This window comes from uncultured Thiohalocapsa sp., assembly GCF_913063425.1.
GTDB lineage: Bacteria > Pseudomonadota > Gammaproteobacteria > Chromatiales > Chromatiaceae > Thiohalocapsa.
The window spans coordinates 1-49,338 of record NZ_CAJXYK010000045.1; the positions used below are offsets into that span (position 1 = coordinate 1).

Here is a 49,338-nt window from a genome sequence, read left to right on the forward strand (position 1 = left end):
ATGAATCTGTTGCTCTTGGTCTAAGCGGCGGCGGACCGATGGCCAGTCCCGGCCTGTGCTCATGCCGCCGACAGACATGAATGCCAAAGTCTGGTTGATCGGGCGAAGGCTCATTCCTGCGAGGTAAGCTCGGAGAAAGTAATCGTAATCGAGTGCGTAGGACAGCGTCGTGCGAAATCCACCGAGTTTGTGGTGAGCACTCGCGTTGCAGAGCACGCCCTGGTGGAAGATTCCGGTTTTGAAGCGCATCCGCCAATCTAGTGAGCGAGAGCAGCGCCTTTCATAATTGTCGGGGCTGCCGAAGAATATGCAGAAGGCGTAAAAGTCATAGCCGGGGGCGGTCGCAATGGCCTGCAACGCTGCTTCCAATGCGGAGGGGTCTGCGAACGAATCGTCGGCGTTGAGGAAGACGTAATAATCGCCGGTGGCAGCAGTTGCGCCCTTGTTCATTGCGTCGGCGATGCCGCGGTCAGGCTCTGAGACGCAGTGGGCGAAGTGCGGGCGATAGCGGTCAAGCATGGATATGGTGTCGTCCGTTGAGCCACCGTCAATAACAATATGCTCCATATTGGGGTAGGTTTGCGCTTGGACGGAAGTGATCGTGCGCTCAATGGTGTTGCCAGCGTTGAAGGCAACCGTGATAACGCTGATTTTGGGAGTGCTGTAGTGGTGCGGGCCAGATCCCTGAGTGAACTCTGGGTGGTGTGGAGTGGTGCGATCGCTCACGTCGTTGGCTCCATGGGGACCTGTGACAGTACAGCGTTGAAGCTCTCTGCTGCCTGGGCCCAGGTCCATGGGGGGGGCAGAGGCCTGTCGGGGTTCCGCAACAGAGCGAGAGTCTGCAATGCCATGTGCTGCGCATCGTCCACGCGGTAGAGCAAGTAAGGAAAGTCGGCAAGGAAACGCCCGGCGCCTCCGATCTGAGGCGCAACAAAGGGTACCCCGCAAGCGATGTATTCCATCATTTTCTGTGGGAAGCTGAAGCGCGCGAAGTCATTGTTGGAGTAGTGGATGCAGCAGACGTCGCTCGCGCAGATGGCTTGAGGCAGGGCCTGTTGTGGGAGAAGTCCGAGGTGCTTGAGATTGTGCGCCGGTAACTGTATTTCTGGCTCCACGCCGCCGGCCAACAGAAACACCGTATCCGGCACCGCTTTCCGTATCCGATCGAAAGCTTGAAAAAGCGTTTGTGAGCCTCGCTGTTTGGTGAGTGAGCCGAAATAGCCAACAATTGGAACGTCGGCAGGCAGGCCGAGGGCGCGTCTGCAGTCCAGCTTGTCAAGTGGGCGAAAGACTGTTGGGTCGACTCCGTTGGGTACGGTGCAGATTGCCCCGACACGGTGGGCATCTTGGAGATAGTCGCTGAGCGTCTGCTCGAAGGTTACGATAACGTCGGTCTTGTGTAGGGCCTGGTAGAAGAGTGGAAGTAGCAGCGGAATTCGTGCACTGGTATAAGTTTCGAAGTTGTCGTAGATATCACAAGCGCAGCGTCGGCCGACGAGCTTGGCAAGGAGAACTGCAAGGATGCAGTAGGGCATGTCGGATGAGCCTAGGATAATCTGTATTTTATCGGAGCGGGCCTGGGCGAGCAGATGAAGGAGCATGGCACCGGCGCCGAGAATGCCGTAGCTGCGTATCGTGAAATGATCGTTGATCCGTACCCGCTCGGCGTGGCGCCATCTGTAGCTGAAGAGCACCATGTCGACGTCGAAACCGGACCGGGACAAGCGTAGGGGAAGCTCGTAGTAGCGTCCGAACCGATCCGATAGTAGGTCTTTGTGCATGTATAGGCGTTTGCTGATCCAAAGGATCGACATCGTGCGGTCACTTCTGTCTCTGGTTGTGCTGTTGCCGATCGCACCATGCTTATGATTGAGCTTGTGCGGGCTCTGGCATGGGGCTTGCGCTGAAGATTAGCGATGGCATCAGCAGGCTAAGGCGTCGCAGCGCTGCATCTGGTGTGGCCCGAAGCATGCGGGCAATCGGTCCCTGTCGCTGCGCTGCCTCCAGTCTGACGGCGGCGGGACAGATGTCCATGATGTGGAAGCCTGTTTCCGCAAACAGGGCGCGCAGTCCCTGGGGCCCGCGCGGCCAGCAGTCGTAGCGGTCGCCGCGGCCAGTCGCGCGGACGTAGCGGTCTGCCAGTCCATGCGGCAGCCAGCTGAGTGCCGGCAGATGAAAGTGTGGCTCCACTATTGCCCAGCGGTTTGGCGCGGCGAGGTAGAGCAGGCCGTCGGGGCGCAGCACCCGGCGAATCTCGCGCAAATGAACAAGCTGTGCCGGTCGCGGCCCAACATGCTCGATGACATGGTTGGAGATGACGACATCGAAACAGCCGTCGTCGAACGGTAGCCGTGCGTCTGCGACCTGCTGGAAGCGATACCCGTCGGTGACTACCCGTTCGTCGACGACGTCCACCGCGGTCACACTGCCCGCGGCGCCGACGACGCGCGACAAGGCGCGGCTGATGATGCCCGCCCCGGCGCCGACCTCGAGAACATGACAGTCGGCGAGCGGACGTATCTCCGCGATCAGCCGGTGAATCTTGCCGGCCTTGCGCTCGCGGTGGGCGATATCACCGTAGGCGTGGCTGCGCTTGAACTGTGCGTCGTCCGGGGTCATGGGACCTGACCAGGCAAGCTGGCGTCTGTGGAGCCCGAGTTGCGTCGAATCGATGCTTGGCGCTCACTGAGCAGCGAGCTGAACAGATCGGAGAAGCGTGCAGCAGTCGCTTCGCGTGAGAATTGTTGGCGGACGCGGGTCGCCGCCGCTGCGGAGAGCTGTGCCGCGAACGGCGCATCGGCGACCAGCCGCTCGATGGCCCGAGCGATTTGCCCCGGGGCGCGCTCGTCTACGAGGAGTCCGGTGTCGCCGTCGATCACGGCATCGACGATGCCACCACTGCGGGTGGCGACGACCGAGACGCCGGCGCCCATGGCTTCCAGAAACGTCAGCCCCTGGGCCTCGATCCAGCCGCCGCGCCCGGTGCGGGACGGTCCGACAAAAGCGTCGGCAGCGCGCATGTAGGCGGGGATGTCTTCGGGCGCAACCCAGCCGGTGAAGCTGGTGCAGTCGGCGATGCCAATGTCGCTTGCGATGCGCTCCATGGCCGCACGGTCCTGGCCTTCGCCGACGATCAAGGCGCGGACGTCGGGGTGGCTGCGGCGCAGCAGGCGGGTTGCCTGGAGTAGGTCTTCGACGCCCTTTTCCTCGACTACGCGGCCGACGAATAAGAGCAGTGGTCCGTTGCCGCGACGATGTGCCGCGCGGAGCTCCGCGGCGAGGGCCTGCTGGCGTGCATCGGGCGGGTTGACCGCGATGCCCATTGGGATGCGCTCAAGTCTGGGCAGTTTTTCGGCGATCTCCAGGACGGCCCGGCCCGTGGCCGAGCTGTTCACCGTCACCGCGTCGGCGCCGCGCAGGGCTGCGCGCTTGAAGTGGCCCATCAGGCGCCCGCGCAAGCCGAAGATGTCGCCGCCGTGGACGGTCAGGACGTGTGGGAGTGGCGCGACGGCGCTTGCGATGCGCCCGGCGAAGCCTTGCGGCAGAATCCAGTGAGAATGCAGGATGTCATAGCGGCGCGAGCGTAAGCGCCTGGCGATGGCGAGCGTTTCTGCGCCGACCAGGGCCGGCAGCTTGAGCTTGTTCAGGGGGTTCTTGCGCAGGTTGATCAGCGCGCCGCCCTGATAGCACACGGTCTGCGCACGCTCGGGCCAGAGATAGCGGAAGCGCTCGACGCGCACACCGCCGAGGGTTTCGCTTTGGGAGGCATCGGGCGCATGGGGTGCGAGCACGTCCACCTGCCAGCCGAGCGCCTGCAGGTCCTGCGCCAGGTGCAGCACGAACGGGGTCGTCGAGTCCCCCGCCCAGCGGGGGAAGTTGGATGTGACGCAGAGGACTCGGCCCGCGGTCATTGATCAGCACCGTCGGGCTTGTCGCGCGGGGCGGGATGTACCGGTATTTTCAGCGGCCGGAGCTGCCGAAAGCGAATGAGCCGGCGCACCGGACCTTGCGGCGGCGTCCGGTTCCGGGCCGACGCGGCCAATCACTGGGGTTCTCCCTGGGTGCTGGCGCAGGTCGGAGACCGGGCGCGGTGGCGTCAGTGCTTGCGCGAAGCAGGGTGGTTGTACGCTGGGCTGCATGGGATTGCTGCGCGCTGACGGGCAAGGTGCGTGAGCGGCTGGTCGTGGCCGCGAGCACTGGGGATTATACCTTAGGAGCGATGTGGGGGCTTTGCTGTGCGGCGGCGTTCCCGACGCGATGGGTGCTGGTGGGGCGCTGGTGATTTTGGCGCTCGGGATGAGGCTCGGACGAGGCGCGGTTGCTGTGGGCGCTGCGTCCTTGCTCCGATGGGTGCTGGCTCGCGTTCTCAAAGTCGTCGCGGCAGGGATGCCGCTCCCCCGGGGGGTGGTGGGCATCCGCGTAGTGCGGCGCTTCTACCGTGACGGCACGCTCTGGCGTCAGGACCCAGGCTCGCGGTTGGCGTAGGCCGAGACGTGGTGCCAGACCGCGAGCATGTCTTCAACGCCATCGATGAAGCGGGCCAGTGCAGCGGCCTTGAGGGACGGCGCATCGATGTATTCATGGGCCAGCTGATTGCGGAGCTCCCGCGGCGGTGAAGTGCGTTGCACGGATTTTGTTCCGTGCTTCCCTCAGCACTGCGGCATGGCGCTCGCATTCCTTTAGGGCGGCTTGGAGCGCTTGGGGGTTCGTCACAGGCGGACACCTTGCCGGCGTGCCCGGTCGTAAATGGGCGGATAGGGGCCGGCGATTGCGGGCTTGATGACGAGGTCGATCTTTTCGTCTTCGAAATCGGGCGTGGCGTGGAGCTGGGCAAGTACGCGCAGCTTGCGGTCGATGACCTCGGCGGGGTCGTCGAGGGCTGTCTCGACATAGAAGTCGAAGTCACCGCCGCGGCGTTTGTCGTCGGTGCGGGAGCCGAACAGCCATACTTGCGCATCGGCGCCGAAGTGATCGGCGACTGCCCGTTTGATCGCTTGGATTTGGAGCCTTGTCAGTCGCATGGAGTACCGGGGCGGCCCGGCCGCTGGGAAGCTCTGGGGATGTAGGAGATGCGAATCGGCGTGGCCCGACCCAGGCGCGCCGGACTTGCGGGGGTGAGGTGGACTGCGCTGCGCTTGTCCACCCTTGTCATTTGCCTGGGTAGCCATCCGTACGGTCGGGGTTGTGGTGAAGGTCTGGCGCGGCGGTGGTCGATCAACTTGCTCGGAGTGCTTTGATCTGTGCTTCCGTTAAGCCGGAAGCGGTGGCGATCTGCTCGTCGGTGAGCAGATTTATCGCAATGAGGTTACGTGCGAATTCTTCGCGAGCTTCTTCGCGAGCTTCTTCGCGGCCTTCTTTGCGGCCTTCTTCGAGTCCCTCTTTGCGGCCTTCTTCGAGTCCCTCTTTGCGGCCTTCTTCGAGTCCCTCTTTGCGGCCTTCCCGCTTCGCATCGTTGAGCAGCGAGACCTCGTCGTGCAGGGCGCGCTCGCGCACGAAGGCCAGGCGGCGCGTCTCTTCGTCGGCGCTGAGCTCGCGGAGGCGGGCCATGGCCTGTTGGACCGGCTCGTGGGTGAAGTGGGCCATGATGAGTTCCTCCTGCCAGTGTTTGAAGAAGGTGATCCAGGCGCGCAGCGGGCCGGACGTGAGACCGAGACGGTCCGCTTTCCTGAGCTCGATCAGGTTCATCTGCAGGATGTTGCCCAGCGACACGCTCGGCAGGCATTCATCGCGCATCTCGAAGCGCCAGAGCGCTTGCTGGCGCTCGGGCGCGGTGGCGGTGAACAGATCGAAGTCCAGCAGATGCAGGCCGACCGAGGCGCGCAGCTCCTGATAATCCTTGCCGGCGGTGAGCTGTCCGCCCAGGGTACGCGCCAGGTAGAACAGTCCGCGCTTGTGCCAGGCGCCGAAGCGCCGGACCTGGACCTCTACATTGTAGCAGTGCCCGGCGGCGTCCCGAGCGAGGACATCGAGGACGATGTACTTGCCGGTGAGCTCGGTAGGCTCGACGCCGGGGTTGAGGATGTGCACCGAGGCGATGTCGGGGAGGTCGGGGCGCAGGTCGTTGATCAGGGCCACCAGCAGCTCGGGGGCCTGGGCGAACAGGCGCTTGAAGACGTAGTCGTTGGTGGGGTCGAGTAGTGTGTGCATGGTCGGACGGGCCTGCGTAGTCAGGGCTTCCAGCCCTGTTTGTGTGAGGCCGGGATGGCCTGACTACGCAGTCAGCGGCTCCGGTGGTCGGCGTTATGATCAAGGCCGCTCGACCTTGATCGCTCGGATTCGAATGGCTGTCAGTCGCATCCGGCCGCTGTCCCGGCCTGACGAAACCAGGGCTGGAAGCCCTGGCTACGCGGCATCGACCAGGCGCGGGCTGGAAAAACGATCCAGGCCGTGTCTGCCAGGGCGTCAGGACCACCTTCTGCGCGCAATCTCGTCAGTCATCGCTTGGCTGGCGCCGACAAGGGCGGCGACGGCCGCGTGCGCGGCTTCGAGGGCGTCAGCGAGCACTTTGGGGTCTTCGACGTACTCGTGGATCATCTGATTGCGCAGTCGGCGGAGCTGCATCCACTGCTCACTGGACGCGATGAGGCCGAGGCGCTCTGCGCGGTCCAGCATGTCGATCTTGGGGGCGGGAGTCTCTCCGAGTGCGGACAGCAGCGTGGGCAGCAGCTTGTCGCCGAGTGTGTCCTGCAAACGGCCGAAGCGACTCACGAAGGCGTCAACGCGCTCGGCGAGGTCCGGGTCATGCTGGAGGGCGGCGGCGCGCTCGGCTGTGAACGCCGTGGCGAAAAGGCGTTCGTTGGTTTCGGTCAGGTGCTTTGCCTCCTTCGAGACCACCCGAGTCAGGAAGCGCAGGCGCTGGCGGGTGCTCTCGGGAATGGTCACAGGAGCCGGCCCTCACGCAGGGCGATGTCGTGGATCGGCAGACGACGCAGGTTGGGCGCCAACAAGACGATGTCCACGCTGCGGCCGTGCATGGAGCGCGAAATGCGGGCGGACAGGCGCGCGCTCAGGCGGGCGGGGTGCTCGACGGCCTCCGGCAGCTCGACGAGGAGATCGAGGTCACCGCCGCGGGCGTCGTCCTGGAGGCGCGAGCCGAAGACGCGCACCTTGGCGCAGGACCCAGCGATGTCATGGACGCTGTCAAGAATGGCTTGGATCTGTTCGGCGGTGAGGCGCATTGCGATCCACAGACGACCCGTTATTCCTTCTTGTGGACCGCGTCGGAGCCGAGGGTGGCATCGGTGCGGAAGTGGTCGAGCTCCATGCGGCGCACGCGCTCCAGGGTCATCTCCAACAGCTGGCGATTGAAGGAGATCAGGTCCGCGACCAGTCCGATCATGAAGGTGATGAAGCCCAGGATGATCAGTACGCTGCCCAGGAGCAGCGATTGAACATGGCCCCCGCCGCCGTCTGTGAAATAAAAGAACAGGAAACGCATGATCGGCAGTACGCCGATGATGGTGAGCAGCGCGCCGAGATAGAAGAACACCCGCAGTGGCTGGTACATGGCGTACATGCGCACCATGGTGCCCAGCGAGTTCTGGATGAAATGCGGAATGCTCTTGAACAGACGCGAGTCACGCGTCTTGGGATTGGTGCGGATCGGGACGGACTGCACCATGAGCTGGCGCTTGCCGGCCTGGATGACGGTCTCGATGGTGTAGCTGAAGGACGAGACCACGTTGATGCGGATCGCAGCCTCCCGGGAGAAGGCGCGGAAGCCGCTCACGGTGTCGGGCACCCAGATGCCGGCGAGCTTGCGGACGACGCCGCTGCCCAGGTATTGCAGAAATTTCTTGACCGGTGAGAAGTGGGGGATCTTGTTGGTCTCGCGATCACCGATGACCATGTCCGCGCGGCCTTCGAGGATCGGCTGGACGAGCTTCGGAATGTCGGCGCCGGCATATTGGTTGTCACCGTCGGTGTTGACGATGATGTCCGCGCCTCGGACCAGGCAGGCGTCCAGGCCTTTGCGAAAGGTCCGGGCGAGGCCGATGTTGCGTTTGTTGCGGACGACATGATCGACGCCGATCTCCCGAGCGACCTCGACGGTGCGGTCTCGACTGCCATCATCGATGATGAGCACCTCGACCTGATCGACGCCCTCAATGTTGCGGGGAATGTCGGCAACAGTTTGCGGCAGCGTCTGCTCTTCGTTATAGCAGGGGATTTGAACGATGAGCTTCACGGTGCTGTTTCCGCGGTGGGGGTTTGAGCCGGCGCGCTCGGTGCTGTGATCGGACGACGCCGGGCATTATAGCGCGCGGTGAGCTGATAACCGTTCGATGTGCGTGGTGGCTCAGCCGGCGGGGTTGATTCAGCCGCAGTCGAGCTTGTGGGGGCAGCATCCCCGCCGCGGCGGGCTCTGCCGGGGGTTGACTTGACCCCCACCCTCACTCACCGCGAGCCGATGTCGCGCAGCGGTATCTGCAGCGTCTGGCCGACCACGGGCAGCCTGAGCTCCAGGACGCCGCCGGTGGGCTGCGGGCGGTTGACGTGCTCGTAAACCAACAGGTCGAGGTCGTCCAGGGGCTGTCGGGTACTCGGCTCTCCGGTATCGACAGGAATGGTCTTGCGCAGCTGATAGTCGTCGGAGGCTTTCAGGTGCTCCCGCAGGACATCGTGCGCCGGCAGCTTGATGGTGTTCCGGCTCTCTACCACGATGAACTGCGGGCCGAAGCGGTCCAGCAGCTGGTCGATACCTTCCGCATCCTCGATGTGGACCTCCAGCTTGTTGCGGCCGCCGATGGATGTCGAGGTGAGCAGCTTGTCGCCGCGCAGGACCCACATGGAACGCTGTGGGTCCTGCGCGCGCATGAAGTAGGTGAAGTACCCATTGTTGTAGCCGTCGAAGAAGACGGTCGGCGATTCGCTGTGCGCGAGGACATAGGCGGCGGCCTCGTCATAGCCGGTGGCGAATTTGGGCGCCTTGGCGTAGACCTGCCAGACTTGGTAGCCGCCCACCAATGCGGCGATGACCACGAGCGCCGTGCGCAGGCGGGTGCCGGGGCGGGCGAAGCCGACGGGCATGGCCGCCAGGGCGCAGAAGGCCGGTATCCAGAAGATGGGGTAGCGGCTGTTCTGGTTGGCGATGTAGGTGAAGAGCAGGTACACGGCAAGGATCAGGCTCAGCCAGAGCCAGAGCCTGCGGTCCCGGCGCACTAGTGCCCACAGTGCGCCGAGCAGGGCCAGCGCGAGCACGGGAGGGGTCAGGTGCAGCTTATACAGGTGCTCGGGCAAGGCGAGGAGTCGGTCCGTCTGCAGCTTGGCCTGCACCGTGGCCGCCTTGCCGACACCCACCGACTGCGCCATGTGCTGGTCGGACATCCAGAGGGTGACAGCCACCAATGGCAGCACGGCAACGATGGCGAGTATGACGGTCACCCACACACGGCGCTGGCGCAGCTGTTCCAGCAGACGCAGGCTGCCGAGGGTGTAGAGCACCATCCAGAGTGCCAGCACCATGGCCGTCTGCTTGGTGTAGAGGGCGAGCACCAAAGCGGCCGCCGTCAGCGCCAGGTCGAGCGTCGTGCCGCCACTCATGTAGCGCTGAAAGAAATACAGGGTGACCAGCGCCATGGACAGCACCGGCACCTCGGCCATGGTGTACCAGCCGTACTGGGCGACGAACGGCGTCGTGACGAGAAAGAGCGTGGCGACGGCGGCCGTCAGCCAATCGAAGGTGCGGCGCAGCAACAGGTAGAAGGTGGCGCTGCCGGCGAGTGCGAAGCTGAACAGCGCGAGGCGACTGCTCCAGATCTCGACGCCCGTCACCAGGTTGAACAGGCCCTCGACGAACGGGAAGAACGGCGGCCGGTAGCCGAGGCTCAGCGCCGGATACTGCCCGAAATAATTGATGATGTAGTCGTAGGGCTCAAGGAGCGGCAGGTCGACGAGGAAGTCGCGGAAAAAGACCCCGTCCATCAGGATGCGATCGGCGTCCGGATAGCCGAGTGCGTCGTTGAAGATCTGCCGCAGGAAGGTCAGGGCGGCGATGGCCACGAGCCCGGCAATGATGGCAAGCTCAGCCAGCGGGCGCTGGGACATCATGCGCGGCTCGTTGGACGCTCGATTCATGCTCTAGCGCGAAAGCGTTCTCATGGCGGAGGACGAACATGCCGCCCATCGTGACGGAGCCTGGAGAATCCATGGCTACCTGACCACTCGGCTGGTCTTGTGGGCGGCGTCCCGCAGGCGCAGGCTACGTGGCGGTGCCGGCGTCAGAGCCCGTCAGCCCGTCTCGCCGGCTTGCGCTGGACCGGCAGGGCGACAGATTGTTCGCCAGCCGCAGTGCCGCAGCAATGATACTCTCGAACGCCACGGTGCGCAGGCGCTGGTGGCTATTCGTTGCGGTCGAGAATGCGATAGCCCTCGCGGGCGCAGAGGGCATCGCGCTCGGCCTCGGCGAGGTCACAGCGCATCATGTCCTCCACCAGCTCCGTGAAGCTCACCTGGGGCTGCCAGCCGAGCTTCTCGCGGGCCTTGGTGGGGTCGCCGAGCAGTGTCTCCACTTCCGTCGGGCGGAAGTAGCGCGGGTCCACCGAGACAATGCACTTGCCGTTGGCGGCATCGAAGCCCTTCTCTTCGACGCCCTCGCCTTCCCAGCGCATCGAGATGCCGACGGACTGGGCGGCGGCGGCCACGAAGTCGCGCACTGAGTATTGCTGGCCCGTGGCGATGACGAAATCTTCGGGCTGCTCCTGCTGCAGCATCAGCCATTGCATCAGCACATAGTCGCGGGCGTGGCCCCAGTCGCGCTTGGCATCCAGGTTGCCGAGGTAGAGTCGATCCTGAAGCCCCAGCTTGATGCGGGCCATGGCACGGGTGATCTTGCGGGTGACGAAGGTCTCGCCGCGGATGGGGCTCTCGTGGTTAAAGAGGATGCCGTTGCAGGCGTAGATGCCGTAGGCCTCACGGTAGTTCACCGTAATCCAATAGGCGTAGAGCTTGGCCACGGCGTAGGGCGAGCGCGGGTAGAAGGGCGTGGTCTCCCGCTGCGGGATCTCCTGCACCTTGCCGAACAGCTCGGATGTGGACGCCTGGTAGAAGCGTGTCTTGTCCTCAAGCCCGAGGATGCGGATGGCCTCCAGGAGCCGCAGGGTGCCGAGCGCGTCTGAATTGGCGGTGTATTCCGGCTCTTCGAAGGAGACGGCCACATGGCTCTGGGCAGCGAGGTTGTAGAGCTCGTCCGGGCGCACCTGCTGCATGATCCGGATCAGGCTGGAGGAGTCCGTGAGATCGCCGTGGTGCAGCACAAAGCGCTGGTTCGGGTCGTGCGGGTCCTGGTAGAGATGGTCGATGCGATCCGTATTGAACAGCGAGCTGCGGCGCTTGATGCCGTGCACCTCGTAGCCCTTGTCCAAGAGCAGCTCGGCGAGATAGGCGCCGTCCTGACCGGTGATGCCGGTAATTAGAGCTTTCTTCACGGGATTAGGTCTCGTTACGGAGCGTTCGATCATGTGGTGTTTGGGAGCGGCATCCTGCCGCGACGGGTAAATGCTTCTGCCCTGGAAGGTCGTCTGGCCGGGAGGCCGCTCCCACGGCAAGTCGGGTGCTCGACATCGCCTTATCGTCGCAGCTCGGCTTGATTGGCGAGGAACCAGTCATAGGCCTGGGCCAAGCCGTCGCGCAACGGAATCTCCGCCTGCCAGCCGAGCGCCTTGAGCCGGCTCACGTCCAGGAGCTTGCGCGGCGCGCCGTCGGGCTTGGATGGGTCCAGGCGGATCTCGCCCGGAAAGCCGACCACCTCGCCCACCAGCTGCGCAAGCTCCGCGATGGTGACGTCCGAGCCGGTACCGACGTTGATGTGCGAGATGCGCGGGTCGGTGTGCGCCTGATAGGTGGCCAGGTCGAGGTGCATCACGTGCAGACAGGCGGCTGCCATGTCGTCCACGTGCAGGAACTCCCGCCGCGGTGTGCCGCTGCCCCAGACCAGCATGTGATCTGAGCCGCCGATTTTGGCCTCGTGGAACTTGCGGATCAGCGCCGGGATGACATGGCTGTTGGCGAGGTCGAAGTTGTCGCCGGGCCCGTAGAGATTCGTCGGCATGACGCTGCGGAAGTCGGTGCCGTGCTGGCGGTTGTAGGACTCGCAGAGCTTGATGCCGGCGATCTTGGCGATGGCGTAGGGCTCGTTGGTGGGCTCGAGTGTGCCCGTGAGCAGGGCGTCTTCGCGCATGGGCTGCTCGGCGAGCCTTGGATAGATGCAGGAGCTGCCGAGAAACAGCAGCCGCTCCACCCCCTGCTGCCAGGCCGCATGGATGATGTTGGCCTCGATCAGGAGGTTGTCGTAGATGAAGTCTGCCGGATAGGTGTCGTTGGCGTGGATGCCGCCCACCTTGGCGGCGGCCAGATACACCCGCGCGGGGCGCTCGGCGGCGAAGAAGTCCGCCACCGCGGCCTGATTGGTCAGGTCCAGCTGCGCGTGGGTGCGGGTGAGAATGTTCCGGTGCCCGGCTGCGCGGAGCGCCCGCACCAGGGCGGCGCCCACCATGCCGCGATGGCCGGCCACGTAGACGGGGCGTTTTGGGTCGAGCTGCTCGGGCATGGAGGGCGTGACGATTGGCTGGTCGTGGTGCACCCGGAGGTTGCTGTGGCGGCGCCCGCTCAGTCCGGCAGGCGCTCGCGGGGGATGTCTCGCAGCCGGGGCGCGTCGCGATCCTTGTCGGACAGCTTCGGCTCGCCGTCCCAGGGCCAGACGATGCCGATGTCCGGGTCATCCCAGCGCACGGCGAACTGGGTTTCGGGATGATACAGGTCCGTGCACTTGTAACTGAACAGCGCCGTCTCCGACAGCACCAGGAAGCCGTGCAGGAACCCCGTCGGCACCCAGAGCTGGTGCTTGTTCTCGCTGTTCAGTCGCGCACCCGTCCAGCGCCCGAAGTGCGGCGAGCTGCGCCGCACGTCCACGGCCACGTCGAAGACCTCGCCCTTGAGCACCTGCACCAGCTTGCCCTGGCCATGCGGGTTCTGGATGTGCAGTCCGCGCAGGATGCCGCACGCCGAGAACGATTGGTTGTCCTGCACGAAGTCCGCGTCGATGCCGGCTTCCCGATAGCGCTCGCGCTGCCAGCTCTCGACGAACCAGCCGCGGTGGTCGCCGTGGATCTGGGGCTCGATGAGCAGGACGTCGGGCAATTCGGTGGGGGTGACTTTCATGTCAGGCGGGGCTGTGGATCACTGTGGCGCTGTGGCTTTCGTGGGAGCGGCATTCCTGCCGCGACCGGCGAATGCATGTGCGCTGGAAGACTGTCGCGGCCGGAGGCCGCTCCCACGTGCGCGTGCGCGTGTGGGAGCGGCATTCCTGCCGCGACCGGCTTTGGCGCAGGGGCTGTCGCGGCCGGAGGCCGCTCCCACGGGGTGCTTCGACGGGGAGGCCGGACTCACGGCTCCTGCTCCCGGTGCAGCAGGCTCAGCAGGTACTCGCCGTAACCGCTCTTACGCAGGGGCTCGGCGATGTCCATCAGCTGCCCGGCATCGATCCAGCGCTGCTGATAGGCGACTTCTTCGGGCGCGCACACCTTGAGCCCCTGGCGCTCCTCGATGGTCTCGATGAAATTGGCCGCCTGGATGAGTGACTCGTGGGTGCCCGTGTCCAGCCAGGCGGTGCCGCGCCCGAGCCGTTCCAGGCGCAGGTTGCCCTGCTCCAGGTAGCGGCGGTTGAGGTCGGTGATCTCAAGCTCACCGCGCGGTGATGGCGCAAGCTCCGCCGCCAGCCCGCAGACCTGGGCGTCATAGAAGTAGATGCCGGTGACGGCATAGTTGGACTTGGGCCGCGCGGGCTTCTCTTCGAGGCCGACGACGCTGCCGTCGCGCGCGAACTCGGCGACGCCGTAGCGCTCCGGGTCCCGCACCCAGTAGCCGAACACCGTGGCACCCTCATCCTGCGCCGCCGCGGCCTTGAGGCTGTTGATGAGCCCGTGCCCGTAGAAGATGTTGTCGCCCAGGATCAGACAGCTCGGCTGCCCTGCCACGAAGTCCCGGCCGATGATGAAGGCCTGCGCCAGTCCGCCGGGCTCCGGCTGTACGGCGTAGGCAAGCCGGATGCCCCACTGGCTGCCGTCGCCGAGCAGGGCGCGGAAGGCGGGCTCGTCCCGGGGCGTGGTGATGACGAGGATCTCCCGGATGCCTGCCATCATCAGCACCGACAGCGGGTAGTAGATCATCGGCTTGTCGTACACCGGCAGCAGCTGCTTGCTGAGCGAGAGCGTCAGCGGATGCAGCCGGGTGCCGGAGCCGCCGGCGAGGATGATGCCCTTGCGCGTCATGGTGTCACTGTCTGCTGGTCGATGCGGCTGTCGGTGTCGCTTGCTGGTTGCGCCGCCGAGCGGGTCAGGGCTGGGCGGCGGCACCAGCGCCGAGTCGCTCGCCGCGGTAGCTGCCGTCCATGACCCGTTGTACCCAGTCCTGGTTGTCCAGGTACCAGTGCAGCGTCTTCCTGAGGCCCGTCTCGAAGCTCTCCTGCGGCGTCCAGCGCAGCTCCCGCTGGAGCTTGGAGGCGTCGATGGCGTAGCGCTGGTCGTGGCCGGGGCGGTCGGTGACGAACTGCTTCAGCTGCGCGTGCGGGCGGTGCGGCGACTGGGGCAGCGCCTCGTCCAGCAGGGCGCAGAGGGTGTCCACCACCTCCATGTTGGTCTTCTCGCTGTTGCCGCCGACGTTGTAGACCTCGCCCGGCCGGCCCGCCGCCAGCACCCGGGCGATGGCCCGGCAGTGGTCTTCCACATACAGCCAGTCGCGCACATTGCTGCCGTCGCCGTAGATGGGCAGCGGCTCGCCGGCCTGGGCCTTGGCGATCATGAGCGGAATCAGCTTCTCCGGAAACTGGAAGGGGCCGTAGTTGTTGGAGCAGTTGGTGGTGAGCACCGGCAGGCCGTAGGTGTGGTGCCAGGCCCGCACCAGGTGGTCTGAGGCCGCCTTGGACGCGGAATAGGGCGAGTTGGGCGCGTAGGCCGTGGTCTCGGTGAACGCGCCGGAGGGGCCAAGCGAGCCGTAGACCTCGTCCGTGGATACGTGCAGAAAGCGGAAGCCCGCCCTGGCATCGGCGTCGAGCCCGGCCCAGTAATCTCGCGTGCAGTCGAGCAGGTTGAAGGTGCCGACGACATTGGTCTCGATGAAGGCCGCAGGGCCGTCGATGGAGCGATCCACGTGGCTCTCCGCGGCGAAGTTCACCACCGCGTCCACCTGATGCTCGCGCAGCAGCCGCGCCACCAGATCCGCATCGCCGATGTCCCCCTGTACGAAGACGTGCCGCGGGTCGTCGCGCACGCTGGCCAGGGTATCCGGATTGCCGGCGTAGGTGAGCTTGTCCAGGTTGACGATGCGGGCGTCCTGCGTGCTCAGCATGTGGAGCACGAAGTTGCCGCCGATGAATCCGGCGCCGCCGGTGACGAGGATGGTCTGCATGCCAGTGAGCCGCTGCGGGACGGGCGCCGGGCCCATGCCCTGCGCGGAAACACCGGGCATCCTACCATGCCTTGCGGGTGGGTTCAGTGCGGCTGCTCGTTGCGCGGCCTCATTGTGCGCGGCGCACGTCCAGCACGTCCGGCAGCTGCTTCAGGCGGGCAATGATCCGCTCCAGGTGGGCGGCGTCGATCACCGCAACGGTGAAGTGCATGTGGGCGATGTCGGTGGTGGCGTCGGTGCGCGTATCGCTGTCGAGCACATTGGCGTCGGCGTCCGCCAGCGCCGAGGAAATGTCCCGCAGCAGGCCCCGGCGGTCCGCCGCCGTCAGCTCGACGCCCACGGCATGGGCGCTCTCCGCCGGCTGGTCCGCCCAGGTCACGTCCACCAGCCGCGCGCGCTCCTCGGCGCTCAGCTTCAGGATCTCCCGGCAGCTGCGCCGGTGCACGATGACGCCGCGGCCGACGCTCACATAGCCCACCAGCTTGTCGTAGGGCACGGGCCGGCAGCAGGCCGCCATGTGGGTCATGAGGTCGCCCACGCCCTCCACCACCACGTCGGAGCGCCCGGCGGCCTCGCGTGGGGGTGCCGGTGCGCGCGGCGGAGGCAGGGCGTCCGGCGGCTCGCGGCGCTCCGCCCGGGGCTCGCCCACCTGCCGCGCCACCTGGCCGACGGCGAGGTCGCCGCGGCCGACGGCGGCGAGCAGGTCGTCGCCCGTCTTGAGGTTGAAGCGCTCGGCGAGCTTCTCCGGCTGCGGCGAGGCCTCGATGCCGAGGCGGGTCAGCTCCCGCTCCAGCGCGGCGCGACCCTCGGCGAGGTGGCGGTCGAAGTCCTGCTGCTTGAGCCACTGCCGCACGCGGTTGCGTGCCCGCGCGGTGACCATGTAGCCGTGGTGCGGGCTGAGCCAGTCGCGGCTCGGGTGGGCGTTCTTCTGGGTCAGGATCTCCACCGTCTCGCCGCTCCTCAGCTGGTAGGTGAGCGGCACCATGCGCCCGTCCACCCGCGCGCCGCGGCAGCGATGGCCGATTTCCGAATGGATGGCGTAGGCGAAGTCGAGCGGCGTGGCCCCCCGCGGCAGCTCCACCACCTTGGCCTGCGGTGTGAGCACATAGACGTGCGCCGAGGCCAGGTCGCCTTCCAGCGGCGCCGCGTCCCCGTCGCGCCGCGCATCGCCCGCCTGCTCCAGCCAGTGGCGCATGGACACCACGCGACGCTGGAAGTCCGGGTCGTGGCCTTTGGCCTCCTTGTAGGCCCAGTGCGCGGCGACGCCGTACTCGGCGTGCTCGTGCATGGCGTGGGTGCGGATCTGCACTTCCAGCGGCTTGTCCTCCGGACCCACGACCGCCGTGTGCAGGGACTGGTAGTTGTTGCCCTTGGGTGTGGCGATGTAGTCGTCGAACTCGGACGGGATGTGGGGCCAAAGCCCGTGCACCACGCCCAGCGCGGAGTAGCAGGCGGGCACGTCATCCACCAGGATGCGCACCGCGCGCAGATCGAAGATCTGGTCGATGTCCACGCCCTTGCGCTGCATCTTCCGCCAGATGCTGTAGATGTGCTTGGGCCGCCCCGTGACCTCGGCCCGGATGCCGGCGGCGGCGAGCTCGGCCCGCAGCGCGGCGAGCACCCGGGCGATGTAGTCCTGGCGCTCGTTGCGGCGCTCCGCCAGGGCCTTGGCGATGCGCATGTAGGTGTCCGGCTCGGCGGCGCGCAGCGCCAGGTCTTCCAGCTCCCACTTGAGCTGCCACACCCCCAGGCGGTTGGCGAGGGGGGCATAGACGCGGCGGGTGTCGTCGGCGATTTCCAGCCGGCGCTCGGCGTCCAGGTGCTTGGTCCGGCGCAGCAGGTGCAGGCGGTCGGCGAGCACTAGCAGCACCACGCGCACGTCCTCGGCGACGCCCAGCAGCATGCGCCGCAGGTTCTCTTCCCGCGCCAGGCGGTTGCGCGCGGCGCGCTTGCCGCCCTCGGCCACGTACTCGACACGGGTCAGCTGCTCGATGCGGGCGAGATCGGCGGTCATGCGCGCCACACCGGGGCCGAAGGTTTCGGCGAGCGCCGCGGCCCCGGGGTCCCTGTGGTCCGGGCAGCCCTGCAGCAGGGCCGCGCACAGGGTGTCCGCGTCCATGCGCAGCCCGAACAGGATATCCGCCGCCGCCAGGCGGTGGCGCACGGCGCTTTCGCCGGTTTCGAGCACGGCGTCGCCGTGGCAGTCGAGCAGCAGCTCACAGGCCGCCTCGAGGCGGCGTCTGCCTGCCGCGTCGTAGCGTGCCCCGATCCGCGCGAGCCAGTGGCGCACGGCGGCGGCATCGTCCTCGACGCGCTCCGGAAGGTTGGTGGTGGTCTGCACCATGGCTGGGGGGATGGGAGCGGGGACCGGGTCGCCGCCCAGCAGGACGGGCGCCGGGCGCCGCCGGCCGCGCCGGCAGCTAGTCCAGCACCAGGCTCACCAGCCCGTCGGCGAGCTTCGGCTCGAACCAGGTGGACTTGGGCGGCATGATGGCGCCGGCATCCGCCACCGCCAACAGCTCGTCGATGCCGGTGGCGGGCAGTGCCAGGGCCAGCGCCGCGCGGCCCGCGTCCACGGGGGCCAAGAGCCCCGCCAGGCCGCGGCTGCCACCGACGAAGTCGATGCGCGGGTCCCGGCGCGGGTCTGTGATGCCGAGCACGGGCGCCACCAGGTGCTCGTGCAGCAGGCTCACGGCAAGGCGTGCCACCGGGTCATCCGATTGCCGCAGCAGCGTCTCATGCAGCTTGAGCCGCCACCAGCGGCCGTCGCAGTAAAGCCCGAATTCGTCGCGCACCGCAGGCTGCACCGGCGCCGGCGCAGTCGTGACCTCGAAGCGCTCGCGGGCGCGCTCCAGCAGCCAGGCGCAGTCGTGCCCGTCCAGGTCGCGGACGATGCGGTTGTAGGGCAGGATGCGCAGCTCGTCGTCGGGAAAGGTGACGGCGAGGAAGCGGGCGTGCCCGGTCTCGCCGCGCTCGGCTGCCACCCGCGCCGCCGCGGCGGAGCGATGGTGGCCGTCGGCGACGTAGAGCGCGGGCTGGGCCTCGCAGGCGGCGGTCAGCGCCGCGATCTGCGCCGCATCGGCGATGACCCAGAGCCGGTGGCGAACGCCGTCGCCATCCTGCACATCCGCGGCGGGCGGGCCCGACGCGCACACGCCGGCCAGCAGCGCCCGCAGCCGGGGCGCCGACCGGTGCACCAGAAACACCGGGCCGGTCTGTGCATCCAGCGCTGCAATCTGCCGCACCCGGTCGTCCTCTTTGGCGGGGCGGGTCAGCTCGTGCTTGCGGATACGCCCGTCGAGGTAGGCCGCGACCGAGGCGCCGGCCACCAGGCCCGTCTGGCTGCGGCCGGCGGCGTCCAGTCGGTAGGCGTAGAAGCAGGGGGCCGGGTCCTGCTGCAGCACGCCCGCGTCGCGCAGTGCGTCCAGGTTGGCGCGCGCCCGGGCATAGACCTCCGGTGCGTAGGCATCGGTGCCCGCCGGCAGGTCCACCTCGGCCCGCGAGATATGCAGGAAGCTGTGTGGGCGGCCGTCCACCAGCTGTCGGGCCTCGTCGGTGTCCACCACGTCGTAGGGCGGCGCGATGACCTCTGCGGCGCGGCCAGGGGCCGGGCGCAGGGCTGCAAAGGGGGCAAGCAAGGGTTGGTGGGCCATGAATGTCGTTCCGGCCGCGGTGTGTGGCGGCCTCAGGCGCGCGTGCGGGGGCTCAGCGCGCGGGCGGGGCGTACATGAGGCCGCCGTCGGACCAGAGCGCGTTCAGCCCCCGCTTGATGCCGAGGCCCGAGGCCGGCCCCAGGTTGCGCTCGAACAGCTCGCCGTAGTTGCCCACGGCGCGGATGACGCGATAGCCCCAGGCGGGGTCGATGCCGAGGACGTTGGAGGTGGTGCCGTCCAGGTCCAGCAGGGCGCGGACGCGGTCGCTCTGGGCCCGGTTCTTCGCGGCGACGACATTGGTCGCGTCGATGCCGAGCTCCTCCGCCTCGATGAGCGTGAACAGGGTCCAGCGCACCAGGTCGAGCCAGCGCTCGTCGCCGGCGCGCACGGCGGGACTGAGCGGCTCCTTGGAAATCACCTCCGGCAGGATGCGCTGGGCGGCCGGGTCCGGCAGTGTCCCGCGCAGCGCGTGCAGCTGGGAGCGGTCCGTGGTCAGGGTGTCGCACTTGCCGTCCAGGTAGGCGGCGGCGGCCGTTTCCAGGTCCGGATGCACAATCAGCTCCAGCGCCATGCGGTGGCGGGTGAACCAGCGCTTGGCGTTATCGACGCTGGTGGTGCCGGAGATGGCGCAGACCTTGCTGCGGTCCAGCTCCAGGGCGCTCAGGGTGTCGGTCTTGCGCGGCACCATGAAGCCCTGGCCGTCGTAGTAGAGCACGCCGGCGAAGCTCACGCGTTCGGTGATGTCGCGCTGCCCGGTCCAGGTGGTGTTGCGGGCCAGCAGGTCCACGCTGCCGCTGCGCAGGGCGCCGAAGCGCTCGTCCGGTGTGAGCGCCACCAGCTCCACGGCGTCGGCATCGTCCAGCACGGCGGCGGCGACGGCACGGCAGAAATCCACGTCCAGGCCGCTCCAGCGCCCGTCGGCGTCGCGGTGGGAGAGGCCCGGGACCTCGCCGTTGACGCCGCACTTGAGCATGTTGCGCTCGCGCACCTCGGCGACGGTGTCGGCGACTGCGGTGCCCGCGGTGGCCGCCCACAGCAGCAGGGCGCCGCATGCGGCGATGAGGCGCGTGCCGCGTCCGGCGGGGATGGCGATGGGGTTCATGCGCTGTCCTCTTGTGGTGGCGGCGCCGTCGCGCGGGGCCGTGCGGCGCACTGGGGCACCCGGTGTCGGCTGGGGGCTGCCTGGCGGGGCTGCCTGGAGGCGCCTGGGAATGGCGATGGCGGCATCCCGGCGGCTCACCAGCTCATCAGCGTCCATTGCGGCACCCGTGTGCTCAGGCCCGCTGCGTTGCGGCGCCATTCCATGTCGCCGGAGCCGTCCTCGTCCACCAGGTAGTAGGGCGCGCCGGCGGTGGGCGTGATCTTCAGCATGTAGGTGTTGTTGTTGACGCTGAAGCGCTCCACCGTGCGGTTATCGTACTCCTCGATGGTCACCGCCGGCTGGATGTCCGCCGCGGTCACGCGCAGGTCCAGGTCCCGCAGGTCCGTGCGCGCGGCGGCTCCCCCCGTCTGCGCGGCAACGCCGCCCGTCACGACCAGCAGAGCGCCGAGCAGCAGCGTGGCGGGCGGATGGAGCGGCTGAGCGACGGGCATGGTGCGGCGGCGGACTCGGTGGCGGAGCGGGCGCATGATAGCAAGCCGGGGCGCGGGTCTCACTTTTCGCTGCCCGCAGCGACCGCGCCGGCTGGCCGGCGGAGGTGTGGGAGGACCTGGTGCTCCTGCGGCAGATCCACGAGCGCGTCCACGGGCGCCGTCCGCCGGGCGTCGAGCCCTGGAAGCGCTGCATTCTGCACGTCTGAGGTGCGGGCGGCGCGCCCCCACCGCGCAACTGCGGGGGCGGGCCACGCGGGCCGACGCCGTCAGCCCGCCCCGCGCAGGGCCGCCAGCGGCGGGCGCACCAGCGCGCGATAGGTGCCGAGCGTGCCGGCGAGGCCGATGGCCGCACCGCTGCCGAGCACGCCGAAGACCCAAAGCCACGGGTTGGGGGCGAAGGGCAGGTCGAACAGCTGGCGGGCCAGCACGAAGCCCGTGATCTGCGCAAAGATGGATGCGGTGAGCCCCGCCAGCAGCCCGGCGGCGGTGAACTCCACCAGCAGCCCGCGCAGCAGCTGCCGGCGGTTGGCGCCCAGGGTGCGCAGCACGCCGTGCTCGGCCCGGCGCACGGCGAGGCTCGCCTGGATGCCCGCATACATCACCAGGAGCCCAGCCGCCAGCGTGAACAGGAAGACGTATTCCACCGCATGGATGCCCTGCTCGATGATGCCGCGCACCTGTGCCAGCAGTGCGCCCACGTCGATGAGGGTCACGCTCGGGAAGGCCCGCAGCAGCTCCGGCACCAGCGCCTCCCGCGATGCCGGCAGGTAGAAGCTGGTGATGTAGGTGGCGGGCTGCTCCGCGAGCAGCCCCGGCGTGCCGATGACGAAGAAGTTGACGTTGAAGCTGTCCCACTGCACCTGCCGCAGGCTGGTGACGGGGGCGCTCACCGTCTGCCCCGCCACCTGGAAGCGCAGTCTGTCCCCCAAGCGGATGCCGAGCGTCTCGGCAATGCCTTCCTCCACCGAGAACTGCCCGGGCGCGGGCGCCGTCTGCCCGGCGCCACTCCACCAGCGCCCGGCGATGATGCTGTTGTCGGCCTGCAGCGCCGTGGCATAGCTCAGGTTGAACTCCCGGGCTGCGAGGCGCTCGGCACGCGGGTCTTCGTAGTCGTCCGGCTCGATGTCGCGCGCGCCGATGCCCGTGAGCCGGCCGCGGATCATGGGGAAGATACCCGCGCCGTCGATGTCGTGGTCAGCCAGCCAGTCCGCGAGGGCGTCGCGCTCGTGGGGCTGGATGTTGATCAGGAAGCGGTTCGGCGCCCCCTCCGGCAGTGTCTCCTGCCAGCTGCGCAGCAGGTCCACCCGCACCACCGCCAGCAGCAGCAGCGCCAGGATGCCGAGGCCGAAGCCCGTGATCTGCAGGATGGCCGCCGCCGGCCGGCGCGCCAGCCCGGCGAGCCCGAGCCGCCAGATGCCGCGGGTGCGGGCCGCCGCCAGACCTGCGAGCCAGACCATGACCGCGCCCAGGGTCACCAGCGCCGCCACGGCGGCGACGACGCCGAGCAGCAGCTTCCAGGCCAGCTCCACATCCCCGGCCTGCCACAGGATCATCAAGGCCAGCGCAGCGGCGGCGCCGAGCCCGGCGAAGGCCACCGACACCCGCGGCGGCCCCAGGTCCCGGCGCAGGACCCGCAGCGGCGGCACGTCCGCCAGCTGCAGCAGCGGCGGCAGCGCGAAGCCCGCCAGGGCCACCAGACCGGTGCCGATGCCGACGAAAACCGGCTGGATGGAGGCGGCGGGCAGGGGGCCTTCGACCCAATCCGCCAACAGCAGCGCGAGTCCGCGCTGGCCGAGCCAGCCCAGCAGGCAGCCGGCGAGGCTCGCCAGGAGCCCGAAGCTCAGGAGCCGGATGGCGAAGATGCGGGTCAGCAGATGACGCGGCGCACCCAGGCAGCGCATCACCGCCACGGCGTCGGTCTGGCGGTCCACCAGCCGGCGGCTTGCGAGCGCGATGGCCGCCCCGGCCACCAGCAGCGTGGTCAGCGCCGCCAGGTGCAGGAAGCGCGAGGCCCGGTCCACCGCGGTGGCGAATTCCGGGCGGGCCTCCCGGGCGTCGATGAGCCCGGCGCTGGCCGGCAGCCGCGGCTCGGCCCATGCCGCGAAGTCCGCCACGGCATCCCGCGGCCCCGCCACCAGCAGGCGATGGCGCACCCGGCTCGCCGCTGTCACCAGGCCCGTGGCCGGCAGCGCGTCCATGTGGATCATCACCCGCGGGGCGATCTGGAAGAAGTTTCCGCCCCGGTCCGGCTCGTAGGCGATGAGCCGGTCTGCCGTGAAGGTCGCCTCGCCGAGGTCGATGCGGGCGCCCGGGTCGGCGCCGAGCACGTACAGCAAGCGCGGCTCCACCCAGGCGACGCCGTCGCCCGGCGGACCGGGGGCGGGCTGCTCGGCGGCGTCGATGTCCGCCTTGAGGCGCATTTCGCCGCGCAGGGGATAAGCGTCGTCCACCGCCTTCACCTGCACCAGCTGGGTGTCGTCGCCGGCGAGCACCACGCTGCGGAAGGTCAGGGTGCGGGCGACCTCAAGGCCGCGGGCGGCGGCCGCATCGGCGAAGCTCGGCGGGATGGGCCGCGATGAATCGATGGCCAGATCAGCGGCGATGAGCTCGCCGCCCTGGCGCTGCATGGTGCGCTCGATGCGGTCGGTGAAGAACCCGACGGCGGTGATGGCGGCCACCGTCAGCACCAGGGCCGCAGCGAGGAGGTAGAGCTCGCCGCTGCGCCAGTCGCGCCGCAGCAGCCGCAGCGCGAGGCGCCAGGGAGCGGCGGCGGGCATGCGTGCTTTGCCGGCACTCATGGCAGCACCTCCAGGTGGCCGTCGCGCATGCCGAGGCGGCGGTCACAGCGCGCGGCGAGGGCCTCGTCGTGGGTCACCAGCACCAGGGCGGCGCCGGCGTCCGCGCGCAGCGCAAACAGCAGATCGATGATCCGCTGCCCGGTGGCGAGGTCCAGGTTGCCCGTGGGCTCGTCCGCGAACAGGATCCGCGGCCCCGGGGCGAAGGCGCGGGCGATGGCCACGCGCTGCTGCTCGCCGCCGGAGAGCTGGCGCGGATAGTGGCCGGCGCGGGCGCTGAGACCCACGCGCTCCAGCGCCTCGCGCGCCACCGCGGTGGCGTCCGCCCCCTGCATGCCCGTGTCCGGTCGCACGCCGCCGTTGCCGCGGGCTGCCGTCTGCTCGCCGGCGGCGGCGAGCTCCAGCGGCAGGGAGACGTTCTCCAGCGCGGTCAGGGTGGGCAGCAGCTGGAAGTTCTGGAAGACGAAGCCGACGCGCCCGCCGCGCAGGGCGGCACGGCCGTCCTCGTCCAGTGTGGACAGGCGGGTGCCGCACAGCTCCACCTCGCCGCCGCTCGGGGCGTCCAGCCCCGCGAGCAGGCCGAGCAGCGTGGACTTGCCGCTGCCGGAGGCGCCGACGATGGCCACGGCCTCGCCGGCGGCGACCCGCAGCGAGAGTCCGTGCAGGATGGTCAGGCGACCGCCGGGGCCGCTAACATGTTTGGCCAGCCCATCGGCACGGCACAGGATTTCTGGGGTATTCATGCGGTCTCCTTGCGTAAGCTGTGCGCCCCTGTGGCGCGCGCTGCTTGTGATCATGGCGCTGCTAGCGGCGACACCGGGCCTGGCACCGGCGGACACCGTACCGACCGGCGCCGGCGGCCCGCGCGTCCTGGTGCTGGGGGACAGCCTGAGCGCGGGCTTCGGGATTGCGCTGGACCAAGGCTGGGTCGGCCTGCTCGGGCAGCGCATGGTCGCACAGGGCCTGCCGCATCAGGTGATCAACGCCAGCATCTCCGGCGACACCACCGCGGGCGGGCGCTCGCGGCTGCCGGCGCTGCTCGCCGAGCACAACCCGGCGGTGGTGGTCATCGAGCTCGGCGCCAACGACGGCCTGCGCGGCTTTCCGCCCAAGCGCATCGCCGCGGCGCTGTCGGCCATGGTGCGGGAGGCCCGGGCCGCCGGTGCGCGGGTGCTGCTCATCGGTGTGCGTCTGCCGCCCAACTACGGCAGCGCCTATGCAGAACAGTTCCAGGGGCTCTACGACGAGGTGGCCGCGGCCACCGGCGCGGCGCTGGTGCCGCGGCTGCTCGACGGTGTGGCCGAAGACCGCGGTTTGATGCAGGCGGACGGCCTGCATCCCACCGCCGCTGCGCAGCCGCGGCTGCTCGACAACGTCTGGCCCGTGCTGCTGCCGCTGCTGCGGGAGACGCTGCCGGCCGCGGCGGACGCCGGCTGAAGCAGCCCTGGCGTCCCGGCCGCTCGGGCCTGCACGAGCCCGGCGCCGCTCACCAGGGCGCTGGCCGGACATCGGTTTACACGGGCGGCAGGCACGTCCACATCCGCGCCCATTCATCCGGCGCTAAGCTTTTAGGAGATTGTCCCATGCCACGCGTCAGCATCGTCGGTTCCGGCTTCGGGGCGCTCACCGCCGTCTCGTCCCTGCGCGAGGCGGATCCGAGCCTAGACATTACGGTGGTGAGCCCCAAGCCCGAGCTCATTTACTACCCCGGCCTCATCTGGGTGCCGTGCGGCCTGCGCAATGGTGAGGACCTGCGCATCGACCTGGTGCCCTTCTTCCGGCGCATGCAGGTGACCCATCGTGCCGCGGCGGCCACGGGCCTCAGCGCCGACGGCCGCACCCTGCACACCAGCGACGGCGACATCGAGAACGACGGCCTGATCATCGCGAGCGGTGGGCGCTTCATCAAGAAGCTGCCCGGCATCGAGCACGCCATCACCCCCTGCGAAGGCATCGCCGCCGCCGAAGCCATCCGCGATCGCATCAAGGCCTTAGACGGCGGCACCGTCGCCATGGGCTTCGCGGGCAACCCCAAGGAGCCGGCCTCCATGCGCGGCGGGCCCATTTTCGAGTTCCTGTTCGGGCTCGACCGCCAGCTGCGCCGCGAGGGCCGCCGCGAGCGCTTCCGCATCGTCTTCTTCACGCCCGCCGAGCGACCCGGCAACCGGCTCGGCCCCAAGGCCGTGGACAAGCTGCTCGGGGAGATGCAGAAGGTCGGCATCGAGACCCACCTTGGCCACAAGCTGAAGGGCTTCACCGCCGACAAGGTCACGACCGAGGGCGGGGAATTCGCCGCCGACCTGATCGTCTTCATGCCGGGCATGACCGGCAACCAGTGGTTCGACGACACCGAGCTGCCGCGCTCGCCGGGCGGGCTGATCCAGGCCGACGCCCATTGCAGGGTGCCGGGCACCGAGCGCGTCTACGTTGCCGGTGACTCCGGCAGCTTTCCGGGCCCGGAATGGATGCCAAAGCAGGCGCACATGGCGGACCTGCAGGCCAAGGCCGCCGCGAAGAACCTGGTGGCGGAGCTCAGGGGCGAGCCGGCGACGGCCACCTTCGACGTGGAGCTCCTCTGCATCGTCGATGCCAACGACCGCGGCATGGTGGTCTGGCGCACCGAGAAGCGGAACTGGATACTGCCCAACTCCGTGGCCTTCCACTGGCTGAAGCGGGGCTTCGAGTGGTGGTATCTCCGGCAGTATCGTTGATGAAAGGGGCGAGGGGCGGGGGGGCGAGGGGCGGCCGGCCCCAGCACCTGGTGGCGCTTCGCTGCTCGGCCCTGGATGTCAGAAAACAGGCCGCTCGCCGTATTTGCGCCGGAGGTCCTTCGCCGCGGCTGACGCGGCATCGACGATGGCGCTGGTCCGGCCGCGGCGCTTGCCGCGGTAGACCTGGTCCAGGCCCACGGCGCCCGTGCTCTTGCGCTGCGCGCGCAGCCGCAAATCCACGCGGTTCAGGCCGCCGCTGTAGCGCTCCACGCTCACCACGCTCGGGTCGATGATCACCTCCGCCTCGTTGCTCTCGCCGCGTGCGGACAGCGGTATCACGGTGGCGAAGGCATCGGATTCGCCGATGACCCGCACGACTTCCCGCTGCAGCCAGTTGCGGTCCGTCGCCGAGGCGCCGGCGAACTGCACCGGCGATACCGCCGCCGCCAGGGGGCCGCGATAGGCCTCGTCATCGGCGATGGCGACCACCGCAGGCCCGCCGCCGGACGAGCCGCAGCCGGACAGCGCGGCGACGGCCGCCGCGGCCAGAAACGCATAAAGCAGTGCCCGCAGCATCGAGATGACCTCCCCCCGGGGTCTGGTGTGTTCTGGGGCCACGCACGGCTCGCGCAGCCCGGCCGACGCGGCATTGTCGCGTCAGGCGGCGTTTCTGGCCAGCGCCGGCGCCGGCGGGTTCCGGGCATGCGCCGGCACAAAGACGCCGAGCCGGTTGATCCACCGGGCAGAACAGCGCACAATGGCCGGCTTCGCCGCTCACGCGGCGTTCTCCTTGCCTCACCGCGGCCCGGGCACGCCCGCCGACGGGAGGCTCATGATCCGTGAGGAGCCCAATGCGACATTACGAAGTGGTTTTTCTGGTGCACCCGAGCCAGAGCGAGCAGGTGCCGGCCATGATCGACCGGTATCGCGGCAATCTGGAAGGGCGCGGCGGCCGGGTTCACCGGCTGGAGGACTGGGGTCGGCGCCAGCTCGCTTATCCCATCAACAAGGTCCACAAGGCGCACTATGTGCTCATGAACATCGAGTGCGACAAGGAGGCCCTGGACGAGCTGGAAAACGCCTTCCGGTTCAACGACGCCGTGCTGCGCAACCTGATCATCCGGCGGGATGCCGCCGTCACCGAGCCGTCACCGCTGCTGAAGAGCGAGGAGGAGGGCGGCGAGGAGCGCAGTGATCGCGGCGAGCGCGGCGACCGCGGCGGTGAGCGCCGCAGCCGCCGAGACGACGAGGCCCCGCGGCCGCGCCGCGACGACTGACGCCGCCCAACCTGCTGCCAGAGGACACCCATCATGGCCCGTTTCTTCCGCCGCAAGCGCTACTGCCGGTTCACCGCCGAAGGCATCACCGAGATCGATTACAAGGATCTCAACCTGCTCAAGGCCTACGTGAGCGAGTCCGGCAAGATCGTGCCGAGCCGCATCACCGGCACCTCCGCCAAGTACCAGCGCCAGCTCGCCGACGCCGTCAAGCGCGCCCGCTACCTCGCACTGCTGCCTTACACCGACGGGCACTGACGGGCCTGTCGGCTGTGGGCGGCACGGTCGCCCGCCGCCGACTTGCAGCGCCGCCAGCGTGTGAACCGCATCTCCTGAGGAGACCGAAGTGGACATCATCCTGCTGAAAAAGGTCGGCGGACTCGGCGATCTCGGTGACAAGGTCGCCGTGCGCCCGGGCTTCGGCCGCAATTATCTGATCCCGCAGGGCGCCGCCGTGCCCGCCACCGAAGACAACCTGAAGGCCTTCGAGGCGCGCCGTGCCGAGCTCGAGGCCCAGGCCGCCGAGGCGGTGGCCTACGCCGAGCAGCGCCGCGAAAACCTGGAAGGGCTCACCGTCACCATCCCGCGCAAGGCGGGCGACGAGGGCCGCCTGTTCGGCTCAGTGGGCACCGCCGACATCGCGGGCGCCCTCACCGACGCCGGCTACGAGGTGGCCAAGAGCGAGGTGCGCCTGCCCCAGGGCGCCTTCCGCAACATCGGCGAGTACGAGGTGGAAGTCCACCTGCACTCCGACGTCAGCGTCGTCATCCTCGTCGAGGTCGTCCCGGGCGACTGATCGGCCCACCATCCCCGGCCCTCAACCCCGGGGACGAAGCGCTTGAGGGGCAGTCCATCGAAACCCCGGCAGCTCGGGGGCTCGGTGCACTGTCGCCTTGAATGCTGCAAATTCAGGGGACAAATTCCAGGGGACAAATTCAGGGACGGTAAACTTAATTGCCGCCGCTTTCTACACCCCGAATTAAGGGGACGGTAAACTTAATTTGAACCGTTTCCGCGCCGCTGTCCCTGCTTTAAAGGAAAATTAAGCATACCGTCCCCGTTTTTATTGCAGGCGAAACGGGGTGTTGGGTCTGCTGTCACCGCGTCCTCCCCATGCTCATCGCCATGGCTTCGGGCTTGTCGGGTCGGTGGTCTCGGCCCACAATCTGTGGCGGTCCCAGCCTCGGTCATCCCGGCCTCCGTTGTCGCCGGCTTGGTGACTTTTACCTTGAAAAAACAGGAGGATGCCGCCGTGGAGCCCGATGATCAGCCAGTCCCGGAGGATGCCCCCTTCGGCGGTGATGCCTTCGGCGGCGGCGCCTTCGAGGGCATGCGCATCCCGCCGCACAATGTGCAGGCGGAGCAGTCGCTGCTGGGCGCGCTCATGCTGGAGAACGGCACCTGGGAGCTGGTGGCGGACAAGGTGCGGGAGGTGGACTTCTACCGTCGCGAGCACCAGCTCGTCTTCCGCGCGGTGGCGCTGCTGGCGGACGCCGATCAGCCCTTCGATGTCGTGACGCTGGCGGAGGCGCTGGAGAAGCGCAAGCTGCTCGATGACGTGGGCGGCATGGACTACCTCGCCGAGATCGACCGCAACACGGCGAGCGCCGCCAATGCCGCGCACTATGCCCGCATCATCCGCTTCAACTCGGTGCTGCGCCAGCTCATCAAGGCCGGCACGGGCATTGCAGATCTCGCCTTCGACACCGGCGGGCGCTCCGAGGCGGAGATCCTCGATGCGGCGGAGGCCAAGGTCTTCGGCATCGCCGAGCAGCTAGCCCGCGGCGGCGGGTTTCAGCCCATCGAGAGCCTGCTCAAGCTCGCGGTGGACAAGATCGACGAGCTCTACCACCGTGACGAGCCCATCACCGGGCTGCCCACGGGCTTCATGGACTTCGACATGAAGACCTCCGGGCTGCAGCCGGCGGACCTGATCATCGTCGCCGGCCGGCCGTCCATGGGCAAGACCAGCTTCGCCATGAACATGGCGGAGAATGTCGCCATCAAGACCGCCAAGGGCGTGGCCGTGTTCAGCATGGAGATGCCCGGGGACTCGCTCGCCATGCGCATGATGTCGTCGCTGGGGCAGATCGACCAGCACCGGGTGCGTACCGGCAAGCTCACGGACGAGGACTGGCCCCGGCTCACCTCCGCCGTGCACATCCTCTCCCAGGCGCCCATGCACATCGACGACACCCCGGCGCTGTCGCCGACGGAGGTGCGCGCGCGGGTGCGCCGCCTGCAGCGGGAGCTGCAGCGCAAGGAGCAGGAGCTCGGACTCATCGTCATCGACTACCTGCAGCTGATGCAAGCTCCCACCGAGGGCGAGAACCGCGCGACGGAGATCTCCGCCATCAGCCGCGCGCTCAAGTCCCTGGCCAAGGAGCTGAACGTGCCGGTGGTGGCCCTGTCGCAGCTGAACCGCTCCCTGGAGCAGCGCCCGAACAAGCGCCCGGTGATGTCCGACCTGCGGGAATCCGGCGCCATCGAGCAGGATGCGGACCTGATCGTGTTCATCTACCGCGATGAGGTTTACAACGAGGACAGCCCGGACAAGGGGGTCGCCGAGATCATCATCGGCAAGCAAAGAAACGGCCCCATCGGCACCGTCAAGCTCGCCTTCCTGGGGCAGTACACCAAGTTCGAGAATCTCGCCGACAATCTCTACGGCGACGAGGGTTACTGAGCGAAGCCGCCTTGAGGATCGCGGCCGCAGGCCGGGCCCACAGCACGCAGGACGACATGCCGCCACGTCCGAAGAAGCCCCGCAGCGCTTACGTCTGCAACGCCTGCGGCGCGCAGCAGCCGAAGTGGTCCGGGCAGTGCCCGGACTGCGGTGCCTGGAACAGCATCGAGGAGGCGCCGGCGGCGCCCACCGCGCCCGCCCGCGGCGGCTGGGCCGGGGGTGGCGGGCAGGGCGGCGCTGCGGTCAGCCCGGGCGCGGTGCTTTCGCTTGCAGACGTGTCACCGCAGCAGCAGACCCGTGCGCCGAGCGGCCTTACGGAGCTGGATCGGGTGCTCGGCGGCGGTCTGGTGCCGGGCTCGGTGGTGCTCATCGGCGGTGATCCGGGCATCGGCAAGTCCACCCTGCTGCTGCAGGCCGCGGCGGCTGTCGGCGCCCGCGCGCCGGTGCTCTATGTCACGGGCGAGGAATCCCCGCAGCAGGTGAGTCTGCGCGCGCATCGGCTGGGCCTCGCCGCCGACGACGCCGCGCAGGCCGGGTCGCTCAGGCTGCTGGCAGAGACCGGCGTCGAGCAGATCCTGGCCACCGCCGCCGCGGAGCGCCCACGGGTGCTCATCGTCGATTCCATCCAGACCCTGTGGACGGATACCCTCGCGTCCGCCCCGGGCAGCGTCTCGCAGGTGCGGGAGACCGCTGCCCAGCTGGTGCGCTTCGCCAAGCTCACTGACACCACGGTCTTCCTGGTGGGGCACGTCACCAAGGAGGGTGCACTGGCGGGGCCGCGGGTGCTGGAGCACATGGTGGACACGGTGCTCTACTTCGAGGGTGAGCCGGACGGCGCCCACCGGCTCATCCGCGCCGTCAAGAACCGCTTCGGCGCCGTCAACGAGCTCGGCGTCTTCGCCATGACCGACCGCGGCCTGCGCGAGGTGCGCAACCCCTCGGCGATTTTCCTTTCCCGTCACGACCGGCCGGTGCCGGGCTCCGTGGTGCTGGTGACCCGCGAGGGCACCCGCCCCATGCTGGTGGAGGTGCAGGCGCTGGTGGATCAAAGCCCGCTTGCCAACCCGCGGCGGGTGGCCGTGGGGCTGGAGCAGAACCGGCTCGCCATGCTGCTCGCGGTGCTGCACCGCCACGGCGGTGTGGGCATGTTCGATCAGGATGTCTTCGTCAACGCCGTCGGCGGTGTGCGCGTCACCGAGACCGCCGCCGACCTGGCCCTGCTGCTCGCGGTGCTCTCCAGTCACCGTGACCGCCCGCTGCCGCTGGACCTGGCCGTGTTCGGCGAGATCGGCCTCTCCGGTGAGATCCGGCCGGTGCCGAACGGTCCTGACCGGCTGCGGGAGGCGGCCAAGCACGGACTGAAGCAGGCCATCGCGCCGCGGGCGAATGTGCCCAAGGGCGGCATCGAGGGCCTGACGATCAAGCCGGTGCTGTCGTTGGCGGAGGCCCTGGACGCCATCTGAGCGCGACACCGGCGCGCCGCCAAGTGCCGCGCCCGCGCCAACCGGCTCCGGCGCTGTGCGATAATCCCGGCTTTTTGCACGCCCTGCCGGTGCCCGTCGCTCCTCGGAGAGCCGCCACCGCGGGGCGCGGAGATTCGCCACCATGAGCCTCCCGGAGATCAAGCTCGGCAGGCCCCGCGCGGGCACGGACTCACCCAGTCTGCGCGAGCGCCTGGATGCCTATGTGCGGCTGGTACGGCTCAACAAGCCCATCGGTATCTTCCTGCTGATGTGGCCGTCGCTGTGGGCGCTGTGGCTCGCGGGCGCCGGTCACCCGCCCTGGGGCGTGGTGCTGATCTTCATCGCCGGCGTGGTGCTGATGCGCTCGGCGGGCTGCGCCATCAACGACTATGCGGACCGGGACTTCGACGGCCATGTGGCGCGCACCAATGCCCGGCCATTGGCGCTCGGCATCATCTCGCCGGCGGAGGCGGTGGCCGTCTTCGTGGTGCTGAGCCTCATCGCCTTCGGCCTGGTGCTGCTGCTCAACTGGCAGACGGTGGCATTGTCCGTGGTGGCCGTGGTGCTGGCGACCATCTATCCGTTCATGAAGCGCTACACGCACTTCCCGCAGCTCTTTCTGGGTGCGGCCTTCGGCTGGGCCGTGCCCATGGCCTTCATGGCTATCCAGGCGGACATCCCGGCCTTCGCCTGGGTGCTGTTCGCCGCCACGGTCGTTTGGGCGCTCATCTACGACACCGAGTACGCCATGGTGGACCGCGCGGACGATCTCAGGATCGGCATCAAGTCCACGGCCATCCTGTTCGGGCGCTATGATCGGCTCATCGTCGGCCTGCTGCAGGTGCTGATGCTGGCCATGCTCGTCTGGGTGGGGGCCGCCGCCGGCCGGGGACTCATGTACTTTGCCGGCCTTGGCGTCGCGGCCCTGCTCGCGGTCTACCAGCAATGGCTGATTCGCGAGCGCAACCCGAAACGCTGCTTCATCGCCTTCCTGAACAACAACTACTTCGGCATGGCGGTCTTCCTGGGGCTGGTGCTGGATTACCTGGTGCATCCGGCCGTCGCCGCCTGAGCCGCGGCCGGCGCCTGTGCCTTGCGGGCGGGCGCCCACATCTGGCATTGGCGGCGGCTGGGTATACGACATGGCCGGCAGCAGGGCTGACGCCGTCGGCCCCGGGTGCGGGCTGTGCGGCACTGCAAGAGCCATCTGGACCACAACCGTTCGGCTCGGCGCAGCGGCGCTCGAGCCCCAGCCGCCCGAATTCAGCGCCGGCGTGTCATGCGCGCCGTGCACTTCGCGACCATCGACAGAGGAGGCCTACGCCATGAACACTCAACTGCGCATGCTGCGCCGCGTCCCGCTGCCGGCACGGGCGGGTATGCTGCTCGCCTTGCTCCTACTGGCCCTCGCCGCCGCGGCGGCGGAGAGCTTTGACGAGGGCATCGACTACCGCCTGGTGGCGGAGCCCGCCCGTGCCGAGGCGGGTGACGATGTCGAGGTGCTGGAATTCTTCTGGTACGGCTGCCCGCACTGCTGGCAGCTGGAGCCCCAAATCAAGCGCTGGCTTGACGACAAGCCCGCGGGGGTGAGCTTCCGCCGCCTGCCCGCGGCCGCGTCGCCGCGCTGGGTGCCGCATGCGAAGGCCTACTTCGCCGCCGAGCAGCTGGGCGAGCTGGACAAGCTGCACGAGCCGTTGTTCAAGGCCCTGCACGACGAGCGCCGCAAGATCTTCACCGAGGACCAGATCATCGCCTTCGCCGCCGAGCAGGGCATCGACGCGGCGAAGTTCCGCGCCGCCTACAATTCCTTCCCGGTGGACATGCAGGTGCGCAAGTCTGCGGACCTGGTGCGCCGCTACCGCATCGACGGCGTGCCGTCCATGGTCGTCAACGGCAAATACGTCACCAGTGCCACCCAGACCGGCAGCAACACGCGCATGTTCGAGGTCATTGACCACCTGGTGGCCCGCGAGAGCGGCGGCGACGCCGGGTCGCAGCCGGCCCAGGCGGCGCCGGCGACGGACGCAGGGGCAAGCTGAGGGGTCGCGGCCGCAGTCCGCCCGCCCGCAGGAGCGGCATCCCTGCCGCGACGGTGGCGTCGGCGGTTATCGCGGCGAGGATGCCGCTCCCACAGCAGAGGGAAGTCATCGCGGCGAGGCTGCCGCTCCCTCGTCAGAGGTGAATGCGCGTATTCACGTCGCTGGTGGACAGGCTGCGCAGGATGCTGTTGATGATCTCGCGGCTCTTCTCCTCGTGCGGGGTGTCGTCCTTGCCCTTGCGGGCAGCGGCGAAGAACCTGGCCAGGGTGCGGTGGTCCTCGGCGCTCAGGCTCTCGGTGAAGCCCCGCTTGCGCCCGAGCTCCCGGTCCGGAACGCGGTTGGGCGCCGCCTCGTCCGCGGCCTGTCGGCCGTGGGCCCAGTTCATGGCCCGAGCGGCGTAGAGAATGATCCGGTCCAGCAGCACGAAGGGAAAGCGCGGGTTGGTGACCGGCCCTATGGAGAAGCGCTCCACGCCGAGGGTGCGCTGGATGTCCACCTTGGCCAGCGCGGCGCCGCCCAGCACGCCCAGGGCGCCGCCCACCAGTCCGCCGATGAGGGCGCCGGTGCCGAAGGACAGGCCGCCCACGCCCAGGTCGATGGCGCCGCCGGAGACGGCGCCGGCGGCCGCACCGGCAATGGCCAGTTGGCGCTGACGCAGCCCCAGGGCCTCTTCCACCTCCTCCGAAAACAGATCCTTGGCCAACAGTGACGTCGGCGGCAGGTCCCAGACGTTGTGCCGGAAGTGCCGGCGGATGGCCTGCTGCGCGTCCACCTCCAGCTGGCGCAGGGCCTGTTGCAGGGCCTCGGTGAGCTGGCGCTGAATGGCATCGCGCTGATCGTCGGAGGCGATGTCGTCCACCTTGACGACCCGGGTGACGCGCTTGGTCAGCGCGTCCTTCATGAGCTGGACGATGGTGTCGGTGCTCTGCTCGATGCGCCGCGCCCAGTCCTCGCGGAAGGCCCGGATGGTCTCCTCCAGCATGGGCTCCCAGCGCTGGTCGATGGTCTTGAGGGCGCCCAGCAGGGCGAGGCGCTCGGCATAGGTGGCGCGGTGGGCGTTGAACTCGCGCACCGAGTTGAAGGACTTGTTCAGCGCGTCCTGCCACGCCGGCATGTGCTTCGTGAATTTGCTCAGGTTGTTCAGGATGGCCATGCGCGGGCGCCCGGTGAGACGCAGCAGCTCCATCTCGGTGCGGTCCTTCTCTTTGATGCGCTTGGAGCCGTCCACCACCAGGATGATGCCGGCGCCGTCGGCCACGGGGCGGAGCAGGGCGCAGTCGTGGCTGAACATGGGGTCGTCGCCGTAGGCGGCGAGGAAGGCGCCGGCGAGGTCCGGCTCGTCCGCATGGGCCTGGAACCATTCCAGGATGTCGCTCGGATTCTGGAAGCCCGGTGTGTCCACGAACATCATGACGGTCCGGCCGTCGATGATCACCGGATACTCATCCGTGGTGGTGGTGGTGCCGGCGCGCTTGTCGATGGCGATGCGGTCGTTCTCGGTAAGGGTTGCCACCACCGACGACTTGCCCGCATTCGGGTGGCCCATGATGGCCAGCACCGGCACCTGGTCGGCGGCGTCCACGGCGTGCCTCGGCCGCGCGCCCGCGCGCTCGCTGCTGCCCTGTCGCCTGGGCATCTGGACGCGGCCTGCGCTTGCCATCACTCTGCCTCCTCGGCGGGGCCCGCCAGCATCTCCAGGCGCAGGTAGGGGTCACCCAGCTGCTCCAGCTTGTGCTGCCAGTCCTGGAAGTCGAACTCCGCGAGCGGCGGCAGGGGGTCGTCGCCGTCCGGATCTCCCACCAGCACCAGCAGCAGCTGTGCATGCTCACCCGCCGCCGCGCGCACCGCACGCAGAAAGCGCAGCGTCTCGGTGATGGGCGGCTGCGAGCCGTCCGAGAGCAGTGCCACCCGGGCGGGTGGCGCCTGCCACTCGGCGGCTTCGATCATGCTGAGCGCCTGATTGGCCATGGCGCTGCCGCCGCCGAAGGTGGCGCTGCCCGCCACCCGCCAGCCGGAATGGCCATGCAGCAGCTGCTGCAGGCGGGCATGGTCGTCGGGCTCCAGCATGTCCGCAACATCCACGTGCATCAGCAGCAGGCAGGCATCCGGGGCGATGGCGGCCTCGCCCCTGGCTCTGCGCAGGTCCCCTGCGGGCACTGGAGGAGTGGGGGCTGGGGGAGTGGGGGCTGGCGACCCAGCGGCTGCGGGCTCCGGGGCTTGCGGCGGCGTGGCCGGTGTCGGCGAGGACGCCGGGGGCGGCGCCTTGGCCTGCGCGGCTTCGCCGGCGGCGGGCTTGGCACGCGCCGCCGGGGCACTCGGCTGGGGCTGCGGCGCTTTCTCGGCGGGTGCTCTGCCCTTGGGCTCAGGCGCCGCCGCCGGGCGTTGCGGGGGCTGCCGCGTCGGTGCCGTTGGGCGGGGCTTTGTCCCGGCTGCCGGGGCTGGCGACCCGCCACCGGTGCGCGCAGCGGACGTGGGTGTGGCGGCGCTCGTGGGCGGCTGCGCCTGCTTCGGAGGTGCCGGGGTGGTCGCTGCCGGCGGCGGCTCTGCACGCGGCGCTGCACGCGGGACGTTCTTCGGCGTCAGCGGCCCCGGGATCGGCATCTCCGGGCCGTGGCCGCTGCCGCCGGCCGTCTCCAGCTGCGGCGTGATCATGCGGGCGTAGAGCGCCTGTGTGCGCTGGTGCGTGAACGGCAGCGCGGCGAGGGTGCGGCGCACCGTCAGCACCGACACCCCGAGCAGCACGAGCCGCGGCAGCAGGCCATAGGTGAAGACCGCGAGCGCGAGGAACCAGCGCCAGGAGCGCAGGTGCGCTGCGTCCATGATGAACAGCGGGTCCTTCAGGCTGATGCGGGTGCCTTGCACCTGCTCCAGCGTCGGCAGGCCGGTGCCCTCGCCGAGCAGCCAGGACCAGGGCAGGGCGATGATGTGCGCGAGCGCGTGGATGGTGCCGGGCTGCACGTCCAGCGCCGAGCCCCAGCCGAAGGCCAGGTCGGTGAACCATTCCAGCGCGACGGTGGTCAGGATGGCGCCGACATTGAAGCCGATGCCGAAGAGCTGGGCCGGAATCAGCATCGGCAGGTAGGCGGCCGGGCCGTACAGGGCGAAGTGACCCGAGAGCAGCCCCTGCCGCGCCTTGGCCTGCTCGCGCACGTCGGGCGGCAGATGCGCCAGGCGCTGGCGCTGCACCCAGCGTGCGGCGGCGCCGAACATGGGCTTCAGCAGATGGCTGATGAGGGAGAGGTCCTGCACCGCTGTCTGCACCGCGCGCGAGCGCCGGCTGTACCAGGCCGCGGCGGTGCCTGCCAGCAGCAGCACCTGCAGAATCACCAGGACGAAGACGTACCAGGAGACATTCACCGGCTGGTCGCCCTCGTACTGGAGCAGGGCGGAGGCGACGCCGATGCCGGCCATGAAGCCCAGCACCGAGAGGCCGATGGCGACCAGCCGCTGCCCGCGGGCGAAGGCGGAGCCCGGCAGCAGGGCGCGGATGGCCGGGTCCTCGCCGCCGCGGCGGATGCCGAGCCAGCGGCGCAGCGCCGCGCTGCGGTGCGCGGGCGTGTGCTCCGGTGCGCGGATCTCAGCGGCGATGCGCTCGCGGTACAGACGGCGGTCGCGCTCGGCGAGCCGTTTACGCTCTGCGGGGTCCCCGCGCATGCGCTGCTCGTCGCGGTCCACGTAGTAATCGAAGTCCAGCAGGTCCGGCAGACGCCAGCGCGTGGTGTCCGGCTCCAGGTCGGCCGACGGATGCGCGGCCGGTTCTCGGCCGGTGTGGACAGCGGGTTCCATGGCGGTTGGGCGGTGGCTGGCGTGGGTGCTGTGGCCGGGATTGCTGTGCGGCGCTGTTGGGCTGCGCTGGTGGACGGCGGCGCCACCGGCGGACGGCTGCGGCGGTGGTCGGTTGGGCTCCACCGCCTGCGGCACGTTATACCTTGCTTCTGCCGCCGATCAAGGGCTGGGCCCGATTGTGCGGCGGCGGGGGCGGCAGCGTGCGCCGCTTCCGGGCAGAATGATGGGGTCAAGCGCGGAGACATGCACCGATGCCGAGTAACGGACCAGACCAGTCGCAGCCGCAGTCCGCGGGCCAGGCCCGCCGTCGCGGCGGCAGTGCGGCCGGCACCGCCCCCGCCGCCCTGTTGCAGGCGCTGGACGAGCGCCCGGATGCGGAGCGCCTCAGCGAGGCGCTGGCCCACCGCCATTACCGCGTCGTCGCGCGTGCGGCCGAGGTCGCCGCCGATGGCCTGCACTATGCGCTGGAGCCTGCGCTGATGGATGCCTTCCGCCGCTTTGCGGCGCTGGATCACAAGCGGGACCCGGGCTGCCTGGCCAAGGGTGCCATCGCCCGCGCGCTGGTGGCCCTGGACTGCCTGGACGCGACCTTCTACCGGGAGGGCATCGCGCTGCGTCAGCCGGAGCCCGTCTGGGGCGGCAGCGTCGACACCGCCGCGGACGTGCGCGCCAGCTGCGCTATGGGGCTTGCCGCCAGCGGCGACGCGGATGCGCTGGCGGACCTGGTGGATCTGCTGGTGGACCCTGAGCATCGGGTCCGCGCCGGCGCCGTCCGCGCCATCGGCTGCACCGAGCCGCGGGCCGCCGAGGCGGTGCTGCGTACCAAGGCCCTGCTCGGCGACGCGGAGCCGGAGGTCACCGGCGAGTGCTTCCGCAGCCTGCTCGGGCTGGCGCCGGAGACGGCACCGGCCTTCGTGGGCCGCTGGCTGGACGAGGCGCCGCCTTCGGACCCGGTGCTCGCGGAGCTGGCGGCCCTGGCCCTCGGCGAGTCCAAGCTCGATGCCGCCGTCGACCTGCTGCGCCGGCGCTGGGAGGCGGAGCCGCTGCGCAGTGACCGTGACCGGACTCTGCTGCGCGCCGCCGCCCTGGCGCGCACGCCCCGGGCACTCGACTGGCTGACGACGCTCGCGGCGGACGCGGATGCGGGCACCGCGCGCCGGGTCATCGAGGAGCTCGGTGTGCACCGGGGCCACCGCCGCGTCGCGCAGGCGCTCCACGAGCGGCTGGCGCAGCGCGGCGATGCGGCCTTGCTCGCGGTCTTCGAGACGCACTTCGGCGGCGGGCGCGATGGCACCGGGGGCACGCGGACATGAGCCCGCACGATCCGCCGCTCGCCCCCTGGTGGCGACCGCGTTGGGTGCGCGCGGTGCTCGCGGACCTGTTGCGCGACGAGCTGCGCCGGCTGCGCCCGGGTGCCGTGCCCGCGGTGCCGTCTCCGGTGGTGTCGCCGGATGCCCCGGATGCTTCGAATGCCCCGGACTCCGGGGACCCACTGGCGGAGCTGGCACTCGACTCCATCGAGCTCCTCGACCTGGCCACGGCCGTGTCGCTGCGCTTCGGGCTGCACCACCATGACCTTGACCGGCGGCTGCTGGCCGAGCCGCGACTCGCCACCTGGGCCGAGACGGTCATCGAGGGGCGCTGCCGGGACGACGCATACATCGCGTTCTTCACCTCCGGCTCCACGGGCCGCCCGCAACGGTGCCCCCACGAGATGGCCGCGCTGGTGCAGGAGGTGACGCACTGGGCCGGGCAGCTGGGCACGCCGCGCCGCGTGCTGCGCGCCGTGCCCTGCCACCACATCTACGGCTTCCTGTTCACCGTGATGCTGCCGGCGCAGCTCGGCATCGACGTCATCGACGTGCGCGGGGCGCTCCCCGCCGGTGTCCTCGCCCGCACCGAGCCCGGGGATCTGCTGGTGGGGCACCCGGGCTTTTTTGCCCTGGCTGCCGCGGATGCCGGGGCCGCGGCGAATGTCCGTGCCGTCACCTCCACGGGCCAGTGCCCGGACTTCGTCTGGGCGGCGTTGGCCGACGCCGGGGTGAGCCGGGTGCTGGAGGTTTACGGCAGCAGTGAATGCGCCGGTATCGGCAGCCGCTTGAGCGCTGCAGCGCCCTTCACGCTGCTGCCCTGGTGGATTCCCGAGCCTGGCCGGGCGCGTCTGCTGCGCACGCTGGGCGAGCCCTGCATCGCGCAGGACCGTTGGGAATGGGTGGATCGCCGCCGCTTTCGCGTGCACGGGCGCCTGGATGGGGCCGTGCAGGTGGCGGGCGAGAACGTCTTCCCGGGCCGGGTCCGGGACGTGCTGCTGACCCACCCGGCGGTGGCGGATGCGGCAGTGCGCCCCTTCGGCGAAGACGTTGCCGTCAGGTTGAAGGCCTTTGTGGTGCCCGCGGACCCGGATGCGGATGCGCTGGCGCTGCGCCGGGCACTCGACCCCTGGCTCGCGGCGCGGCTGCGCCCGGCGGAGCGCCCACGGCGCATCGACGTGGGCGCGAGCCTGCCGCAGACGCCCGCCGGCAAGCCGGCGGATTGGTGAGCCGCGGCGACGGCCCGGCGCGCGCGCCGCGCCGGCCCCGGTCCTGCGCAAGCACCGGCTCAGTGTGCCTGCGCTGCCGCCCCGATCCGTATCTCCGGCAGCGGCTCCGGCGCGCCGTCGAGCTCGCGCACCACGGCCGTGTAGACCAGCCAGCCGCCCACATGCACTTCAGTGACCGACAGGGACAGGTCCACCTGCGTGCCGTCGCGCCGACGACCCGGTGCGCGGTGGCGGCCCACCAGCACCGGCGGCAGGCCGACATCCGGGTGCGCCTGCATCTCTGCCTCCAACCGCTCACGCAGGGGCGGCGGGAACAGCAGCGGGAAGGGCTGCCCCTTCAGCTCTGCGGCGCGAAAACCGAAGATCCGCTCGGCGGCGGCGTTCATGCCCACCACCCGCCCGGCGGCGTCGACGTGGATGGCGCCGTCCAGCATGTTGTCAACGATGGCGCGATTGCGCGCGCGGCTCTCGGCATAGAGCGCCAGCCGACGCTCATAACGGGTCACGGTCCACAGGCAGAGCGCGCAGGCGGCGGCCACCGTGCCCAGGAGCAGCAGCAGAAAGGGCTCCAGCAGGGTCGCGGGGGGGAGCCACCAGAGCGTCGGCGCGGCTGCCGTGGCCTGCGCGAGGCCACCTGCGACCCCGAGTGCCCCGACAGCGCCGGCCGCCAGCAGCACGGCGACGCCCGCTGCGACGAAATGGTAGAAGCGGAACCCGCCGGCGGAGGCCGCGAAGACGCTGGTGGATCTGTGTGTCATGGGGCACGAGCCGATGACGCGCTGAATACGTCGATTGTAGTGATCTGCGCGGCGCTGCCGTTGAGCCCGGTCCCGAAATGCGCTTGCTGCTGTGGTCAACTGCGCCGGGCGGGGCGCCAGGCGCCGGTGCAGGCCTGCTCCGGCGTCAGGGGCTCGGACCACAGATAACCCTGGCCCCAGTCGCAGCCGAGGCGGCGCAGTATCTCCAGCTCGGTGATGCGCTCCACCCCTTCGGCCACCACCTGCTTGCCGAGCGAGTGGGCCATGGCCACCATGCCCGCCACCAGGCGCCGATCCTGCTCGCCGGTGACGCTGCGCACGAAGGCGCGGTCGATCTTGAGGGTGGAGATGTCGAGCTCGCGCAAATGCGCCATGGAGCTGAAGCCGCTGCCGAAGTCGTCGAGCGCGAGGCGGATGCCGCCGGCGCTGAGCTGGCGCAGGGACTCGCGCACACTCGGCGTCATGCGCAGCAGCACGGCTTCGGCAATCTCGATCTCCAGCCGCGCCGGGTCCACCGCGGCATCGGCGAGGGACTGCAACAGCGAGCGCGCGAACCAGCGCGCCTCCAGGTCCACCGCGGTGACATTGACAGCCAGCAGCATGCCCGCGCCGCCTTCGCGCTGGTGCTCGCGCAGCAGGCGCACCGTGCGCGTCAGCACCGCGTCGGTCACCGCGCGCAGCAGACCGTTCTGCTGCGCAGCGTCGATGAAGTCCAGCGGCTGCAGCAGCCGGCCGTCGGTGGTGCGCCAGCGCGCCAGCACCTCGAAGCGCGGCGCCGGGTGGTTGGCGGTGATGGGCACCTGCGGCTGCAGCAGGATCTCCACGGCGCTGTCCGGGGAGCGGCCGAGGATCTCGCGTGCGATCTCAAGCCGGGCCAGGGCGCGCTGCTGCAGGCCGCTGTCGAAGGCGCGCACGCAGTTGCGTCCCGCGTCCTTGGCCTGGTAGAGGGCGAGGTCCGCCTGCTTCAGCAGCTCGGTGCCCTGGGAGCCGCCGTGGCCCAGGGTGACGCCGAGGGAGACGGTCACCGCGAACCGGTCGTCGCCGACGGCAATGGGGCCGTGGAAGGCCTGCACCACCCGCTGCGGCATGGCATCCAGGGCGTCCTCGTGGCCCATGGGCAGCAGCAGAGCGAACTCGTCGCCGCCGAGCCGTGCCACCACCGCGCCGTCCGGGAGTGCGGCGACGATGCGTTTGGCGGCGGCCGCGAGCAGCACGTCCCCCTTGTCGTGGCCCAGGGTGTCGTTGATGGTCTTGAAGTGGTCGATGTCCAGCAGACCGAGACCGAACATGGTCCCGCTGGCCTCGGCTTGATCGATGGTGGCGGCGAGGATCTGGCGGAAGCGCTCGCGGTTCGGTAGGCCGGTGAGGCCGTCGCGCAGCGCCAGCACCTCGAAGTGCGCGGCACTGCCGACGATCACTTCCTGGGTCAGGTTGCGCAGCGCCTCGGCGGTGCCGAGCTCGGCCTGGCTCCAGGGGCGGGCGTGGTGGGTGCGCTCTTCTTCCCAGGGCTCGAAGCGGCTGCCGCCCGCGTCGCTGCCGCCGGTTGCGGCGAGCGCCAGCGCGAGAGCCCCCGGCTGGGCGCCCCAGCGCACCTTCAGGCGTGTGCGCCGGCGGCCGACGAGGAGCACGTAGTCCTCGGCCGGGCCGATGAACACGGCAATCACGCCCGCGAGCCGCTGCGGATAGGCCGCCGCCGGTCCGAATAAGCACGATAGGCAGTCCGTGCTCCAGATGCCGCCGCCGTGTCCGCGCAGGAAGCCGAGCAGGGCGCGCTGCTCGGCCTCGTCGAGGGCGAGGCCGCCCGGGTCGAGCAGTGGCGTCTCGCCGTGGAAGATCTGCACCGCATCCGCGGCGAAGAGGCCGCGCAGCAGGGCCTCGTTGCCGATGAAGCCCTGCGGGAAGGGCTTGCGGATGTCCACGCGGCCGATGATGCCGTTGACCGCTGCCACGCCCTCCTGTCGGGCCTGCAGCTGGGCGCGCTCCTCCAGCAGCGCGACGCGTGCCGACACCAGCCCCGCCAGCTCCGCAAGCCGTCGGCGCAGCGCCACGGTGATGGGGTGGGGGCGGCGATGATGGCAGATCACCAGGCCCCAGAGCCGGCCGTCGCAGACGATGGAGAGCGTCAGGCTGCCGTTGACGCCCTGCTCCTCGAGGTAGGCACGGTGAATCGGCGACAGGGCGCGCAGCTGCGCGGCGCCGATGTCGATGTCCGTGGGCGCCCCCTCGGCTGCCAGCAGCGGTACCTCCACGTGGTCGCGGCTCGGCGCGTGGCGTAACGGGGTCTCTGCGTACAGGGCACGGGCTTGGGCAGGGATATCGGAGGCGGCGTAGCGCAGCCCGAGCACAGAGGGCAGGGCGTCGGGGGCGCAGTCCTCGGCGATGACGATGCCGTCCCAGTCCGGGCTGAAGCGGTAGGCGAGCACGCGCTCGAAGCCGGTGAGCCGGCGCACTGCCCGGACCAGGCGCGCACAGAGCACCTCGATGTCGGGCTGCGCGAGCAGGTCCCGGCCGAGGGCGCCGAAGTCGAAGGCCGCGAGCTGCGCGTCCGCGGCCATGGGTGCATGCGGCTCGATCTCCAGCAGCAGCCGGCCGCGCCAGGGGGTGAGCCGCAGGTCGAGCGCCAGGTCTGGAACCCGCGGCTGGGGCGGGGCGCGGAAGGCCTGCGGGCAGAAGGTGTCCGGGTCTTCCCGTGCATCCTGCAGGCAGGCAGCGACGCCGCCGTCGCCGGCGGGCAGCAGGGTATCGATCGCGGCGCCGAGCACGGCCTCCGGGTGCAGGCCGAGGAAGCGCTCGGTGTTGGCGCCGGCGGCGATGACCCGCAGGCTGTCCGGCGCCAGCACCAGCAGGCAGCCGTAGGGCTGCAGCGCAGCGCAGTGCGCAATGGGCTCTTCGTCGCAGCGGGTCAGGTCCACGGAGACCGCGCTCAGCGCCGTGCCGTCGCCGACCGTCGCTTGCGGCGCTGCGGTCACGCCCGCTGCGGTCGCGACGGCGGCTGGTGCGGCGGCTGGGGCGGCGCGTTGCGGTAGCCGCTGCAGCGGCTCGACGATGATCCAGTACTCGCCGTCGCTCTGCGCATCGCGCATGTGGATACGCACCCGCACCGGGTGCATGTCGAAGTCGTAGACGAACTCGAAGGTGCTGGAGAGCTGGCCCGCCAGCACGCCCTGGCGGAAGCGGCCGTAGAACTCAGGCACCGCGGTGCAGGGGGCCACGTCGCGGAAGAAATTGCGCCCCAGCACCTCGTCCCGGACGCGGCCGGTGAGGCTCGCCTCGGTGCGGCTGTAGAACAGGATCTTGCCGTCGGCGTCCACGCGGATGGCGCCCACGGGCAGAGCGTCCAGCTCGGCCTCGGAGAGCGTGTCGAGCCGGCTGGGATCGTGGACGTCGATGTCGATCTTCATAAGCTCGCTGCCGGGGGAGCTGCGATCCAAGCCGCCCGCAAGCTGGCCTTGGGACCGGCCGGCGCGGGCTGCGGCTCAGGCTGGGCGGTGGACCGCCTGGGCGCCCGGGTCTCGTGTCACGCCGGATCGTCGCGGGCGTTGAGGCGCCGCTGCGCCAGATGCAGCGCTGCCGAGTCGAGCCCGCCCTCGCCCTGGCCCACCAGGGCGTTCAGGAGCTGTGTCACCAGCGCCGTGCCGGGCAGGCCCAGCCCCAGCTCGTGAGCGGCCTCCTGGACGATGCGCATGTCCTTCTGGTGCAGGGCGGCCTTGAAGCCGGGCCGGTAGTCGCCCGCCAGCATGCGCTGACCGTGCACCTCCAGGATGCGGCTGCCGGCGAAGCCGCCGAGCAGCGCCTCGCGCACGCGGGCGCCGTCCACGCCGGCGGCCTCCGCGAGCAGCAGCGCCTCGCCGACGCCGGCGATGGTCTGGCCCACCACGATCTGATTGCAGGCCTTGCAGACCTGGCCCGCGCCGTGGTCGCCGATGTGCACCACTTGCCGGCCCATAACTTGGAACAGGGGCTTGACCCGGGCGAAGGCGTCGGCGGGCCCGCCCACCATGATAGACAGGGTGCCGTCGCGGGCACCGATGTCGCCGCCTGAGACCGGGGCGTCCAGCATCTCCGCCCCGGCGGCACCGAGCGCTGCGGCGATGTCCCGGGTCACCGAGGGTGAGATGGTGCTCATGTCCACCACGATGCCGCCGGGGCGGATGCCCGCCAGCACCGCGCGCTCGCGCTGTGCGGCGTCGGCGTCGGCCCCGGTGCCGAGGACGACCTCCACCACATCCGGCGTATCCGCGAGCATGGTGAAGACGATGTCCGTCTCGCGCGCCACCTCGGCCGGGCTTGCGCAGGCGCGGGCACCCGCGTCGGTGAGGGGGGCGAGGGTCTCGGGCCGGCGGGCATAGACGGCGAGGTCGTGGCCTGCGGCGAGCAGATTCAGGGCCATGGGCCGGCCCATGATGCCGAGACCGATGAAACCGATGCGCGCTGTCATGAGGGGGTATCTCCGTCGCCGCGTGCGCGGCGGCTCGTATTGTGAGCCCGCGCCTGGGCGCATGCTGGCCCCATAGTTTACGCCGGCCTGAAGGCGGACGCGGTTGCAGCTTGACCGATGGCGTCCGGGCCGGCGCTGGCGGCGGGCGGGCGCATGCCGGGCGTCGGGCGGGCGGTGCGCGTGCGAGCCCTGTGCAAGTGTCTGAAGCGCCGGCATGCACGGCCTCGCCCGTGACCGGCATCAACCGTCTGTCGATCAGGGGCTTTCGCTATATCTAGCCATCTCTATAATCTCTGCCACAATATATAGTGTAGACCCCGGGTACAGGAGCTTGACGGATGGGCGCGGAAACCAAGACTTTGGCAGTGCTGCCGACGTGCGTCGCCAAGCGCGACGGCACCGAGGTGCCGTTCGACGCGGGCAGGATCGAATCCGCCATCCTGCGCGCCGGTCGCGCCACGGGTGAATTCGACGAGCTGGAGGCGAAGCTGCTGACGGCGCAGGTGGTGAAGGTGCTGGCGCATCGCTATGGCCGCGCCGGCGCCGACGGACGGCGGTCCATGCCGGACATCGAGGGCATCCAGGACGTGGTCGAGCAGACGTTGATCAGTGCCAACCACTTCGAGACCGCCCGCTCCTACATCGTCTACCGCGAGCAGCGCGCCAAGCTGCGCGCAGACCGCCGCACCCTGGTGGACGTGTCGAGCTCCATCAACGAGTACCTGGACCGCTCCGACTGGCGCGTGTCGGCCAACGCCAACCAGGGCTACAGCCTGGGCGGGCTGATTCTGAACACCGCCGGCAAGATGGTCGCGAACTACTGGCTCTCCCATGTCTACCCGCCGCAGGTGGGCGAGGCGCACCGCAACGGCGATCTGCATATCCATGACCTTGACATGCTCGCCGGCTATTGCGCCGGCTGGTCCCTGCGCACCCTGCTGACGGAGGGCCTCAACGGTGTCCCCGGCAAGGTGGAGGCCGGCCCGCCCAAGCACATGTCGAGCGCGGTCGGACAGATCGTGAACTTCCTCGGCACACTCCAGAACGAATGGGCCGGCGCCCAGGCCTTCTCCAGCTTCGACACCTACATGGCGCCCTACGTGCGCATCGACCGGCTGCCCTACAAGCAGGTCAAGCAGTACATCCAGGAGCTGATCTACAACCTGAATGTGCCGAGCCGCTGGGGTTGCCAGTGCGTCGACGCGGAGACCGAGTGCCTCACGGAGCATGGCTGGAAGCGCCACGACCAGATCGGCGAGGGCGAGCGCATCGCCACCTTCGATTGGCGGAAGAACCGCTTAGAGTACCTGGCGCCCTTGGCGATCACCGCCTACGACTTCGACGGCGACATGTACGTGCTGCGCAACCGCACCCAGGAGCAATGGGTGACGCCGCGGCACAAGGTCGTCCGCAAGGTCTTCAATTCCGAGAATCGCTGGATCCTGGAGGACATCGAAGACGTCGCCAGGCTGCGCTCGCCGGTGATCGTGCCGAACGCCTGGGAGACGGCCTCCGAGATCGAGGTGGACGACAACCTGGTGATGCTGCTCGCCTGGGTGTTGGCGGAGGGCAACATCGACCGGCACGACGGCCGCCGTTGGGTCAGCCTGTGGCAATCCACCGGCAATCGCGAGTATGCCGCGGAGATCGAATGGCTGCTGACGGAGATGGGCCTCACCTGGCACGAGCGGCAGCAGACCGGCACCTACGCGAATCACCCCGTCTGCCGCTACCGTCTGAACAGCGAGGGCAGCGAGCTGGTGCTGCGCCATCTGGACCGCAAGTGCGTGCCGCCGCTGATCCGCACCTTGTCCGCGCGCCAGATCCGCCTGTTCCTGGACACCTACATCAAGGGTGACGGCAGCATCGAGGCGGACGGCCGGGCGCGCATCTACACCAAGGACCAGGACAACCTGGACGCCCTGCAGGAGCTGTGCGCGCTGGCAGGCTTCGGCAGCACCGTGTATACGCGCAAGGACTCCGGCGTCCACGTGCTGAACATCATCCGCAATCGCGAGACCTACATCCAGCTCATCGAGCGCAAGCCCTATCGCGGCAAGGTCTGGTGCCCGACCACGCGCAACGGCACCTTCGTGGCCCGCCGCCGCGGCAAGGTGTTCATCACCGGCAATACACCGTTCACGAACCTGACCTTCGACTGGGTCTGCCCCGAAGACCTGCGCGATCAGGTTCCCGTCATCGGCGGCGAGGAGCAAGCCTTCACCTACGGCGAGCTCCAGGCCGAGATGGACATGATCAACCGCGCCTACATCGAGGTGATGACCGAGGGCGACGCCAAGGGCCGGATCTTCACCTTCCCGATCCCGACCTACAACATCACGCCGGACTTCCCGTGGGAGAGCGAGAACGCGGAGCTGCTGTTCGCCATGACGGCCAAGTACGGGTTGCCGTACTTCCAGAACTTCATCAACTCCGAGCTCTCGCCCAACATGGTGCGCAGCATGTGCTGCCGGCTGCAGCTGGACCTGCGTGAGCTGCTGGCCCGCGGGAATGGGCTCTTCGGCTCGGCGGAGCAGACGGGCTCACTCGGCGTGGTCACCATCAATTGCGCGCGTCTGGGCTTCACCCACGCCGGCGACGAGGCGGGCCTGCTGGCGCGCATCGAGGAGCTGATGGAGCTTGCGAAAAAGAGTCTGGAATTGAAGCGCAAGGTCATCCAGCGGCACATGGACGCCGGATTGTTTCCCTACACCAAGCGCTACCTCGGCACCCTGCGCAATCACTTCAGCACCATTGGTGTCAACGGCATCAACGAGCTGATCCGCAACTTCACCGGTGACGCCGAGGACATCACCACCAGCTGGGGCCACGCCTTCGCAGCGCGGCTGCTGGACCACGTGCGCGCGCGCATGGTGCAGTTCCAGGAGGAAACGGGGCACATGTACAACCTGGAGGCGACCCCGGCGGAGGGGACCACCTACCGCTTCGCCCGCGAGGACAAGAAGCGCTTCCCGGGCATCATCCAGGCCGGCACCGAGCAGGCGCCGTACTACACCAATTCGTCCCAACTGCCGGTGGGCTTCACCGACGACGCCTTCGAGGCGTTGGATGCCCAGCAGGAGCTGCAATCCAAATACACCGGCGGCACCGTGCTGCACCTCTACATGGGTGAGCAGGTCAGCTCAACCGATGCCTGCAAGCGCCTGGTGCGCCGCGCGCTCACCAATTTCCGCCTGCCCTACATCACCGTCACGCCCACCTTCTCCATCTGCCCGCACCACGGCTACATCGAGGGCGAGCACGAGTTCTGCCCCAAGTGCGATGCGGAGCTGATCGAAAAGAAACGGAGCGAGTTGCGAGAGGCGAGCGGTGAGGCTGAAGAGGTGCCGACCGCGCTGATCGGTTGAGCACACACCAAGGCGGCTTCCTTGGCGCTCGGCTCTGGGCCCTCGCCAAAGGGAGCACCCTGAATCGCCGGCGAAGTATTCGAGTATTTGTAACCAACGAGGAGCGAAGCAATGGCGATTGATAACATCGAAATCCACGACGAAGAACGTACCCGCTGCGAGGTCTGGACCCGCGTCATGGGCTACCACCGGCCGGTGAGCGCCTTCAACGCGGGCAAGCAGTCCGAGCACCGCGACCGCGTCTGCTTCAGCGAGCAGCCGAGCGGCGTCCACGCAGGTCGTCCGCGCCGCGCCGAGGCCGCCTGAGAGGCATTGACTCGTGCCGAGGCTCCGCCTTGGCACGTCGTCTTGGCGGCTCTGCCGCCCAGGGTGCGCGCAGTACCGCAGCACCAGCGCGGCCCCCGGCGGCATAGCCGCTAAAGCCCGGTGCCGCGGCAGAGCCGCGGCACCAGCCAGTCCGATTTGAACATGCAGCGTCAAACCAGGGACCCATCGGTAATGAGCAGATTTGCGCCAAGTGCCGATCAGCTGCGTCTGGGCGGCCTCACCCCGCTCACCAGCCTCGACTACCCGGGCGAGCTGGCCGCCGTCGTCTACTGCCGCGGCTGCCCCTGGCGCTGCCCCTACTGCCACAACGCCGACCTCCAGGACGCGCACGGCCCGAGCGAGCCCACCTGGCCCGAGGTGCTGGACTTCCTCGCGCGCCGCCGCGGCCTGCTGGACGCCGTGGTCTTCTCCGGTGGCGAGCCCACCGCCCAGCGGGCGCTCGGCGCCGCCATGGCCGAGGTCCGCGCAATGGGCTTCAAGGTCGGCCTGCACACCGGCGGCCC

At 69.3% G+C, this 49,338-nt stretch carries 42 protein-coding genes; 14 read left to right on the top strand and 28 right to left on the bottom strand.

Annotation, left to right across the window (positions count from 1 at the left end; all coding sequences use genetic code 11):
- The 22 genes from QZ607_RS19970 to QZ607_RS20075 all read right to left on the bottom strand — a co-directional run.
- On the bottom strand, positions 1-726 hold a 726-nt coding region (locus QZ607_RS19970; RefSeq protein ID WP_295886265.1), incomplete at its 3' end, for a glycosyltransferase family 2 protein.
- Positions 723-1,781, bottom strand: coding sequence for a glycosyltransferase family 4 protein (locus tag QZ607_RS19975; RefSeq protein WP_295886267.1), 1,059 nt, complete (start codon positions 1,779-1,781; stop codon positions 723-725). The genes QZ607_RS19975 and QZ607_RS19970, both read right to left, overlap by 4 nt.
- Before the next feature lie 82 nt (positions 1,782-1,863).
- The gene (locus QZ607_RS19980; protein WP_295886269.1) at positions 1,864-2,619 is read right to left on the bottom strand and encodes a bifunctional 2-polyprenyl-6-hydroxyphenol methylase/3-demethylubiquinol 3-O-methyltransferase UbiG; all 756 of its coding nucleotides are present in this window, start codon (positions 2,617-2,619) and stop codon (positions 1,864-1,866) included.
- A complete protein-coding gene (locus QZ607_RS19985; protein WP_295886271.1) occupies positions 2,616-3,911 on the bottom strand; it encodes a glycosyltransferase in 1,296 nt (431 codons plus the stop codon). Before QZ607_RS19985 ends, QZ607_RS19980 begins: the two co-directional genes overlap by 4 nt.
- A gap of 546 nt (positions 3,912-4,457) precedes the next feature.
- The gene (locus QZ607_RS19990; protein ID WP_295886273.1) at positions 4,458-4,628 is read right to left on the bottom strand and encodes a hypothetical protein; all 171 of its coding nucleotides are present in this window, start codon (positions 4,626-4,628) and stop codon (positions 4,458-4,460) included.
- 81 nt (positions 4,629-4,709) lie between these two features.
- Complete coding sequence (locus QZ607_RS19995) at positions 4,710-5,021, bottom strand: nucleotidyltransferase domain-containing protein (RefSeq protein WP_295886275.1); 312 nt, start codon at positions 5,019-5,021, stop codon at positions 4,710-4,712.
- Positions 5,022-5,214: 193 nt separating this feature from the next.
- Entirely contained in the window at positions 5,215-6,147 is a 933-nt protein-coding gene (locus QZ607_RS20000) for an Rpn family recombination-promoting nuclease/putative transposase (RefSeq protein ID WP_295886277.1), read from the bottom strand.
- 255 nt (positions 6,148-6,402) lie between these two features.
- Positions 6,403-6,882 carry a hypothetical protein gene (locus QZ607_RS20005; protein ID WP_295886279.1) on the bottom strand — a complete coding sequence of 160 codons (480 nt, stop codon included), beginning with the start codon at positions 6,880-6,882 and terminating at the stop codon, positions 6,403-6,405.
- Positions 6,879-7,178: a nucleotidyltransferase domain-containing protein gene (locus QZ607_RS20010; protein WP_295886282.1), complete on the bottom strand. Its 300-nt coding sequence runs from the start codon at positions 7,176-7,178 to the stop codon at positions 6,879-6,881. The genes QZ607_RS20005 and QZ607_RS20010 overlap by 4 nt, the downstream gene beginning before the upstream one ends.
- A gap of 20 nt (positions 7,179-7,198) precedes the next feature.
- Positions 7,199-8,188, bottom strand: a complete 990-nt coding sequence (locus QZ607_RS20015; RefSeq protein ID WP_295886284.1) for a glycosyltransferase family 2 protein — start codon at positions 8,186-8,188, stop codon at positions 7,199-7,201.
- Positions 8,189-8,397: 209 nt separating this feature from the next.
- Positions 8,398-10,047, bottom strand: coding sequence for a glycosyltransferase family 39 protein (locus QZ607_RS20020; protein ID WP_295886286.1), 1,650 nt, complete (start codon positions 10,045-10,047; stop codon positions 8,398-8,400).
- A 293-nt stretch (positions 10,048-10,340) separates the two neighbouring features.
- On the bottom strand, positions 10,341-11,459 hold the full coding sequence (gene gmd, locus QZ607_RS20025; protein ID WP_295886288.1) for a GDP-mannose 4,6-dehydratase: 1,119 nt from the start codon (positions 11,457-11,459) through the stop codon (positions 10,341-10,343).
- 107 nt (positions 11,460-11,566) lie between these two features.
- A complete protein-coding gene (locus QZ607_RS20030; protein WP_295886289.1) occupies positions 11,567-12,547 on the bottom strand; it encodes a GDP-L-fucose synthase in 981 nt (326 codons plus the stop codon).
- Positions 12,548-12,606: 59 nt separating this feature from the next.
- Positions 12,607-13,158 carry a dTDP-4-dehydrorhamnose 3,5-epimerase gene (gene rfbC, locus QZ607_RS20035; protein WP_295886291.1) on the bottom strand — a complete coding sequence of 184 codons (552 nt, stop codon included), beginning with the start codon at positions 13,156-13,158 and terminating at the stop codon, positions 12,607-12,609.
- 224 nt (positions 13,159-13,382) lie between these two features.
- Positions 13,383-14,267: a glucose-1-phosphate thymidylyltransferase RfbA gene (gene rfbA, locus QZ607_RS20040; protein ID WP_295886293.1), complete on the bottom strand. Its 885-nt coding sequence runs from the start codon at positions 14,265-14,267 to the stop codon at positions 13,383-13,385.
- Between the two features lie 64 nt (positions 14,268-14,331).
- A complete protein-coding gene (gene rfbB, locus QZ607_RS20045) occupies positions 14,332-15,402 on the bottom strand; it encodes a dTDP-glucose 4,6-dehydratase (RefSeq protein ID WP_295886295.1) in 1,071 nt (356 codons plus the stop codon).
- Positions 15,403-15,511: 109 nt separating this feature from the next.
- Positions 15,512-17,746 carry a bifunctional (p)ppGpp synthetase/guanosine-3',5'-bis(diphosphate) 3'-pyrophosphohydrolase gene (locus QZ607_RS20050; RefSeq protein ID WP_295886297.1) on the bottom strand — a complete coding sequence of 745 codons (2,235 nt, stop codon included), beginning with the start codon at positions 17,744-17,746 and terminating at the stop codon, positions 15,512-15,514.
- A gap of 76 nt (positions 17,747-17,822) precedes the next feature.
- On the bottom strand, positions 17,823-19,055 hold the full coding sequence (locus tag QZ607_RS20055; RefSeq protein ID WP_295886298.1) for a DUF1015 family protein: 1,233 nt from the start codon (positions 19,053-19,055) through the stop codon (positions 17,823-17,825).
- 52 nt (positions 19,056-19,107) lie between these two features.
- Positions 19,108-20,313: an amino acid ABC transporter substrate-binding protein gene (locus QZ607_RS20060; protein WP_295886301.1), complete on the bottom strand. Its 1,206-nt coding sequence runs from the start codon at positions 20,311-20,313 to the stop codon at positions 19,108-19,110.
- Complete coding sequence (locus QZ607_RS20065) at positions 20,292-20,648, bottom strand: DUF2782 domain-containing protein (RefSeq protein WP_295886303.1); 357 nt, start codon at positions 20,646-20,648, stop codon at positions 20,292-20,294. Before QZ607_RS20065 ends, QZ607_RS20060 begins: the two co-directional genes overlap by 22 nt.
- A 266-nt stretch (positions 20,649-20,914) precedes the next feature.
- Positions 20,915-23,446, bottom strand: a complete 2,532-nt coding sequence (locus QZ607_RS20070) for an FtsX-like permease family protein (protein WP_295886305.1) — start codon at positions 23,444-23,446, stop codon at positions 20,915-20,917.
- Entirely contained in the window at positions 23,443-24,186 is a 744-nt protein-coding gene (locus tag QZ607_RS20075) for an ABC transporter ATP-binding protein (RefSeq protein WP_295886307.1), read from the bottom strand. Before QZ607_RS20075 ends, QZ607_RS20070 begins: the two co-directional genes overlap by 4 nt.
- Positions 24,187-24,238: 52 nt before the next feature.
- Between QZ607_RS20075 and QZ607_RS20080 the strand changes: the two genes are divergently transcribed.
- Together QZ607_RS20080 and QZ607_RS20085 are read left to right on the top strand one after the other, a co-directional pair.
- Positions 24,239-24,880: an arylesterase gene (locus QZ607_RS20080; protein WP_295886308.1), complete on the top strand. Its 642-nt coding sequence runs from the start codon at positions 24,239-24,241 to the stop codon at positions 24,878-24,880.
- A gap of 146 nt (positions 24,881-25,026) precedes the next feature.
- Positions 25,027-26,154, top strand: a complete 1,128-nt coding sequence (locus QZ607_RS20085) for an FAD-dependent oxidoreductase (RefSeq protein WP_295886310.1) — start codon at positions 25,027-25,029, stop codon at positions 26,152-26,154.
- Between the two features lie 78 nt (positions 26,155-26,232).
- Here QZ607_RS20085 and QZ607_RS20090 read toward each other — a convergent pair whose 3' ends face one another.
- Entirely contained in the window at positions 26,233-26,730 is a 498-nt protein-coding gene (locus QZ607_RS20090; protein WP_295886312.1) for a hypothetical protein, read from the bottom strand.
- A 275-nt stretch (positions 26,731-27,005) separates the two neighbouring features.
- On the opposite strand from QZ607_RS20090, the gene rpsF reads away from it, so the two are divergent.
- From rpsF to QZ607_RS20125, 7 genes are all read left to right on the top strand, one after another.
- A complete protein-coding gene (gene rpsF / locus QZ607_RS20095) occupies positions 27,006-27,431 on the top strand; it encodes a 30S ribosomal protein S6 (protein ID WP_295886314.1) in 426 nt (141 codons plus the stop codon).
- A 33-nt stretch (positions 27,432-27,464) separates the two neighbouring features.
- Positions 27,465-27,689: a 30S ribosomal protein S18 gene (rpsR, locus tag QZ607_RS20100; RefSeq protein WP_200237904.1), complete on the top strand. Its 225-nt coding sequence runs from the start codon at positions 27,465-27,467 to the stop codon at positions 27,687-27,689.
- An 88-nt stretch (positions 27,690-27,777) separates the two neighbouring features.
- Positions 27,778-28,227, top strand: coding sequence for a 50S ribosomal protein L9 (gene rplI, locus QZ607_RS20105; RefSeq protein ID WP_295886316.1), 450 nt, complete (start codon positions 27,778-27,780; stop codon positions 28,225-28,227).
- Between the two features lie 534 nt (positions 28,228-28,761).
- Positions 28,762-30,117, top strand: coding sequence for a replicative DNA helicase (dnaB, locus tag QZ607_RS20110; RefSeq protein ID WP_295886337.1), 1,356 nt, complete (start codon positions 28,762-28,764; stop codon positions 30,115-30,117).
- 56 nt (positions 30,118-30,173) lie between these two features.
- Complete coding sequence (radA, locus tag QZ607_RS20115; RefSeq protein ID WP_295886318.1) at positions 30,174-31,580, top strand: DNA repair protein RadA; 1,407 nt, start codon at positions 30,174-30,176, stop codon at positions 31,578-31,580.
- 142 nt (positions 31,581-31,722) lie between these two features.
- Positions 31,723-32,652, top strand: coding sequence for a 4-hydroxybenzoate octaprenyltransferase (gene ubiA / locus QZ607_RS20120; protein ID WP_295886319.1), 930 nt, complete (start codon positions 31,723-31,725; stop codon positions 32,650-32,652).
- A gap of 253 nt (positions 32,653-32,905) precedes the next feature.
- Entirely contained in the window at positions 32,906-33,619 is a 714-nt protein-coding gene (locus tag QZ607_RS20125; protein ID WP_295886320.1) for a thiol:disulfide interchange protein DsbA/DsbL, read from the top strand.
- Between the two features lie 133 nt (positions 33,620-33,752).
- On the opposite strand, the gene QZ607_RS20130 is transcribed toward QZ607_RS20125, so the two are convergent.
- The gene (locus tag QZ607_RS20130) at positions 33,753-35,279 is read right to left on the bottom strand and encodes a GTPase/DUF3482 domain-containing protein (protein WP_367268227.1); all 1,527 of its coding nucleotides are present in this window, start codon (positions 35,277-35,279) and stop codon (positions 33,753-33,755) included.
- Positions 35,279-37,405, bottom strand: coding sequence for a DUF2868 domain-containing protein (locus tag QZ607_RS20135; protein WP_295886321.1), 2,127 nt, complete (start codon positions 37,403-37,405; stop codon positions 35,279-35,281). Before QZ607_RS20135 ends, QZ607_RS20130 begins: the two co-directional genes overlap by 1 nt.
- Positions 37,406-37,656: 251 nt before the next feature.
- Between QZ607_RS20135 and QZ607_RS20140 the strand changes: the two genes are divergently transcribed.
- Together QZ607_RS20140 and QZ607_RS20145 are read left to right on the top strand one after the other, a co-directional pair.
- Positions 37,657-38,718, top strand: coding sequence for a HEAT repeat domain-containing protein (locus tag QZ607_RS20140; RefSeq protein ID WP_295886322.1), 1,062 nt, complete (start codon positions 37,657-37,659; stop codon positions 38,716-38,718).
- Positions 38,715-39,944, top strand: coding sequence for an AMP-binding protein (locus QZ607_RS20145; protein WP_295886323.1), 1,230 nt, complete (start codon positions 38,715-38,717; stop codon positions 39,942-39,944). Before QZ607_RS20140 ends, QZ607_RS20145 begins: the two co-directional genes overlap by 4 nt.
- Before the next feature lie 59 nt (positions 39,945-40,003).
- Here QZ607_RS20145 and QZ607_RS20150 read toward each other — a convergent pair whose 3' ends face one another.
- From QZ607_RS20150 to QZ607_RS20160, 3 genes are all read right to left on the bottom strand, one after another.
- A complete protein-coding gene (locus QZ607_RS20150; RefSeq protein ID WP_295886325.1) occupies positions 40,004-40,702 on the bottom strand; it encodes a PAS domain S-box protein in 699 nt (232 codons plus the stop codon).
- A 95-nt stretch (positions 40,703-40,797) separates the two neighbouring features.
- Complete coding sequence (locus QZ607_RS20155) at positions 40,798-44,103, bottom strand: EAL domain-containing protein (RefSeq protein ID WP_295886327.1); 3,306 nt, start codon at positions 44,101-44,103, stop codon at positions 40,798-40,800.
- A 116-nt stretch (positions 44,104-44,219) separates the two neighbouring features.
- Entirely contained in the window at positions 44,220-45,140 is a 921-nt protein-coding gene (locus tag QZ607_RS20160; protein ID WP_295886329.1) for an NAD(P)-dependent oxidoreductase, read from the bottom strand.
- Between the two features lie 338 nt (positions 45,141-45,478).
- On the opposite strand from QZ607_RS20160, the gene QZ607_RS20165 reads away from it, so the two are divergent.
- The 3 genes from QZ607_RS20165 to QZ607_RS20175 all read left to right on the top strand — a co-directional run.
- The gene (locus QZ607_RS20165; RefSeq protein WP_295886331.1) at positions 45,479-48,508 is read left to right on the top strand and encodes a ribonucleoside triphosphate reductase; all 3,030 of its coding nucleotides are present in this window, start codon (positions 45,479-45,481) and stop codon (positions 48,506-48,508) included.
- A 111-nt stretch (positions 48,509-48,619) separates the two neighbouring features.
- Positions 48,620-48,814 (top strand): anaerobic ribonucleoside-triphosphate reductase, encoded by a 195-nt coding sequence (nrdD, locus tag QZ607_RS20170; protein WP_295886333.1) that lies wholly within the window; start codon positions 48,620-48,622, stop codon positions 48,812-48,814.
- Positions 48,815-49,006: 192 nt separating this feature from the next.
- A partial coding sequence (locus QZ607_RS20175; RefSeq protein ID WP_295886335.1) for an anaerobic ribonucleoside-triphosphate reductase activating protein occupies positions 49,007-49,338 on the top strand: 332 nt, incomplete at its 3' end.

What these genes read in the sequence shown, in the direction of transcription:
- QZ607_RS19975 (WP_295886267.1), bottom strand. Translation starts at nt 1,781, where the DNA reads ATGCACAAAGACCTACTATCGGATCGGTTCGGACGCTACTACGAGCTT.
- QZ607_RS19980 (WP_295886269.1), bottom strand. Translation starts at nt 2,619, where the DNA reads ATGACCCCGGACGACGCACAGTTCAAGCGCAGCCACGCCTACGGTGAT.
- QZ607_RS19985 (WP_295886271.1), bottom strand. Translation starts at nt 3,911, where the DNA reads ATGACCGCGGGCCGAGTCCTCTGCGTCACATCCAACTTCCCCCGCTGG.
- QZ607_RS19995 (WP_295886275.1), bottom strand. Translation starts at nt 5,021, where the DNA reads ATGCGACTGACAAGGCTCCAAATCCAAGCGATCAAACGGGCAGTCGCC.
- QZ607_RS20000 (WP_295886277.1), bottom strand. Translation starts at nt 6,147, where the DNA reads ATGCACACACTACTCGACCCCACCAACGACTACGTCTTCAAGCGCCTG.
- QZ607_RS20010 (WP_295886282.1), bottom strand. Translation starts at nt 7,178, where the DNA reads ATGCGCCTCACCGCCGAACAGATCCAAGCCATTCTTGACAGCGTCCAT.
- QZ607_RS20020 (WP_295886286.1), bottom strand. Translation starts at nt 10,047, where the DNA reads ATGTCCCAGCGCCCGCTGGCTGAGCTTGCCATCATTGCCGGGCTCGTG.
- gmd (WP_295886288.1), bottom strand. Translation starts at nt 11,459, where the DNA reads ATGATCGAACGCTCCGTAACGAGACCTAATCCCGTGAAGAAAGCTCTA.
- QZ607_RS20030 (WP_295886289.1), bottom strand. Translation starts at nt 12,547, where the DNA reads ATGCCCGAGCAGCTCGACCCAAAACGCCCCGTCTACGTGGCCGGCCAT.
- rfbC (WP_295886291.1), bottom strand. Translation starts at nt 13,158, where the DNA reads ATGAAAGTCACCCCCACCGAATTGCCCGACGTCCTGCTCATCGAGCCC.
- rfbA (WP_295886293.1), bottom strand. Translation starts at nt 14,267, where the DNA reads ATGACGCGCAAGGGCATCATCCTCGCCGGCGGCTCCGGCACCCGGCTG.
- rfbB (WP_295886295.1), bottom strand. Translation starts at nt 15,402, where the DNA reads ATGCAGACCATCCTCGTCACCGGCGGCGCCGGATTCATCGGCGGCAAC.
- QZ607_RS20050 (WP_295886297.1), bottom strand. Translation starts at nt 17,746, where the DNA reads ATGGTGCAGACCACCACCAACCTTCCGGAGCGCGTCGAGGACGATGCC.
- QZ607_RS20055 (WP_295886298.1), bottom strand. Translation starts at nt 19,055, where the DNA reads ATGGCCCACCAACCCTTGCTTGCCCCCTTTGCAGCCCTGCGCCCGGCC.
- QZ607_RS20060 (WP_295886301.1), bottom strand. Translation starts at nt 20,313, where the DNA reads ATGGACGCTGATGAGCTGGTGAGCCGCCGGGATGCCGCCATCGCCATT.
- QZ607_RS20065 (WP_295886303.1), bottom strand. Translation starts at nt 20,648, where the DNA reads ATGCCCGTCGCTCAGCCGCTCCATCCGCCCGCCACGCTGCTGCTCGGC.
- QZ607_RS20070 (WP_295886305.1), bottom strand. Translation starts at nt 23,446, where the DNA reads ATGAGTGCCGGCAAAGCACGCATGCCCGCCGCCGCTCCCTGGCGCCTC.
- QZ607_RS20075 (WP_295886307.1), bottom strand. Translation starts at nt 24,186, where the DNA reads ATGAATACCCCAGAAATCCTGTGCCGTGCCGATGGGCTGGCCAAACAT.
- QZ607_RS20080 (WP_295886308.1), top strand. Translation starts at nt 24,239, where the DNA reads ATGGCGCTGCTAGCGGCGACACCGGGCCTGGCACCGGCGGACACCGTA.
- QZ607_RS20085 (WP_295886310.1), top strand. Translation starts at nt 25,027, where the DNA reads ATGCCACGCGTCAGCATCGTCGGTTCCGGCTTCGGGGCGCTCACCGCC.
- QZ607_RS20090 (WP_295886312.1), bottom strand. Translation starts at nt 26,730, where the DNA reads ATGCTGCGGGCACTGCTTTATGCGTTTCTGGCCGCGGCGGCCGTCGCC.
- rpsF (WP_295886314.1), top strand. Translation starts at nt 27,006, where the DNA reads ATGCGACATTACGAAGTGGTTTTTCTGGTGCACCCGAGCCAGAGCGAG.
- rpsR (WP_200237904.1), top strand. Translation starts at nt 27,465, where the DNA reads ATGGCCCGTTTCTTCCGCCGCAAGCGCTACTGCCGGTTCACCGCCGAA.
- dnaB (WP_295886337.1), top strand. Translation starts at nt 28,762, where the DNA reads ATGCGCATCCCGCCGCACAATGTGCAGGCGGAGCAGTCGCTGCTGGGC.
- radA (WP_295886318.1), top strand. Translation starts at nt 30,174, where the DNA reads ATGCCGCCACGTCCGAAGAAGCCCCGCAGCGCTTACGTCTGCAACGCC.
- ubiA (WP_295886319.1), top strand. Translation starts at nt 31,723, where the DNA reads ATGAGCCTCCCGGAGATCAAGCTCGGCAGGCCCCGCGCGGGCACGGAC.
- QZ607_RS20125 (WP_295886320.1), top strand. Translation starts at nt 32,906, where the DNA reads ATGAACACTCAACTGCGCATGCTGCGCCGCGTCCCGCTGCCGGCACGG.
- QZ607_RS20130 (WP_367268227.1), bottom strand. Translation starts at nt 35,279, where the DNA reads ATGGCAAGCGCAGGCCGCGTCCAGATGCCCAGGCGACAGGGCAGCAGC.
- QZ607_RS20135 (WP_295886321.1), bottom strand. Translation starts at nt 37,405, where the DNA reads ATGGAACCCGCTGTCCACACCGGCCGAGAACCGGCCGCGCATCCGTCG.
- QZ607_RS20140 (WP_295886322.1), top strand. Translation starts at nt 37,657, where the DNA reads ATGCCGAGTAACGGACCAGACCAGTCGCAGCCGCAGTCCGCGGGCCAG.
- QZ607_RS20145 (WP_295886323.1), top strand. Translation starts at nt 38,715, where the DNA reads ATGAGCCCGCACGATCCGCCGCTCGCCCCCTGGTGGCGACCGCGTTGG.
- QZ607_RS20150 (WP_295886325.1), bottom strand. Translation starts at nt 40,702, where the DNA reads ATGACACACAGATCCACCAGCGTCTTCGCGGCCTCCGCCGGCGGGTTC.
- QZ607_RS20155 (WP_295886327.1), bottom strand. Translation starts at nt 44,103, where the DNA reads ATGAAGATCGACATCGACGTCCACGATCCCAGCCGGCTCGACACGCTC.
- QZ607_RS20160 (WP_295886329.1), bottom strand. Translation starts at nt 45,140, where the DNA reads ATGACAGCGCGCATCGGTTTCATCGGTCTCGGCATCATGGGCCGGCCC.
- QZ607_RS20165 (WP_295886331.1), top strand. Translation starts at nt 45,479, where the DNA reads ATGGGCGCGGAAACCAAGACTTTGGCAGTGCTGCCGACGTGCGTCGCC.
- nrdD (WP_295886333.1), top strand. Translation starts at nt 48,620, where the DNA reads ATGGCGATTGATAACATCGAAATCCACGACGAAGAACGTACCCGCTGC.